The 56,813-nt window shown below is 60.4% G+C and carries 56 protein-coding genes (1 of these 56 cut by a window edge); 21 read left to right on the top strand and 35 right to left on the bottom strand.

Annotation, left to right across the window (positions count from 1 at the left end; translation table 11 throughout):
• On the bottom strand, positions 1-319 hold the beginning of the coding sequence (glf, locus tag E7T06_RS01930) for a UDP-galactopyranose mutase (protein WP_136364166.1). It extends 854 nt beyond the left edge of the window; only the first 319 of its 1,173 coding nucleotides appear in the window; its start codon is at positions 317-319; its stop codon lies off the left edge, out of view.
• Positions 312-1,385 carry a glycosyltransferase family 1 protein gene (locus tag E7T06_RS01925; RefSeq protein ID WP_168733323.1) on the bottom strand — a complete coding sequence of 358 codons (1,074 nt, stop codon included), beginning with the start codon at positions 1,383-1,385 and terminating at the stop codon, positions 312-314. Before E7T06_RS01925 ends, glf begins: the two co-directional genes overlap by 8 nt.
• A 265-nt stretch (positions 1,386-1,650) precedes the next feature.
• Between E7T06_RS01925 and E7T06_RS01920 the strand changes: the two genes are divergently transcribed.
• Positions 1,651-2,862 carry a beta-glucosidase gene (locus tag E7T06_RS01920; RefSeq protein ID WP_136364165.1) on the top strand — a complete coding sequence of 404 codons (1,212 nt, stop codon included), beginning with the start codon at positions 1,651-1,653 and terminating at the stop codon, positions 2,860-2,862.
• A gap of 26 nt (positions 2,863-2,888) precedes the next feature.
• Here the strand turns inward: E7T06_RS01920 and E7T06_RS01915 are convergent, their stop codons facing one another.
• The 13 genes from E7T06_RS01915 to E7T06_RS01855 form a co-directional block, all read right to left on the bottom strand.
• On the bottom strand, positions 2,889-3,596 hold the full coding sequence (locus E7T06_RS01915; protein ID WP_240740798.1) for a PucR family transcriptional regulator: 708 nt from the start codon (positions 3,594-3,596) through the stop codon (positions 2,889-2,891).
• Positions 3,597-3,624: 28 nt separating this feature from the next.
• The gene (locus tag E7T06_RS01910; RefSeq protein WP_136364163.1) at positions 3,625-3,996 is read right to left on the bottom strand and encodes a hypothetical protein; all 372 of its coding nucleotides are present in this window, start codon (positions 3,994-3,996) and stop codon (positions 3,625-3,627) included.
• Positions 3,997-3,998: 2 nt separating this feature from the next.
• The gene (locus tag E7T06_RS01905) at positions 3,999-4,427 is read right to left on the bottom strand and encodes a cytidine deaminase (protein ID WP_136364162.1); all 429 of its coding nucleotides are present in this window, start codon (positions 4,425-4,427) and stop codon (positions 3,999-4,001) included.
• On the bottom strand, positions 4,424-5,668 hold the full coding sequence (locus E7T06_RS01900; RefSeq protein WP_136364161.1) for a Zn-dependent hydrolase: 1,245 nt from the start codon (positions 5,666-5,668) through the stop codon (positions 4,424-4,426). The genes E7T06_RS01905 and E7T06_RS01900 overlap by 4 nt, the downstream gene beginning before the upstream one ends.
• A gap of 80 nt (positions 5,669-5,748) precedes the next feature.
• Complete coding sequence (locus E7T06_RS01895; RefSeq protein ID WP_136364160.1) at positions 5,749-6,123, bottom strand: DUF3060 domain-containing protein; 375 nt, start codon at positions 6,121-6,123, stop codon at positions 5,749-5,751.
• 84 nt (positions 6,124-6,207) lie between these two features.
• Positions 6,208-7,284 carry an ABC transporter substrate-binding protein gene (locus tag E7T06_RS01890; RefSeq protein WP_136364159.1) on the bottom strand — a complete coding sequence of 359 codons (1,077 nt, stop codon included), beginning with the start codon at positions 7,282-7,284 and terminating at the stop codon, positions 6,208-6,210.
• Positions 7,285-7,326: 42 nt separating this feature from the next.
• Positions 7,327-8,283, bottom strand: coding sequence for an ABC transporter permease (locus E7T06_RS01885; protein WP_240740797.1), 957 nt, complete (start codon positions 8,281-8,283; stop codon positions 7,327-7,329).
• Positions 8,280-9,170 carry an ABC transporter permease gene (locus E7T06_RS01880; RefSeq protein ID WP_240740796.1) on the bottom strand — a complete coding sequence of 297 codons (891 nt, stop codon included), beginning with the start codon at positions 9,168-9,170 and terminating at the stop codon, positions 8,280-8,282. Before E7T06_RS01880 ends, E7T06_RS01885 begins: the two co-directional genes overlap by 4 nt.
• A gap of 142 nt (positions 9,171-9,312) precedes the next feature.
• Positions 9,313-10,107: an ABC transporter ATP-binding protein gene (locus E7T06_RS01875; RefSeq protein ID WP_136364157.1), complete on the bottom strand. Its 795-nt coding sequence runs from the start codon at positions 10,105-10,107 to the stop codon at positions 9,313-9,315.
• Positions 10,108-10,207: 100 nt separating this feature from the next.
• On the bottom strand, positions 10,208-11,572 hold the full coding sequence (gene hydA / locus E7T06_RS01870) for a dihydropyrimidinase (RefSeq protein WP_136364156.1): 1,365 nt from the start codon (positions 11,570-11,572) through the stop codon (positions 10,208-10,210).
• A 22-nt stretch (positions 11,573-11,594) separates the two neighbouring features.
• Entirely contained in the window at positions 11,595-11,930 is a 336-nt protein-coding gene (locus E7T06_RS01865; protein ID WP_136364155.1) for a hypothetical protein, read from the bottom strand.
• A gap of 10 nt (positions 11,931-11,940) precedes the next feature.
• Positions 11,941-13,320 (bottom strand): NAD-dependent dihydropyrimidine dehydrogenase subunit PreA, encoded by a 1,380-nt coding sequence (preA, locus tag E7T06_RS01860; protein ID WP_136364154.1) that lies wholly within the window; start codon positions 13,318-13,320, stop codon positions 11,941-11,943.
• Positions 13,321-13,410: 90 nt separating this feature from the next.
• Entirely contained in the window at positions 13,411-14,784 is a 1,374-nt protein-coding gene (locus E7T06_RS01855) for an NAD(P)-dependent oxidoreductase (RefSeq protein ID WP_136364153.1), read from the bottom strand.
• Positions 14,785-15,241: 457 nt separating this feature from the next.
• Between E7T06_RS01855 and E7T06_RS01850 the strand changes: the two genes are divergently transcribed.
• Positions 15,242-15,850, top strand: a complete 609-nt coding sequence (locus E7T06_RS01850; RefSeq protein ID WP_136364152.1) for a TetR/AcrR family transcriptional regulator — start codon at positions 15,242-15,244, stop codon at positions 15,848-15,850.
• A gap of 175 nt (positions 15,851-16,025) precedes the next feature.
• On the opposite strand, the gene E7T06_RS01845 is transcribed toward E7T06_RS01850, so the two are convergent.
• The 3 genes from E7T06_RS01845 to E7T06_RS01835 form a co-directional block, all read right to left on the bottom strand.
• Complete coding sequence (locus tag E7T06_RS01845) at positions 16,026-16,226, bottom strand: PTS ascorbate transporter subunit IIC (protein ID WP_136364151.1); 201 nt, start codon at positions 16,224-16,226, stop codon at positions 16,026-16,028.
• Positions 16,227-16,276: 50 nt separating this feature from the next.
• The gene (locus tag E7T06_RS01840) at positions 16,277-17,191 is read right to left on the bottom strand and encodes an SPFH domain-containing protein (protein ID WP_136364150.1); all 915 of its coding nucleotides are present in this window, start codon (positions 17,189-17,191) and stop codon (positions 16,277-16,279) included.
• Between the two features lie 161 nt (positions 17,192-17,352).
• Positions 17,353-18,792 carry a S8 family peptidase gene (locus E7T06_RS01835; protein WP_205750769.1) on the bottom strand — a complete coding sequence of 480 codons (1,440 nt, stop codon included), beginning with the start codon at positions 18,790-18,792 and terminating at the stop codon, positions 17,353-17,355.
• Positions 18,793-19,112: 320 nt separating this feature from the next.
• Here E7T06_RS01835 and E7T06_RS01830 point away from each other — a divergent pair, with 320 nt between their 5' ends.
• Positions 19,113-19,424, top strand: coding sequence for a hypothetical protein (locus tag E7T06_RS01830; protein ID WP_136364149.1), 312 nt, complete (start codon positions 19,113-19,115; stop codon positions 19,422-19,424).
• A 111-nt stretch (positions 19,425-19,535) separates the two neighbouring features.
• Here E7T06_RS01830 and E7T06_RS01825 read toward each other — a convergent pair whose 3' ends face one another.
• A complete protein-coding gene (locus E7T06_RS01825; RefSeq protein WP_136364148.1) occupies positions 19,536-19,721 on the bottom strand; it encodes a hypothetical protein in 186 nt (61 codons plus the stop codon).
• 405 nt (positions 19,722-20,126) lie between these two features.
• Here E7T06_RS01825 and E7T06_RS01820 point away from each other — a divergent pair, with 405 nt between their 5' ends.
• The 3 genes from E7T06_RS01820 (at position 20,127) to E7T06_RS01810 (ending at position 21,969) form a co-directional block, all read left to right on the top strand.
• The gene (locus tag E7T06_RS01820; protein ID WP_136364147.1) at positions 20,127-20,402 is read left to right on the top strand and encodes a hypothetical protein; all 276 of its coding nucleotides are present in this window, start codon (positions 20,127-20,129) and stop codon (positions 20,400-20,402) included.
• Between the two features lie 160 nt (positions 20,403-20,562).
• Positions 20,563-20,964, top strand: coding sequence for a metalloregulator ArsR/SmtB family transcription factor (locus E7T06_RS01815; RefSeq protein WP_136364146.1), 402 nt, complete (start codon positions 20,563-20,565; stop codon positions 20,962-20,964).
• A 144-nt stretch (positions 20,965-21,108) separates the two neighbouring features.
• A complete protein-coding gene (locus E7T06_RS01810) occupies positions 21,109-21,969 on the top strand; it encodes a MurR/RpiR family transcriptional regulator (RefSeq protein WP_136364145.1) in 861 nt (286 codons plus the stop codon).
• 69 nt (positions 21,970-22,038) lie between these two features.
• Here the strand turns inward: E7T06_RS01810 and E7T06_RS01805 are convergent, their stop codons facing one another.
• Positions 22,039-22,467, bottom strand: coding sequence for a GNAT family N-acetyltransferase (locus tag E7T06_RS01805; RefSeq protein WP_136364144.1), 429 nt, complete (start codon positions 22,465-22,467; stop codon positions 22,039-22,041).
• Positions 22,468-22,568: 101 nt separating this feature from the next.
• Positions 22,569-22,940: a helix-turn-helix domain-containing protein gene (locus tag E7T06_RS01800; protein WP_136364143.1), complete on the bottom strand. Its 372-nt coding sequence runs from the start codon at positions 22,938-22,940 to the stop codon at positions 22,569-22,571.
• Between the two features lie 125 nt (positions 22,941-23,065).
• Here E7T06_RS01800 and E7T06_RS01795 point away from each other — a divergent pair, with 125 nt between their 5' ends.
• From E7T06_RS01795 to E7T06_RS01785, 3 genes are all read left to right on the top strand, one after another.
• A complete protein-coding gene (locus E7T06_RS01795; RefSeq protein WP_136364142.1) occupies positions 23,066-23,974 on the top strand; it encodes an NmrA family NAD(P)-binding protein in 909 nt (302 codons plus the stop codon).
• A complete protein-coding gene (locus E7T06_RS01790; RefSeq protein WP_136364141.1) occupies positions 23,971-24,594 on the top strand; it encodes an NAD(P)H-binding protein in 624 nt (207 codons plus the stop codon). The genes E7T06_RS01795 and E7T06_RS01790 overlap by 4 nt, the downstream gene beginning before the upstream one ends.
• An 85-nt stretch (positions 24,595-24,679) precedes the next feature.
• On the top strand, positions 24,680-25,567 hold the full coding sequence (locus E7T06_RS01785) for an SDR family oxidoreductase (RefSeq protein WP_136364140.1): 888 nt from the start codon (positions 24,680-24,682) through the stop codon (positions 25,565-25,567).
• Positions 25,568-25,649: 82 nt separating this feature from the next.
• Here E7T06_RS01785 and E7T06_RS01780 read toward each other — a convergent pair whose 3' ends face one another.
• The 4 genes from E7T06_RS01780 to E7T06_RS01765 form a co-directional block, all read right to left on the bottom strand.
• Positions 25,650-26,987, bottom strand: a complete 1,338-nt coding sequence (locus E7T06_RS01780) for a DUF2330 domain-containing protein (RefSeq protein ID WP_136364139.1) — start codon at positions 26,985-26,987, stop codon at positions 25,650-25,652.
• Between the two features lie 355 nt (positions 26,988-27,342).
• Positions 27,343-28,296: a type I phosphomannose isomerase catalytic subunit gene (locus tag E7T06_RS01775; RefSeq protein ID WP_136364138.1), complete on the bottom strand. Its 954-nt coding sequence runs from the start codon at positions 28,294-28,296 to the stop codon at positions 27,343-27,345.
• 23 nt (positions 28,297-28,319) lie between these two features.
• The gene (locus E7T06_RS01770; protein WP_136364137.1) at positions 28,320-28,796 is read right to left on the bottom strand and encodes a MerR family transcriptional regulator; all 477 of its coding nucleotides are present in this window, start codon (positions 28,794-28,796) and stop codon (positions 28,320-28,322) included.
• On the bottom strand, positions 28,793-29,800 hold the full coding sequence (locus E7T06_RS01765) for an NADPH:quinone oxidoreductase family protein (RefSeq protein ID WP_136364136.1): 1,008 nt from the start codon (positions 29,798-29,800) through the stop codon (positions 28,793-28,795). Before E7T06_RS01765 ends, E7T06_RS01770 begins: the two co-directional genes overlap by 4 nt.
• A 180-nt stretch (positions 29,801-29,980) precedes the next feature.
• Here E7T06_RS01765 and E7T06_RS01760 point away from each other — a divergent pair, with 180 nt between their 5' ends.
• The 10 genes from E7T06_RS01760 (at position 29,981) to E7T06_RS01715 (ending at position 40,815) form a co-directional block, all read left to right on the top strand.
• On the top strand, positions 29,981-31,777 hold the full coding sequence (locus E7T06_RS01760) for an acyl-CoA dehydrogenase (protein WP_136364135.1): 1,797 nt from the start codon (positions 29,981-29,983) through the stop codon (positions 31,775-31,777).
• Positions 31,777-32,640: an alpha/beta fold hydrolase gene (locus E7T06_RS01755; RefSeq protein WP_136364134.1), complete on the top strand. Its 864-nt coding sequence runs from the start codon at positions 31,777-31,779 to the stop codon at positions 32,638-32,640. The genes E7T06_RS01760 and E7T06_RS01755 overlap by 1 nt, the downstream gene beginning before the upstream one ends.
• Before the next feature lie 283 nt (positions 32,641-32,923).
• Entirely contained in the window at positions 32,924-33,700 is a 777-nt protein-coding gene (locus E7T06_RS01750) for an SDR family oxidoreductase (RefSeq protein ID WP_136364133.1), read from the top strand.
• Positions 33,697-34,155, top strand: coding sequence for a MaoC family dehydratase (locus E7T06_RS01745; RefSeq protein ID WP_136364132.1), 459 nt, complete (start codon positions 33,697-33,699; stop codon positions 34,153-34,155). The genes E7T06_RS01750 and E7T06_RS01745 overlap by 4 nt, the downstream gene beginning before the upstream one ends.
• Positions 34,152-34,634 (top strand): PaaI family thioesterase, encoded by a 483-nt coding sequence (locus E7T06_RS01740; protein WP_240740795.1) that lies wholly within the window; start codon positions 34,152-34,154, stop codon positions 34,632-34,634. The genes E7T06_RS01745 and E7T06_RS01740 overlap by 4 nt, the downstream gene beginning before the upstream one ends.
• A complete protein-coding gene (locus E7T06_RS01735; protein ID WP_136364131.1) occupies positions 34,631-35,875 on the top strand; it encodes an acyl-CoA dehydrogenase family protein in 1,245 nt (414 codons plus the stop codon). Before E7T06_RS01740 ends, E7T06_RS01735 begins: the two co-directional genes overlap by 4 nt.
• Before the next feature lies 1 nt (position 35,876).
• Positions 35,877-36,722: an SDR family oxidoreductase gene (locus tag E7T06_RS01730; RefSeq protein ID WP_136364130.1), complete on the top strand. Its 846-nt coding sequence runs from the start codon at positions 35,877-35,879 to the stop codon at positions 36,720-36,722.
• Positions 36,719-37,849: a phosphotransferase family protein gene (locus E7T06_RS01725; RefSeq protein ID WP_136364129.1), complete on the top strand. Its 1,131-nt coding sequence runs from the start codon at positions 36,719-36,721 to the stop codon at positions 37,847-37,849. The genes E7T06_RS01730 and E7T06_RS01725 overlap by 4 nt, the downstream gene beginning before the upstream one ends.
• Positions 37,842-38,546, top strand: a complete 705-nt coding sequence (locus E7T06_RS01720; protein ID WP_136364128.1) for a histidine phosphatase family protein — start codon at positions 37,842-37,844, stop codon at positions 38,544-38,546. Before E7T06_RS01725 ends, E7T06_RS01720 begins: the two co-directional genes overlap by 8 nt.
• A 130-nt stretch (positions 38,547-38,676) precedes the next feature.
• On the top strand, positions 38,677-40,815 hold the full coding sequence (locus E7T06_RS01715) for a molybdopterin-dependent oxidoreductase (RefSeq protein ID WP_136364127.1): 2,139 nt from the start codon (positions 38,677-38,679) through the stop codon (positions 40,813-40,815).
• Positions 40,816-40,899: 84 nt separating this feature from the next.
• Here the strand turns inward: E7T06_RS01715 and E7T06_RS01710 are convergent, their stop codons facing one another.
• The 8 genes from E7T06_RS01710 to kdpF form a co-directional block, all read right to left on the bottom strand.
• The gene (locus E7T06_RS01710) at positions 40,900-42,582 is read right to left on the bottom strand and encodes a long-chain-fatty-acid--CoA ligase (protein ID WP_136364126.1); all 1,683 of its coding nucleotides are present in this window, start codon (positions 42,580-42,582) and stop codon (positions 40,900-40,902) included.
• A gap of 267 nt (positions 42,583-42,849) precedes the next feature.
• Complete coding sequence (locus E7T06_RS01705; RefSeq protein ID WP_136364125.1) at positions 42,850-43,506, bottom strand: hypothetical protein; 657 nt, start codon at positions 43,504-43,506, stop codon at positions 42,850-42,852.
• Between the two features lie 68 nt (positions 43,507-43,574).
• Complete coding sequence (locus E7T06_RS01700; protein WP_136364124.1) at positions 43,575-44,177, bottom strand: DUF2231 domain-containing protein; 603 nt, start codon at positions 44,175-44,177, stop codon at positions 43,575-43,577.
• 104 nt (positions 44,178-44,281) lie between these two features.
• Positions 44,282-45,394: a universal stress protein gene (locus tag E7T06_RS01695; protein ID WP_136364123.1), complete on the bottom strand. Its 1,113-nt coding sequence runs from the start codon at positions 45,392-45,394 to the stop codon at positions 44,282-44,284.
• Positions 45,395-45,413: 19 nt separating this feature from the next.
• Positions 45,414-46,025: a potassium-transporting ATPase subunit KdpC gene (kdpC, locus tag E7T06_RS01690; protein ID WP_136364122.1), complete on the bottom strand. Its 612-nt coding sequence runs from the start codon at positions 46,023-46,025 to the stop codon at positions 45,414-45,416.
• Between the two features lie 158 nt (positions 46,026-46,183).
• Positions 46,184-48,253: a potassium-transporting ATPase subunit KdpB gene (gene kdpB / locus E7T06_RS01685; protein ID WP_136364121.1), complete on the bottom strand. Its 2,070-nt coding sequence runs from the start codon at positions 48,251-48,253 to the stop codon at positions 46,184-46,186.
• Positions 48,250-49,935, bottom strand: coding sequence for a potassium-transporting ATPase subunit KdpA (gene kdpA / locus E7T06_RS01680; RefSeq protein ID WP_136364120.1), 1,686 nt, complete (start codon positions 49,933-49,935; stop codon positions 48,250-48,252). The genes kdpB and kdpA overlap by 4 nt, the downstream gene beginning before the upstream one ends.
• A gap of 87 nt (positions 49,936-50,022) precedes the next feature.
• On the bottom strand, positions 50,023-50,112 hold the full coding sequence (gene kdpF / locus E7T06_RS01675) for a K(+)-transporting ATPase subunit F (RefSeq protein ID WP_136364119.1): 90 nt from the start codon (positions 50,110-50,112) through the stop codon (positions 50,023-50,025).
• Between the two features lie 215 nt (positions 50,113-50,327).
• On the opposite strand from kdpF, the gene E7T06_RS01670 reads away from it, so the two are divergent.
• Positions 50,328-51,893: a HAMP domain-containing sensor histidine kinase gene (locus tag E7T06_RS01670; RefSeq protein WP_240740794.1), complete on the top strand. Its 1,566-nt coding sequence runs from the start codon at positions 50,328-50,330 to the stop codon at positions 51,891-51,893.
• A complete protein-coding gene (locus E7T06_RS01665) occupies positions 51,890-52,555 on the top strand; it encodes a response regulator transcription factor (protein WP_136364117.1) in 666 nt (221 codons plus the stop codon). Before E7T06_RS01670 ends, E7T06_RS01665 begins: the two co-directional genes overlap by 4 nt.
• A gap of 28 nt (positions 52,556-52,583) precedes the next feature.
• Here the strand turns inward: E7T06_RS01665 and E7T06_RS01660 are convergent, their stop codons facing one another.
• Positions 52,584-53,837: a diguanylate cyclase gene (locus E7T06_RS01660; protein ID WP_136364116.1), complete on the bottom strand. Its 1,254-nt coding sequence runs from the start codon at positions 53,835-53,837 to the stop codon at positions 52,584-52,586.
• A gap of 299 nt (positions 53,838-54,136) precedes the next feature.
• Positions 54,137-55,630, bottom strand: a complete 1,494-nt coding sequence (locus E7T06_RS01655; RefSeq protein ID WP_136364115.1) for a replication initiator protein A — start codon at positions 55,628-55,630, stop codon at positions 54,137-54,139.
• Positions 55,631-56,813: the final 1,183 nt, after the last annotated feature.

Raw genomic sequence — 56,813 nt, 5'->3', positions numbered from 1 at the left:
TTTGGCCGTCCACATTGGCAAGAACGCGGTGTTCGTAAGGCCGCCACGCTGTAAATTGCGACAAGTAATCGAACACCTGCCGCGAATTGGTATGGAAAATGTGCGGGCCATACGGATGAATCAGAATGCCTGCCTCGTCGTGGCGGTCATAGGCGTTGCCGCCAATATGCGGGCGACGATCAACGATCAGCACGCGCTTCCCCACGCTGGCAAGGCGCTCAGCCAACACCGATCCAGCGAACCCGGCACCCACGATCAAATAGTCAAATCCCTGCTTTTTCCGGCTGCCCTGCATATTGAGAGTTAAAGAATCAGTCATCGGCGGCCTCCACCACGAGAGTTGTGCGTTCGGCGGCAGCTTCGGCCATCCGGTCTTCCATCCCCTGCCATGTCTTGTCCCAAGACAGTTGGCTCAGGTGGGCGTCTGCGCGGCTCTGGCGTTCGGTGGCCTGCGCCGTGCCGCGTGCGTCCAACAGCTTCTGAATGGCCGTTTCGAAACCCTGCGCGTCGTGCGCGATTTCCAGCAACTGAGCTTCGCCGTAGGGCCGGACCACGTCATGAATGGCAGTAGACACGACGGGCACACCCGCCGCCAAGTACTCGGGGGTTTTGGTGGGCGAGATGAATTCGGTGGCGTCGTTGCGGGCAAACGGCAGCAGAGCCACGTCCCAGCCGCTTAGATAAGCAGGCAAATCCCCATAGCCTTTTTGGCCCAAATAATGCACGTTGCTGGCCTGCGGCAGCTCTTCACGCGACACCTTGACCACTGGCCCCAGCAGCACGAACGTCCAATCGGGGCGGCGCTCGGCCAGTTCAGACATCAGCGCGGCGTCAAACCGTTCGTCCAGTACGCCGTAAAAGCCGAGGCGTGGGCCGGGCAATCCCGCCTGATCTTCGGGTTCGGCCTTCACGGTGCGGGCGGCAGCGAAGTGGGGCACGTCTACGCTGGACGGAAACGGGAAAGCGCGGGAGTGCTTGTGGCGCTTGGCCTCCCAGAGGCGGTGGCCCCCCGTAAACACCAGGTCGGCGCGGCGGAACAGCTCGGTTTCGCGGGTCAGCAATTCGGGCGGGGCATAGCGGAAATTGGCGAGTTCGTCCATGCAGTCGTACACCGTCAGTGCAGGACTCAGGCCCGCCGTGATCGGCAATTCCATCGGGCTATAGACCCACAGCACGTACTCGGTCAGCCCCTCATTTCGCACCAGCCCTTGAAGCAGCTTGGCCGTGCGCGCCTGGGACTCGTCGGCACTTAAGCCCTGCGTGACGTGTGGCGTGCATACCGTTACGCCGCTCTGATCTTTTCGCAGCGCCATAGTATCGCCCTGATCGCCAAAAATCGGCTCCTCCACGTAGTAGACGCTGCGGGTTTGCGCGGCCCGCGTCATCAGGTGTTGAGGACGCTGAAACACGAAATCCCACCGCAGGTGGGCAATGCAGATCAGGGCGGGGGAGGGGGCTTGCGAAGTGGATGCAGAATATGTCACAGTAGACTTCCTTTTTGTGGGATGAGAGTCATGGGGCGTGGGCACATTCGAGAAATTTAGCGCCCCAGCTGGCTTCGCCCGTGCCAATCCAGCGAAGGCCAATTCATAAACTTTGTTTGTGGGCTGAGAAATCAGTGAGCGTGGTTTCATTATTTCTCATCTGGAAATGAAGCTCCATCTGGGCGAAATGGTGGGCATGGCTGTCACTTATCCCCCCGACTGTGTTGTCCAGCCGATGGTTTCACAGCTCTTCCATAGCTTTTTTCAGGGCGGATTCGAATGTTCTACCCAGCGCCTGCGGGCAGGACGGCGCTTGGACGTCATTGACGCCACCGCCCATGACCGCTTTGCCGAACAAGATTACAGCCGCCTCAAGGAAATCGGAATGCAGACTGCCCGCGACGGCTTTCGCTGGCACCTGATTGAACATACTCCTGGCGAATACGACTTTCGGAGCGTGTTGCCGATGCTGCGGGCTGCCCGCCACACTGGAATGCAAATTATTTGGGATTTGTGCCACTACGGGTGGCCCGATTTCGTGGATGTGTTTTCGCCCGAATTCCCCGAACAATTTGGGCGTTATGCCGCTGCCTGCGCCGCAGTCATCGCCCAAGAAGCCGTGCTGGCTCAAGGAGGCCCCAACGCCGTACCATTCGTGTGCCCCATCAACGAAATTTCATTTTTGACGTGGGCAGGCGGCGACGTGGGCTATCTGAACCCGTTTGCACATGGGCGGGGGCTAGAGCTGAAAATGCAGTTGGTACGGGCAGCGTTGCGGGCCACTGACGCGCTCCGCCGAGTGCTGCCGAATGTACGGATTGTCTACGCCGAACCCTTGCTATCGAGTCGCTGCCACCCGCACCGCCTGCACGAAGAAGCGTTGGCGCAGGCCGAACACTTGGGGCAATATCAAACGCTAGATATGCTGAGCGGGCGATTGTACCCCGAATTGGGCGGCTACGCGGAGGCGCTGGACATCGTGGGGCTAAATTACTATCCCTATAACCAGTGGATTTTTCACCCCTTCGCCCACGAGCGAGAGCATGTGCCCGCCGGACACCCACTGCACCGCCCGCTGAGCGACCTGTTGGGCGAAGTGCATACCCGCTATGGCCGCCCCCTGTGGTTGTCTGAGACGGGCACAGAGGGAGAAGCGCGTCCTGAATGGCTGCGCGGCGTGACGGATGAGGTGCGGCGGGCGCGGGAGCAGGGCGTTCCGGTGGAAGGCGTGTGCCTCTATCCGATCCTCAATCATGCGGGCTGGGATGATGACCGCCCCTGCCCCAACGGGCTGTGGGATGGCTGCGGCCCACGTGGAGAGCGCCACATCTACGCGCCACTGCTGCACGAATTGAGAGCGCAGGGGTTGGAGGGTTAGCCGTCTCCTCTCAACCTCTCTAGACGCTACCCTTCCCCACCTGCCGACGCCTCTCCCCTCGCAATCTCTAGGGCCAGTTGCAAGCCCAGTTGCCGCCGGGGACTGTCCAGATCGCCCAACATGGCCCGCAGTTGCTCTAGACGGTAATAGATGGTTTGGCGGCGGACGCCCAACTGACGCGCAGATTGCGCCATATTGAAATTGTGGTCGAGCAGCGCCCCGAGCGTGCTGAGCAGCGTGGCACGCGGGCGCGGCGGCAGGGCCAAGAGCGCACCCAAATGCGCCTGCATAAAGCCGAGGCTGCGGCCCGTTTCGTTCAGGGCGTCCAGCAGCGGGGCCAACGACGGTTCGGAGGCGTCGGCAGGCGGCCTAAGAATGCGGGCATGGGCGGCGCGGGTCAGGGCTGCAAAACTGACTTCCTTTCGGAACACGATCAACGGGAAATCGTAGAGGCGGGCCGCGCCGAGCAGGGCCGGGGGGGGGTCACGCAAGTCGCGCACCAATTCCAAGATCAGCCCGTGCGCCCCGCCCTCTGCCAGCGAGCGCAAATAGGCTTCGGCTTCCACATCATTCAGTGAAGTGAGTGGCGAACCCGTGCTGAGCAGCACTTCTCCCCCACTGAGGAAGCGGGCGGCGTCGGCAATTTCGGAGACATGCACCCACGTGACGGGCTGCGCCAATCGGCTCTGACCGCTCAGAACTTCTGCGCCCGCAAACGCCGGCAGGGTCAACAAGTCGGCAAGCGTGGGCAGCACTGGAGAATCAGGCCAACATCGCAGATACATGGGGAGCTGGAGTGACCATAGCCGAAGCGGTTTTGATCTTCTGCCCTTCAACTTTGAATAGAGCGGCAATATTTGAACTCATTGGTCCGAGAGAGCCGGGTTGAGTCAAAGGAACAGGCTCTGCCACACTATCGCCGAGGAATGAACAGCTGATCAATGTGGCTTGGGTGCTGCAAACGTTAAAGTTAGTGAAAACAAGTTGCCAGATTTCTAGTGCGCCGTCTGCCATCAGTTTGGAGGGATGACCATAAAACGTTGCATCTTCCCACCAAAACGACATGAATGCGTCTATGTCAGTAGCATTGAGGGCATGGACCTGACCTCCAACGATTTCCTCAGGGGTTTTCATAGTTACTCGGCTTGACGGCTTGCTTCGCCATGCTCCCGGTCAGTCTGAGCGTGCCAGTTGTAGGTGTAGGGCAACAACTCGCGGATACCGACGCGCCGGATCTGTGGCCCGTGTGGAACCAGCACTTGAATGTCTGGATGGTAATCGAACAGGATTTGTCTGCACCGCCCGCAAGGGGCCAGCACACCGCGCCCCCGGTTGCCCACCGCCACGACGACTTCCAGTGGCGCGGCCTGCTGAGCGGCAGCCACCGCCAACACCACTGGCTCGGCACAGAGGCCGCCCGTAAAGTGATACAGATTCACGCCATCGAAATGCCTGCCCGCCGTATCGAGGGCTACCGCCGCTACCGTGTGATTTTCATCGTCGGGCAAGGACTCGATCAGTGCCCGTGCCCGCTCGATCAACGCCTGATCTGCCGCCGAACTCATGCCCGCCCCTCTATCCATGCCACCGCTTTATCGGCCAATTGATCCAGCGCCGACACACACAACTCAAGGTGGTCTTCACGGGTGTCTTCGATTTTGTTGTGGCTGATGCCGCGTAAACTCTGCACGAACAGCATCACGGTGGGCACTCCGGCGCGGGCCACTTCTGCCGCGTCGTGCAGGGGGCCGCTGGGGAGGCGGTGGCTGGTGGGCGTGACTTCCAAAATAGACGCCTCACACGCGTCGATCAGCTCTGGGTCAAACAAAATCGGCTCTATGTTCCAGAGATCGGCGAAGGTAACGGAGCAGCCGCCCTCCTCGGCAAACTGGGTGGCGGCGAACTGCGCGTCTTGCCACATGGCGGCCAGTTTTTCGGCGTTCAGATGGCGCTGATCCAGTGTGATTTCGCAGGTTTCCACGACGCTGGTCACGATGCCGGGCAGGGTTTTGACGCTCCCGATGGTGCAAACGCCGCCGTGCTTGGCCGCGATGGTGTAGATTTCTGCCCCAAATCGGCCTGCCGCCAGAAACGCATCTTTGCGGACATTCATAGGCGTGCTGCCCGAATGTGCCGCCTGCCCATGAAAAGTGATGGTGTGCCGCTCCACGCCCACCGTGCCCAACACCGCGCCCAGTGGCAGCCCCAGCCCTTCCAGCACTGGCCCCTGCTCTATGTGCAGTTCCAAATATGCCGCCGCATTCTTCAGTTCGGCCCGAGCTTGGGGCGCATCGGCCAGAGTCACGCCCACTTTCAGCAGGGCATCGGCCAACGAAACGCCGTCGCGGTCATGCAATTTCGCCATCTGATCTACGTCAAAATACCCGCTGGCCGCGCTGGAACCGTACAGGCTGCGACCAAAGCGTGCGCCTTCTTCGTCGGCCCAATCCACAAGGCGCACGGTGACAGGCGGCTTGCTCCCATACTGCGCATTAATGCGGCGCAGCACTTCTAGGCCCGCCAGCACATTCAGGCAGCCGTCCAGCCAACCGCCGTTCGGCACGCTGTCAAGGTGACCGCCGATCAACAATTCCCGCTCCGATTCGCCGCGTAGGGTGGCCCACAGGTTTCCCGCCGGATCGCTATGCACTTCCACAGGCAACTCAGCCAAACGTTCCCTCAAAAAGTTGCGGGCCGCCACCCATTTGTCGGTAAACGCCACCCGTTGAGCGCCGTGTTCATCGCCTGTGAGAGCACGGAGGGCCTTGAGTTCGTTTACAGTCCGGCGCGGATCGAGTGTCGTCATAGGCTCCCCTTCAAGAGTGAAACTGGAAAATTAGAACCCCGCCAACCAGAGCAACTGGAATTGGCGGAGGAGTCAGGATGCTACTTTTTAAGAATCTTGTTGGCTGTTCCCGTGATGCGCGTCATGGGCTTAACCCCTTTCAACGACTTGCTCCAAGTCACGGTGTTCTGTCTGCCGTTGATAACGATTTGCCCGACTGCGACAACTGTGACGACATTTTTACTGCCATTCACCACGACTTGGGTACAGTTGCCAGTCAACGTCAGCTTATTGCCGCTGCCGCTCACAGTTACGGCGTCGCCGTTGCACTTCAGGGCGCGGGCCGAGTTGTCGCCTGCCAACATTTGCCCCATACCGGGAATGGTCATGGTGGCGCTCTGGGCGGCCACTTGAGAAAAAAGCAGGCTGCCAGAGCAAACGCAGCCCGCCGCCAACCACCGCACCGAAGGAATCATGCCGTCTACTCTACTGCGGAACTGTTCAGCTTGAGGCTACACTCCCCCAACTGAACAGTACCCGCTATGTTGAGATTGCCGGACTTACTTTTTGCCCGTCGCCGCCTGCCAAACGGTGTAATCCACCGCTCCGGCAGCGGGGTCAGCTTTCAAAATGCCCAAGCTTTTGAGGAGGGTCACGTTGGATTTGTACACGGCTGGATCGAGGTATCCGGCGCGGCCTTTGAGCGTCGGGCCACTGTTGTACAGCTTGGCAATTTCGGCCATTTGCCACGTCTGGTGGCCTTTGGCGTCGGCGCGGGTGCCCGAGCCTTTGCAGGTGTTACCGCAGAGGGGCAGCACGATATTCACGGCCTCGGCCTGATTTTTCACAGCGTAATTCCAACCCTTCAGGCTGGCCCGCACCAACCGTGCCGCAATTTCGCGCCCGCTGAGGCCGCTGTTCTTAAAGTTCTTGTCGTCCAGCACCTTCTGAGACGTGAACATCAAGTCTTCCAGCAAGTTGATGCCGTAGTCGGACGCTTTGAAGATGCGGAGTTTGTCCATGCTGTAGCCGAGGCCCACGATCTGATCGACTTCGTTGTAGGTCATGGCCGACACGAGGTCGACTTTGTCGGGGAAGACGATACTGGGGTCAAAGGGATAAGTGACGGCCTGCACGCTGGGATTGGACACGGTGGAGTCGAGACTGGTGGTCAGGCCGTATTTTTTCATCAGGGCGATGGCCGGGTATTCGTTGCCGCTGGGCCACACGCCCACGCGCTTGCCCTTAAAGTCGGCGGGCTTGATGAGGTTGCTGGATTTGAGGGACACCAACGTAAAGCCAGATTTTTGGAACAGTTGCGCGATGTGAACCACTGGAAGCCCCTGCTGGCGGGCCGTAAGCAAGTCAGTAATCCAAGTGGTGCCGAAATCTGCTGCGCCTGTAGACACCGTTTGGATAGGTGACTGATCCCCGATGGGCAACAACTGCACGTCCAGCCCTTCCGCCTTGAAGTAGCCTTTGGCCTGCGCCACAAAGAATCCGGCGAACTGGGCCTGCGGGAACCACTTCAGTTGCAGCCGCACCTGCACGGGCTTGGCAGGCGTGCCGGACTGTGCGGCGGCGGTGGGAAGGATGGCGAGGCCGAGCAGGGCGGACAAGAGCGCGAATTTCTTCATTATGGAACCTCCAAAACAGAGGGGAAGTGCGGGGAGTGATCTCTAATTTCTTCGCAACACGTAGCGTTCTAGGGCTGAAATCAACAGATAGAACGAAATGCCGATAACCGAGGCCACCACAATCGCGGCCCACACGATGTCCAGCCCGAAGCGCCCGACTTCGATTTGAATGCGGAAGCCCAGCCCGTGCCCTTCGGTGCCGAAGAACTCCGCGACGATGGCGTTGATGAGGGCCAGCGTTGAACTGACGCGCAGAGCGGTAAAAATGAAGGGGAGGGCCGAGGGCCAGCGTACCTCACGGAAGGTCTGGGCGGGCGAGGCGGCATAGGAGTGCATCAAGTCAAGGTGCATAGGTTGGGCGCTTTGCAGGCCGCGCACCGCGTTGATGACGACGGGGAACAGCACCGTAATGGCGACGATGATGGTTTTGGATGGCCAGCCCAATCCCGCCGCCTTGATGACCACCGGGGCCAAAGCGACGATAGGCACGCTAGAAAGCAACGCCGCGTAAGGCAGGACGCCGCGTTCGAGGATGCGGAATCGCACGGCCAAGAGTGCCAGCGCCAACCCCGCCAACGTGCCGATAACGAATCCAAGCAGCGCTTCTAGTACGAAGGTGTAATAAGCGTCTTGCAGCAACACGGTGCGGGCGGCCCACAGCGACTGCGCCACCTTGCTGGGCGTGGGAATCAGTCCGGTGGGAATGGCGTAGGCGCGGAGAACAGCTTCGGCGGCGAGGACAGCGAGAATGAGTGTGGCGGCGGCAGGCAAAATGCGGGCGGTGCGGTTTTCGCCCTGTGCGCTTTGCCGGATGCCCACTGCGCCGACTACCAGCAGAGCCACCACGCTCAATAACCAGGGCCACGCCACCGCCGGGGCGGGTTGTCCGGCCAGCAGGAAACTCAGGCCTAGTAATCCAAGAGCGGCAAGCAGCAGCAGCGGCAGGCCGAAGCCAGAGCGCACCGGAAGCGCCGTCACCTGCACAGAGTCCTGCGTCATGCTGGGGGTCGCCACCGGGTCACCAACCTTTCTAGTCCGCCAATAATTGCCACCAGCACGATGCCCAGCGCCGCGCCGTAAATCATGATGACCCAGAGCGCCACCGTATCGGACGCCCGCGAGTTTTCGGCCAGCATCTTGCCCAGCCCGGAAAAGGAGATGGTGCTGATTTCGGCCACGATGCTGCCCACCAGCGCCGCCGTCGCCGCCACTTTCAGCGACGTGAACAGGTAGGGCAGGCTGGCCGGAATCCGAAGCAGCCCAAACACCTGCGCGGGCGAGGCGCGGTAGGTTCGCATCAAATCCAGTTGCAGTGGGTCGGGACTGCGGAGGCCCTGCGCCATACCGATGGCTATAGGAAAAAAGGCGATGTAGGCGGCGATGATGGCTTTGGGGACGAACCCCTGCACGCCGTATTGCCCCAGCAGCACAGCCAGCATGGGCGCGAGGGCCACGATGGGCACGGTTTGCGAGGCCACCAACCAAGGCAACGTGGCCCGCTCGAAGCTGCGGCTCCGAACCAGTAGGGTTGCCAAAACGAGTCCGAATACGGACGCCAGCGCCAGCCCCAGCAGCGTTTCTCCACCTGTGACGAGGGCGTTGTAGGGCGCACTGGTGGGAGCCAATGGCGGCACACTGAGATTACGAAAGCCGCTGGCAAATTGGCCCGGCGCGGGAATGACCGGATTGCGGAGCTGTGTGGCACAGGCCAAAGCCGTCGAGCAGCCCAAATCTGCACCGCTGGCCAGCGAGCGGGCTGCCTGCCCCGAATTGGCCCACAGCATCAGCGGCCAATACAGCAGCAGGGCGGCGAGGGCAACGCCGAGCATGGGCAACAGATTGGAAGGGCGGCGGGCGGGGCGGGGGGAACTGGGCAGCGTGGTCATCGGGGCAAACCCCCCCGTTGCTTTGCAACGCCCCCCCTTAAAGGGGAGGACAACCGCTGTTGCTCTCCCCTTGAGGGGGGCTGGCTGCGAACTGGTACAGCTCCGAAGGAGAGCAGACTGGGGGGTTGTCTTCCCGCCCCCCTCACGAATGCCCCTTCTTCAGCAGTTCCCGAATCTGGGTCGCGTACTCGAAAAAACGCGGGTCTTCACGGCTTTCTTCGCTTCGAGGGTGTGGCAACCCAATATCCACGATTCCTTCAATCTTGCCGGGGCGGGCGGTCATGACCACCACGCGGGTGCTGAGGAAGACCGCCTCGCTGATGGAATGGGTCACGAACACCACCGTTTTGCCCGTCTCGCGCCACAACCGCAAGAGTTCCAGATTGAGATTCTCGCGGGTGATTTCGTCCAACGCCCCGAACGGTTCATCCATGAAAAGCATCGCCGGATCGAAAGCCAGCGCCCGCGCAATGCTCACGCGCTGCTGCATCCCGCCCGACAGCTGCCAAGGGTAAGACCGCTCGAATTTTTCAAGCCCCACCAGTTTCAGCATCTCGCGGGCGCGGCTGTCCCTCTCGGCTTTGGGCGTATTCATCACGTCCAGCGGCAACTTGACGTTGTTCAGCACATTGCGCCATTCCATCAACGCCGGAGCCTGAAACACGTAACCGTAGGCCCGGTTTTCGCGGGCTTTTCTGGGCGTATCTCCGTTCACCAACAATTCGCCGCCTGTGGGTTGAATCAGGTCGGCCATCAACCTTAGCAGCGTGGTTTTGCCGCATCCAGACGGCCCAATCAGGCTGATAAACTCTCCCGGCATGATCAGTAGATTGGCATCCTTGAGGGCCACTGTTTGCCCGCCGGGAGTGGGGAAAATCATGCTGAGGTCGCGCACGGAGACGATGGGAGCGTCAGAAGTTGGGCGGGATACGGTCAAGGGGAATACCTCTGAGACGGGAAATGGTGGCTGAGATGGAAGGCGAACCCCCGGCTGCTGTGCAACGGCCCCCCTGAGAGAGGGACAGAAAAGGCAACCACTAACGCCGGAGCAGTTGCCCGCGCCCCACCGTGCCCACGAATTCGCCGTTCTCGGCGGCCACTTCGCCGCGCACGGTCACGAGTTCGGGGCGGCCATCGAGTTCAAAGCCTTCAAAGCCGCTGTAGTCGTTGTTCATGTGCGATGTGGCGGCACTGACCACGCCCCGATACTGGGGGTCGAACACCACGATATCGGCGTCGCTGCCCACCGACAATGTGCCTTTGCGTGGGTAGAGGCCGAACAGTTGCGCGGCGCGGGTGCTGGCCGCGTCTACGAAGCGTTCCAGCCGCAGATTGCCCCGGCTGACACCGTAGGTATACAGCAAGTTCACGCGGTCTTCGATGGCGGGAATGCCGTTGGGAATCAGGGTGAAATTGCCGTCGCCCATGTGTTTTTGGGCCACGTCGAAGGGGCAATGATCGGTGCCCACCGTATCGATCTGCCCCAGTTCCAGCGCCTGCCACAGCGCGGGCTGGTTGCTTTTGTCGCGCAGGGGCGGCGACATCACATGCTTTGCGCCCTCTATGCCGGGGCGTTCGGCATAGGTTTTGTCGAGCAACAGGTGGGGAATCACCACTTCCACGCCAATATCCACGCCGCGTGCTTTGGCGTCCAGCGCGGCCTCTAGCGCGCGGGCGTTGGAGAGATGCACCACGTACCCTTTCGCGCCCGTCATTTCTAGGAAGGTGGCAAAGTGCGCTGTGCCTTCCGCCTCCACCGCTTCTGGGCGGCTGGGTTCATGCCATTCGGGGCCGGTGTTGCCTTCTGCCAACAGCTTTTGCTGCAATTGAGACACCAAGTCGGCGTTCTCGCAGTGAGCGGTCACGATCACGCCCAATTCTTTGGCGAGCTTGCATACTTGGTAAAGCGCGGCGTCATCTATGCCGAATGCGCCCTTATAGGCCAGAAAAACCTTGAACGACTTCATTCCGTCCGCTACCAATTGGCGCAAAGTAGCTTCGGTTTCATCATCCCAGCGGGTCACGCCCAAATGGAAGGTGTAGTCGCTCGCGCTACTGCCTTCCGCTTTTCTTGTCCAGATGTTCCATGCATCAGCCAGCTTTTCATTTCCTGCCGGACACAGCATCTCAATAAATGTCGTGGTCCCGCCAACCAACGCCGCCTGAGACGCTGTAGTGTGCGTATCTTTGGCAAAGGTGCCCATGAACGGCAGATGCACATGCACATGTGGGTCAATGAATCCGGGGAAGATATATTTGCCGCTGGCATCAATGACCCGTGCGCCTTCGGGGGCAGTCAGGTTCTCGCCAATTTGGGCAATGATTTCACCTTCAATCAGCAGATCGGCTTTGTATCGCCTGCCGTCTGAGATGAGTTCGCCGTTTTGGATGAGTATGGTCATGCCTTACCCCACGTTACAGATTCTAGAAGGAGACGATTTTGCCTTTGAGTTCTCCGTTGAAGTCAATCACTGCGGCAGGTTGGCCTGTAAATCGGCTCAGACTTTCGGCCAACTCGTGCGTGAGATCAACTGCAATTTGATGCTCTAAATCGCCAGAAAAGACCACTTGCACACCGGGCAACTCATCATTCATTTCAATTTCAAAACCTCTTAGCTTCAAACAGTGCATTCCTTGACCAGAAACTACCTGAGCTGGCTGAGAGGAAATTTGAAGAGCAGCTGCAAACTCACCTTTGGCAAAATTGTATTCAAACAATCCTCCATTGGCCTCACAAATTAAGAACTCAAAGAAAGTCATTCGATCCACTTCAGTGAATCTCAATCCCAGCTTCTGCCCTATACGCTTCCATAGCGGCCCAGCTTTGCGTGACGGCGGGGCGGGCGGCAGTCAGTTCATCCCATGTCACGCTCTCGCGGCCACTTGGTACGCTGACCATTTCGATGCAGTTGTCTACCGGGCACACGTTGGCGCACAGCGCACAGCCCACGCAGTCGGGTTCGCGCACGACAGGCACGGGGCGGCTGTCGGCCACCTGCCGCCCGTTCATGCGTGGATCGAAACCGGGATCGACGCGAATTCCATCTGCCGAATAAAGATCGATGCACTGGTGCGCGGTGTCGTTGCAGGCCACGTAACAGAGGTTGCACTGAATGCATTTGTCGGGATTGATGCGGGCCACCGCCTGATAACTTAGGTCGAGCTGCCCAAACGTGCTGACCTGCGGCAAGGATTTTCCGGCAAAGTCGTAGATGGTGGCAAAACCCTTGTCGTCCATCCAGTTGCTCAGGCCGTCGATCATGTCCTCGACGATGCGGTAGCCGTAGTGCATGGCGGCGGTACACACCTGTACGGCGGTCGCCCCTAGCAGCATAAATTCGGCAGCGTCTCGCCAAGTCACGATGCCGCCCATGCCGCACACGGGCACGCCGGAACGCAGCACGCCCGGGTCGGTCATCAGTTCGGTCAGCATGTTCAGCGCAATCGGTTTGACCGCTGGCCCCGCGTAGCCGCCGTGTGTGCCGCGTCCACCGATATTGGGCGTGATCTGAAAGGTGTCCAGATCGACTTTCATGATGGAATTGATGGTGTTGATCAGGCTGAGGGCGTGTGCGCCGCCCGCAATTCCGGCATGCGCGGGTTCGATGATGTGCGTGATGTTGGGCGTCAGCTTGACGATCACCGGGAGCCTGGTGACGGACGTGACCCAGTGCGTGTTCAGCTCGCACATTTCCGGCACTTGGCCCACCGCCGCGCCCATGCCGCGCTCACTCATGCCCTGCGGACAGCCGTAATTCAGTTCTATGCCGTCTGCGCCAGTGTCCTCGATCATCATGACGATGTCGCGCCATGCCTGCGGGTCGGCGTCTACCATCGCGCTCACGATCACGGCGCGGTCAGGCCACAGCCGCTTCACTTCCGCAATTTCGCGCAGGTTCACATCCAGCGGGCGGTCTGAAATCAGTTCGACGTTATTGATGGCAAGAAGCCGTTGCCCGCCGATGCTGAGGCCGCTGTAGCGGTTGGAAATGTTGAGTACGGGTGCGCCGATAGTTTTCCAGACGGCCCCGCCCCAGCCATGTTCGAAGGCACGGTTGATCTGAAGCCCGGAATTGGTCGGTGGCGCGGAAGCCAGCCAAAACGGATTGGGGGCGCGAATGCCCGCGAAGTTGATGGACAGGTCAGCCATTGGATTCCTCCGTTTCACGGCTCTGTGAGTGTAAGGTGGAAGTGGGTTGTAGGACGTGGGCAGTGGAAAGCACAACTGGTACAACGTCCATCAGTCTGCCGGCACGTCTGTCATCAGCGCCGCCCCAATACTCGCCGCCGCGATTTTGCCGTCTTGCACGGCCATAACAGTGCTGGCACTGCCCCGCACCCGCACGCCGTCGCCGCCTGCCCACACGCGGGGCAAACTGGTTTGAAGATCGTCATTCACCTTGATATAGCCACCTTCCAGCTCCAGCCCCAGCACTTCGGCCAGCGCGGGCTTTTCCTGCCCAATGGCCTTGATCACGGTGTCGCATTCAATCACGAATTCGCTGCCTTTCACGGGTTCGGGGCGGGCGCGGCCAGAGGCGTCAGGCGCACCGAGGGCCATTTTCACGCAGCGTAGGCCCGTCACTTTGCCATGCTTACTCAGCACTTCTATCGGCTGGGTCAGGAACGTGAAGTGAATGCCCTCGTGCAGCGCAAATTCGTATTCATGGCGGTAGGCCGTCATCTCGCGCTCGGTGCGGCGGTACACCATATTCACATCGGCCCCGGCTCGGCGGGCCATCGTGGCGGCGTCTATGGCCGTGTTGCCTGCCCCAATGACTATGGCCTTGTGGCCGGGTTGAATGCTGGCGGGATTCAATTTGGCTTGCTCGATGAAATCTAGGCCGTCCAGCACATGTTCTTCACCGGGAATACCCATCGCGGGGACGGCCCCCAGACCCAGTGCCAAAAACACCGCGTGATGCTCGTTCAGCAAAATGCCCAGTTCTGCGGCTCCGCTCAGTTCATGGCCCGTTTGCACGTCCACACCCAGCGCCCGCACTGCATCCACCTCGCGCTGCGCCACCTCGATTGGTTCGCGCAGGCTGATGATGCCGTAAGTGCTGAGGCCGCCCGCCAGTTCGCGTTTTTCCAGCAACGTCACCGCGTGGCCCTGCTTGGCAAGTTCCGCCGCCGCACTGATTCCGGCGGGGCCACTGCCCACCACCGCCACCTTTTTGCCGGTCGGCGTGCCGGGCGCAAACATCTGCAATCCGCGCTCCTGCACATGGTCTACGGCGTAGCGTTGCAGCCTGCCAATCTGAATCGGCTTGTGGTCTGCGCCCAGCACGCACGCGCCTTCACAGAGTTCTTGTACCGGGCACACGCGGGCGCAGGTGCCGCCCAAAAAGTTAGATTCCAGAATGACGCGGGCACTGCCGCGCAAGTTTCCGGTGCCGATTTTTCGGATAAACGTGGGAATGTCGATGTGGGTGGGGCAGGCATGCAGGCACGGCGCGTCGTAGCAGTACAGGCAGCGGTTGGCTTCCACGCTGGCCTCGTGCTCGGTCATGGGCGGCAACAACTCTTGCCATGCACTGCCGCTGGAAGAGAGATCGGGGGAGCTGAAGGCAGAATCGGGCGGACTAGACGAACCTGACGGAATAGATGTCATGACAGACCTCGGAGTGGAGGGACGCGGCACACACGCCCGGCTGCAAGAGGTCGGTTCGTGCCCTCACGGGAGCCGATTTAACCGATGTGCATAATAGTAAGACCAATCACATCAAGCGTCAAGAGATGACAGGATGCAAGTAAAACACATTTTCTATGTCTAGATCGGTAGTTTTTGGACAGAGTGTACGGTCTTTCCGGCCAATTGAGCAGAAAATTGAATAAACCGATGAATATTTATACCCCACACTGATTGCCGACTTGGTCGGAGCAGCGTGGCCCGGCAGGATTTACCGTCTGATGAAAAGACAGCAGAAGAATGGACGTGGTAGAGCGCCCTGATTATAGGCTCTGGCAAGCACAAAATGCCGAAGCGCGTTCGTAGATTCGCAGATTCCTGACCGCTGCGTGTGCCAAAGCTCGCCCCTTAGTGCGACTGGGCTGCTAGCATTCAGCCGATGATTGACGCCGATCTGCAAGCCGCCGCGCCTGTCGGAGGCCGCAAAGAGCAGATTTACCGTGTGGCCGCTCGCCTTTTTTCGGAAGTGGGCTACCGTTCTACGTCTATGCGTGATATTGCCGCCGCGCTGAATATGAAGGCGGGCAGCTTGTATTCGCACATCACCAGCAAAGAAGACTTGCTGTGGGGCATCGTGCAGAGCGTGGCCGACGAATTTGATGAGGCGCTACTTCCCGCCCAGCGCAGTGAACTGCCGCCTGCAGACCGTCTCCGGCTGGCGCTGGAGGGCTACACCGATGTCGTGACGCGCAACTTGGAATTCTCGGCGGTGCTGTTTAGCGAGTGGCGACAATTGCCCCCGGAGCGGCAAGAAGCGGTGACGGCGCGGCGCGACGCAGTGGAGCGGGTCTTTCGGGGGATTTTGCAAGATGGCGTAGATTCCGGCGATTTTGCGCCCGATACGAATGTAAAGCTTACGGCGGTGCTGGCCTTGTCGGGCGCAAACTGGCTGCCCAATTGGTTCAGGCCGGGGGGCCGCCTAAGTCAAACTGACGTGGCCGACAGCTTTGTGGGCTTATTGTTGCGCGGAATAGAGCGGGACTATTGATCTCTGCCAAAGTTGGCGACGCTTTTCGCGCTTCACTTGTTGAAGTAGAACCAAAATTCCGCACTGGGACGATACCCCTGCACTCATAGCGTCGCAGACATATGCAGAGATCAATAAGCCGGAGCAACAACACAACTCCCCGTCCAAGATGCTGGCAACGGGGAGTTGAACTGGATTACTGCTCAGGGTTTTCTAGAGATGAGGGTGATTCTGCCGCTGCCTTCAGCGTTTGCCCCATTCGGCCCGCCTTTTTCACGCTCTGGGTCAGCAGAAATTCGATTTGGGCATTCACGCTTCGGAGATCGTCGGCGGCCCAGCGTTCTAGGGCGGCGTATAGTTCGGGACTGATCCGCAGAGGGTAGTTTTTGCGTGCCACACGCCCTCACCCGGCCCGCTTCCGGCTATCCCGCGCCACACTCAAGGCGCTCAATACAGGCTCCCCGCGTTCACGATGGGCTGGGTGCCGCGCTCGCTGGTCAGGACAACCAACAGGTTTGAAACCATTTGGGCCTTGCGTTCTTCGTCAAGTTCCACAATTTTTTGCTCCGACAGTTGCTGAAGCGCCATTTGCACCATGCCCACCGCGCCCTGAACAATTTGCGTGCGTGCGGCGATAATCGCGCTGGCTTGCTGGCGCTGAAGCATGGCCCCGGCAATTTCGGGCGAGTAGGCGAGGTGAGACAGGCGGGCTTCCAGAATTTCGACGCCCGCGTGCCGGAGCCGGGTTCCGAGTTCACGCACCAACGCTTCGGCCACTTCATCAGGGTTTCCGCGCAGGCTCATGCCCGCTTCGTCGTAATTGTCGTAGGGGTACTGCGAGGCGAGGTGGCGCAACCCTGTCTCGGCCTGAATGGCTACGAACGCTATGTAATCCTCTACGTCGAATACGGCGCGGGCAGTGTCGACGACGCGCCAAACGATGACAGCAGCAATTTCTATAGGATTGCCCATCTGATCGTTCACTTTCAAGCGCTCGGAATTGAAGTTACGAATTCTGAGCGAAATGCGCTTCCGCACAGTGAAAGGATTCGTCCAATAAAACCCGTTCCGGCGTTCTGTACCCACGTAGCGGCCAAACAAGGTGAGCAATGAGGCTTGATTGGGCTGCACGATGAAAAAACCCAGCAGGCCGAGAAAATTGAAGAAGCCTAGCAAGAGTCCTAAGACGATCTGCTCTGAGACGAGGAGCGCAAACGACAGTCCGGCTACGACAAGCCACAGCAAGACGGCAGGCACGCCCGGTAGTCCAAAGGCGCGGCGTTCTACGCTGGCAACCCCCGGCTCAGGAGAAACGCCGCTCTGGTGAGGAGGAATAACTGGAGGTTGTTCAAGTTTACTCATAGCAGGCTCCACAACAGGTGATGGCAAAGAAGCTTACAAGCCATCAAATATGTATCAAAGTGATATCACATTTTAGGCCATTTGTCCACTGCATCGGCTTGTTTCCCAAACAAAAGCCGCCCAACATTTGGACGGCCCTGAGTGCCAAATTTGGAAGGTGCTTACCGAGTGGCCGCTTTGACCGCCGCCAATGCATCAAGCTGCGCGTAACCGGCATTGGCTTGGGCACTCGCCAGCAATAGGGCGCGGGTTTGTGGGGCCGTCAGCGCGGGATTGGCCGCCCGCATCAGTGAGGCTACGCCGCTGACCAAGGGGGCCGCTTCACTGGTTCCGGCGCTGAGGCCGTAGCTGCCTTGCGAGGTGGGCCGGAGAATCAGCATGTTGTCTTGCGGGCCGCTTCCGCTGCATCCGCCTGCGCCGCCGGGGGCCACCACATCTAGGGCGCGGGAATATTTGCTGTTGGGGCGGGCGCTGTAGCAGGCCAGTGCATTCCCCGTGCCAATGGCTCCTACCGCAATCACATTGGGGTTGCTGGCAGGGTAATACACGCCGTCGTCAGGGGTATTACCCGCCGCTGCCACCAACACTGCGCTTGCCGCCGCCGCGTTCAGCGCCGTATCCAGCACTTTGTCGCCGGGGTCTTGGCCGTAATCACCGGGGACGATGCCAAAGCTCATGTTGACCACTTTTGCGCCTTGTGCAACGGCGTCGTTGAGGGCGCGGGCCACCTGCGCAGTAGACCCACCGCCTGCACCCAGCACCTTGTAAGGCATCAAATTCTGCCCGCTCCAAGTCACGGCGGCCACGCCAACTCCGTTGTTGGTGGCCGCGCCCAATAGCCCGATCACACCGGTGCCGTGCCCATCGGTGTCGTTGGTATTGGTGGTGACCGTGCTGCCTGTGTAGTTGCGTGCAGGTAGGAGCCTTCCGACCAAATCGAGGTGGCTGCTGTCGGCCCCCGTATCCAGCACAGCGGTTTTGACACTGGCGGGCGTTTTGCCGCACCCAGCCAAGAAATCCCACGCCTCCTGCGCCTTGATGCGCGGCAAATAATGTTGGGGAATAGTGGTGCCGCTGACTTGTAGGCCAGAGCGGTATCCCGGATCGTTGGGGACAGCCAACGCCTGATACACAAAATTTGGCTGAACGGTCAGGCCAGCAGCCTCAAGTCGGGCAGCCGACAATTCTTCAGATTCGCCCTCTGGCACGGTAGCCAGTGTCAGGGTAGGTGTCAGAGCCTGCACATTGACCAGCCCTAAAGCTTGTACCGACTGTGCACTCAGATTGCCCCCGCTTAGGCTGCCCGGCGTGTGCGTAATCAACAGTTCGCCGGGTACGTGCGGCGCGCTCCAATTGGGCGCAGACACCGTACTGGGCAACACCGTGCTAGCCGATACGGACGCCGAGCGAACACTTGCAGGCAACACGGCCTGCTGACAAATTTGACCTGCGCCTCCGCCCGTGCCGCCCCCCGTTCCACCATCGCCGCCGCCCAAATCGCCGCAGGCTGTAAGTAACGATAGGCAAGCAGACACGGCAGCAACACCGGGAGCAACTCTCGAACGCGCAGACACTGACCGAGCCGCAGAAGGAAAACGCATGACTTAAGGGTAGAGCATGGAGTCAATCCGTTTCTGAGGTTCCATCGGCCTTTCACAGAGCGAATCTATGAATTTTCCAAAAGAGGTGAGATTAAGATTTTAAAGATTCACTGATCCCAGTTGTGTAAAACCACACATTTTAGACCAAGCTGGCGAAAGGTATTAGGGGGTAAGAGATTTGTTGGATGTGGGCCTTTACTCTAAAACAAATGACAATTCTTCAACGGTTGGCCGATTTGAGGCGGCGGAGTCCTCTGATTCTCACAACTCTGGGTGCGCTGACCGTTTGGGGATCGGTTTCTTCGGCATCCACTTACAAGATGGATGGACTCTTGGCGATCAACGATGCGCCCTCGCCCTGCCTCGGCGTGCGCGTAAAGGTATTTGAAAATTCAAGATTAAAAACAGAAGTGACGGTCACACCTGATGGGCAAGTCAAGCCAGTGGGCCGCACTCCTACACCAGTTCCCCAATTTGCCAAAGGCACGACCTACAGCTTAGAGGGAACCTGCGTCAGCACCTCCAACACTTATCAGAATTCACAACTCAGCTTCAAGGCAGAGGGCAGAACGGTGATGGTTGTATTCACAAAAACAGGCTTCCTGTTCAAGCGGGGCGGCTTGGCCTATTAGCGTCATCCAGCACTGATTTTAGAATGCTTAAAAATTTTCAAACAGTTGAAAACAATAAAGAATCCCGCCACAGGCCTAAGCTTGGGCGGGCAATTGCTGTGTGCAAATCGATCATCGGGTACTGGGGTTAAAAGAAGCAGCTTTTTGGGGCTTGGACGCTGAAGTGATTTGGGTCTTGGCTTCGGCGTCGAGCGCCAATTGCTCCTGCACAATCTCCCGGTCTTCTCGGGTGAGGGTCAGGAAGGCGAGAACCATCATGAGGATGGTCATGCAGGCCATGACGAGAACGAATTCCATACGGCAGTGTGCGCTCGCCCAAGCAAAAGCGGATGCAAAAGCCGTTTATGGAATGTGCAACTGCCGTTGAGTCAATCTCAACAATTGGGCTGAATTTCACGTGCTAGACGCACATCGGTGATCTTAAACTCCTACATGGTAACCGTAAGAAGCAAAACATCTGATTAAATGGCGATCACCCCTCAAAATTTTACAATTCGACATGCATTTATTATCAATCTACTCACAATTCATGTAAAGCGCCGTCTATTTCAGCCTTAATATCTTAAATTGACTGTTTACTAAACAATCTTATCAGTCAGTAAACGCGGCGAATACACTTATGAAACCGAAAAAGTGCGTTTACCGTCAAATACCGACCGTGATGTTGTTCGGTTGTAAGACGGAGTGGGCTAGGGTCGAACAATGACTGAAGATGAGCGGTTTGGACGGCACGCCGAACGTCCCAAAGATTGGGATGAAGTCGAGGTCAACGCAGAAGACCTTGACCCACAACTGTTGAAACAGCAAGCCCAGATCACACAGGCGGGGGCATTCACCACCAACATTGCCGAGGCACACAGCGCCACATCGGCCAGCTTGCCTCCTAAAACGTTGCAGACCTTACAGCAAAACCGCTTTTTTGTAGTGGCTATCGCCTTGATTATCGCATTGGTAGTCATGCTGTTCGTTTTTCTCTGAACACAGTGTTTTGGATATAGGGCAAGCGATATAAAAGATTTTTGCGAGTACAAGTATATTCGAAGAAAACCCGCGCTAAACCTTGCACGTAACGTCAAATAATTTGCCCTCTCTCGTGCGGCTCGCCCCGTTCGGCCTGAGAACGCCGTATCATCAGCCTATGACGCCTACGGTTGTGCCCCTCCCCAGCGATGCCTGCGAGGTGGCCTGTGTTCACCCAGAGGCGGTGGCCCACGCTCAGGCCGCCATGCCTTCTGCCAGTGCCCTGATTCGGGCCAGCGCGGTGCTGAAAGCTGTGGCCGATCCAACCCGGCTCAGGCTGCTGTCGGCGCTAGCCAGTGGCGAACTGTGCGTCTGCGACCTCAGTGTGCTGGCCGGAACCAGTGAGAGTGCGGTCAGTCATCAATTGCGCCTTTTGCGCGATCTGGCGTTGGTGACCAACCGCAAAGAGGGCCGCGTGGTGTATTACCGCCTTGACGACGCGCATGTGACCCACCTGATCCGTGATGTGATTGCCCACGCCGCCCATACGCTCACGCCCGAACAGCGCCCACACTCCTAGCTCCGCTGAACGATCCGCCGCCCTGCGATGGGGGTAAGGCCAATTTCATCCCTCCTCCCGCTTGACGAAAATTCTTTTCAGGCGCTACGCTCCGCCCATCGATACGCCCCGTCTTCTCAATTTTGAATACTTTGGATTGCCCCTATGACCTCAGTTCGTTTGCCCAGCAGCGCCCTAGACCGGATTCGTCTGCACGGTCAAGCCCTGTCTCCCAGCTTGCGGCGAGTGGCCGAATTCGTGGTGCAGCACGCCGAAACGGTGGTGCATCAGACTATTACCGAATTGGCGAGCAGCGTCGGTGTGGGCGAGGCCACCATTACGCGCCTGTGCCACAAGCTGGAATTCGCCGGATTTCACGCCTTCAAAATCGCGTTGGCGTCGGATGTAGCCGGACGGGGGCACGCGCACGCCAGTACCGGACGGGCCACAGGCGAAGACGCCCCGAGCTTTGCAACCCGGCTGGTGCGCCAAACCACGCGCACGCTTGAAGATACGGCCCGCCTTGCCGACCCCATTTTGCTAGACACAGTGGCCCGCCAGATGGCCCGCGCCCCGCGCATAGACCTGACCGGGCAGGGCAACAGCGGTCTGGTGGCCCAGTATTTTGCCCACCGCCTGATGAGAATTGGCCTGAGTGCCACCACGTATACAGACCCGCATTTGGCCGCCGTCAGTATCAGCACCCTGCCACGTGCGGGCGTGGTGGTGGCCCTCAGCAGCAGCGGAGGCACCATCGACACCGTGCAGCACCTTAAATTGGCACAGGGACACGGGCATTACACCGTGGCGATTACCCACCACGCCAGCAGCCCAGTCACGCGTTACGCCAGCGCCGTCCTGTTTACGGCGGCGCAGGAAGACCCGCTGACCGACAAAGTCCTAGATACTCTGACCAGCCAAACGCTGCTGCTAGAACTACTGTACGCGCAACTGCTGACGCACCGCCCCGAAAGCCACGCCATGTTGCGCGTGACCGCCGAGAGCGTGGTAGACAAGAAATACTAATACGGATTCCGATTGAAAACACAATAGGCTGGCGCTTCAATCCGAGCAGAGTCCGTGTAAGTTACCGTGTCAATCCAACTTGTAGTCGAACAGCACCACATCTTCGCCCTCGCGTGTGCCCCCGGTGGCGGCATACAGCGCCACAGCAGCGGGCGTGGAATCGTGGGTCAGCACAAACATCAAGTGGGCATTGCGGGCGCGGCCCAAAGTTGTGAGGGCGTCAATTAGCGAGCGGGCCACTCCACGCCGCCGGAACGCTTCATCCGTGCCGATTTCGTACAAAAACAATTCGCGGGACAAGCCATCGGTGCGGCGCAGTTCGTGGGCGAGGGCAAATCCGGCGGGCTGGCCGTCTATAAAGGCCAGCAGGAGATGATCGGACGGCGAGGCCAGCAAATCGGCCACCGCTTGCAGCACAGGCGGATCGTCGAACAGATGGGCGGCGGCCAATACGGTGGCCTCATCGCCCACACCGAGGCGGCGCACAGTCAGGGTCATGGATCAGTGTAAAAGCTGAATGCCGTATGCCGTATCTGCCGTTTGGCACAGTGAACGCGGCCCCTCCCTGTAATTCAGGGTTGTCGCTCAGGCTGCCGTATTCAATCTGCCGCTTGCTCATTGGTAGGCTTGGAGACCTGCGCTCCGTCATCTGACGAAATGCTGCCCCAGCGGGCCATAGCCGCGATGATGTCGCCCAAGCCTTGGCCGCGTGTGGTCAGCGTGTAGTCCACACGGGGCGGCACTTCGGCGTACACGGTGCGGGTCAGCAGGCCTTCGGCTTCAAGGTGGCGCAGGCGTTCCGTGAGGGTTTTGGGCGACACCCGCCCCAGCGAGCGTTTGAGTTCGCTGTAGCGGCGTGTGCCCGCCAAAAGTTCGCGCAAGATGAGGGTCGTCCACTTGCCGCCCATGACGTGCAGCGTGCGCTCTACGCCGCATTCGGGCCGCTTGGCCATCGCCTGTCCGTATTGCATGGCTGTACTCTAGCGCTTCCCAAAAGGAACCGACATGGACACAGAGGCATGGTTTCCAAAAAGAAACTTAGGCGAAACAGTGCGCCTTCTTCCCAAGAGTCTTCTCCCCTCTTTAGGCTGCGTCTATGAGCGACTTGACCTTGGTGTACGGCGCGACGGGCGAACAGGGCGGCCCAGTGGCACAAGAAATTTTGAAGCGGGGAGCGGCGGTGCGCGTGATGGTGCGTCGTCCAGAGCGGGCAGCGTATTTGGCCGCACGAGGAGCCGAAGTGTTGGTGGGCGATATTCAAGAGAAGGCCGATGTTCAGCGGGCTTTTGAGGGCGTCACGCGGCTTTCGCTGACACTGCCGCTGGGTGGTGATCCGCTTGCAGCTACAGGGCTTGCAGTGCAGGCAGCGAAGGCCGCCGGAGTGCGCCGAATGGTGCTGAATACCAGTGGTCAGACGCCCGACACGCCGACCGGTGTGCCGATGATGGACTACCGTTTGCCTCTGGAACAACTGGTGCGTGAGAGCGGCCTCAGCGCTTTGATCCTGCGCCCCACCGCCTACCTGCAAAACCTGTTGGGGCCTTGGGCGCGGCCTGCGGTGGTGGCCGACGATACTTTGGCCTACCCGATTCCCGACACCCACCGCGTTTCTTGGTTGGCCGCCGAAGATTTGGGGCCACTGACCGCTGAGGCCTTAGAGCGCAGCGACCTGACCGGACACCTGAACGTAGGCGGGCCGGAGGCTCTGACTGGGCCAGAGTTGGCCGCACACTTGTCTGACGCTGTGGGCCGCCATATCCGTTATCAGGCCACGACGCCCGAAGCGTTCGGCGGCCAAATGGCGCAGGTCTTCGGGCCAGAAATGGGGGAGGCCGCCACCCGCGCCTACCGCCTGACTTGGGAAGGAGCGCCGGACGCGATGGCTATCAATCCTGCCGCGCTGCACGCCGCTTTGCCTGTCATCATGACTTCTTTTGCCGACTGGCTGGCCCTTCATAGCGCTGCTTTTCAACCGGAATCTACCGGTATGGAGGCCGCGCAATGAACATTGCTTTGTTGGGCGGCACAGGACGTACCGGACGGCTGATTTTAGATTTGGCGCTGGAGCGCGGCCACACGGTGCAGGTGTTGGCCCGCAGCCCGGAAAAGCTCAACAAACGCTCGCCTGCCCTTATGGTCGTTCAGGGCGAAATTACCGACAATACGGCTATGTCGCAGGTCTTGACCGGAACCGAGGTGGTCATCAGTGCGCTTGGCCCGGTCAAAGGCGGCTCTAAAACGGTGATGACCGACGCGGCCACGCAACTGCTGGATTTGATGCCCAGAGCGGGCGTGCGGCGGCTGATTACCCTCACGGGCGCGGGCGTGCCGCATCCCGGCGATCAACCCAAACTGATCGACAATGTGTTCCGAACGCTGCTGAAAGTGATGCAGGCCGATGTACTGCGCGATTCGGTGGCCCACGCCGACCTGATCCGCGCTTCCACTCTGGACTGGACAATCGTGCGTGCGCCGATGCTGCAAGACGGCCCGATTACGCCCATAAAAAGCGGGCCTGTGGGCCACACTGGGCCGCGTGTGACCCGTGCCAGCGTCGCCGCCTTCATGCTGGACGCTGCCGAGGCAAGCACATCCATTCGGCAAGCTCCAGCCGTGAGCAACTGATGGAGCCAGAGTCTTTGCCTGCCAGCCTTTCCAAACCGAATTTCACTTCTCATCAACGCGGGTGCGTAGGCCCCACACTGCACCCATGACTGAGCCAGAAACCCACACAGAACTCCAGCCCGCCTCTCCCCTGTTGTTCGTGATGGGCGCGACCGGCAACATGGGCGGCGAAATTGCGCGGCAACTGCTGGCGGCGGGTGCGCGGGTACGGGTGGGCGTGCGCTCGCCCGAACGCGTGACTGAATCGGGGGCGTTTGCGGGGGCCGAGATTGCCCACTTCGATGCCTCTGACGCCAGCAGTTTTGGGGCGCTGGCAGGCGTGCAGCGCATGTTCCTGTTGTGGCCTCCCGGCACCGACGTGACGAAGGACGTGCTGCCCGTAATCGCGGCAGCCAAAGAACACGGCGTTCAACAGATGGTGTTCTTGTCTATTTTGGGCGCAGAACGGGTGCGGATCGTGCCGCACCGCCGAGTCGAGCAGGCGTTGGAGGCGTCGGGCATGGCGTGGGTGTTTTTGCGGGCCAGTTACTTTATGCAAAACCTGAGCGGCGTTCACCGCGACGATATTCGGGTACGCCGCGAAATCTTTTTGCCTGCCGGACAGGGCCGCACCAGCTTTGTAGATGTGCGCGATGTAGCGGCGGTAGGCGCAAAAGCCCTGATGGAAGGCCACCGCAACCGCGCCTACAACCTCACGGGCGGGGCGGCACTGACCTATGCACAGGCCGCCGGTATTTTCAGCGTGACGCTCGGCAAACGCGTGCGCTATGTCAGTCCGTCGCCCATCCGGTTTGTGCGTGTGGTCCACCAACGGGGCACCGCCTGGACATTTGCGCTGTTTATGCTGGCCGAATACACGGTTGCCAAACTGGGACTGGCCGCAGAAGTGAGCACCACCGTAGCCGAAGTCTTGGGCCGCCCACCGATCAGCCTGCGCCAATTTGCCGAAGACTTCCGGAAAGTGTGGCTGTAGGCTGTCTTATACGGATTCCGTAGGAAAGAATACGGGCTACGCGATATGGCGGAATTAAACGGAGTCCGTAGTACACCTTCTTCTATTCCGCCATGCGTTGCCGAATGTGGTTGATATTCCAGCCCGTCAGGTTGGCTAACGTTTGGGCCTGAGTCTCGTTGCGGCGTTTCAGGTCGGCTTTGTAGGTCTTCAGCGCTGCACAGCTTCCGCCACCCTCGTAGGCATGGCGCAGAATGTATCGGCCCTGAAAAGTGTTCTGGTTAGGCGTGACCTTAAACTGCAAATCTTCGGGGAAGGTGGCGGCGGTGTAGCGCACATGCAGGCGCGTGAGGAACACGGGTTTGGCCTGCCCTTCCGGTTGGGGGACAATGCCCCCCGTTGCCCCACCAAAACCGTCTTCCTGCCGCCAAAACACGCCCGCCGCCCTCAGTTCGGCGGAGGTGGGCGGCTCGCTGGAACAGGGATCGCAGTTGTTGGTATTCCACGCATATTCCAACAAGGCCACGCTTTTGCCCTCGCGCTCGTAGGCCCGCCGGAACACATGGCGGTAAAACGGCGCGAACTGGTCTTTCACCAGCATCGGCACTTCCTTGTCGGTGGGAATGGCGGCGGTGCGGTAGTTGCTGGTTTCTATGCGGCCCTGCGGCGACAGCAGGTACACGGTCAGGTCTTGTTCGCCCGGAGAATTCAGCGTACCGAGGCGAATGGGCAACATGAACTTTTCTGACGTATACGACAGCACGATGGGGTTCAGAAAGCCGCCGCCACTGGCGTCAAAGCGCTCCATGTTCACGCGCACCACAAAAAACTTCATGCCGCCCTTCAGGTAACCGCCCAACATGGCATCGGCACCGGCGGGCAATGTGTAGCCCTCACCACGCAGATAGGTCGCCAAACCCGTTTGCTGGGTCGCGCTCAAAATGTCGATGTCGTATTCCCCGACCTGATAACTGGCCTCAATTTTGACGCCGAGGGCGTTGGCACGGGCCTGAGCAGGACTGGCCTGAGGTGCGCTGGTCGTCGGCATCGCCATGTCGTACACCACAGGTGGCGCACAAGGATTCTCGTCGAAGTACTCCACCAGCCTCGGCGCACTGTAAGCGTCCAACTTTTTCACGATGCTGGGGTCACCAATCCGGATGTCTTCGCGCTTTGGCACGACAGGAATAGGCACGATGCGGGCAAAATCTTTGGCGCTGCCCTGATAGTCGTTCATCATGGTAAATACGCTGCGGTTGCCGTCGCGGGCAATGATGACCTGATTGGAGCGGTTGAAGATTTTGCTGTCACCCTTGGCGACAAAAAACCCGCAAAAGGCCGCCGCAGACGAGGCGAGGCCAAAGCCGACCAATGTCCAGAGCCGCCGCTGAGCGGGCGTGCCGACCTGCATTCCCATGTTGATCCGAGTGTTCTTAGACATCTGGCCCCCTGATCGTTTGCACTGATGAGCTGTCCTGTCTGGTTGACGCTCTCGAGAGATGTTCGTGAAGTCGGTGACCTTCTCAGTATAAGAATGACATTCGGTTCAGCAAGCGTCGTCCACTCCACTGACCCAATTCTGACGCCGCGCACACGCTGGGCCAACTCGTCTGTGGGAGTGTCGTACAGACTCCGGGTCAGAGAATGTGGAGAAGGCGTTGTGCCGCTCAGCTCTCCGACCGTCTGCGTTCTTGTCGCATTGATTCGGAGTAGATATCGGCTGAGACGGCGAAATCTGGCTCTACAAAAGTTGCTCGTCACGTGACGAGCAACTTTTTGAGTGCTGTAAGAGCGGCTTAAGGCAAGCGCGAACGCAGCGCCTGAAACTCTCCGCTGAGCCGATATGCGCCCGCTGCCGCTGGAACAACCACCGAGGCCAAAGCACCCAGCGTCAACCGTTCTGCCCCGGCCTGTAGCGTCATCTCCCCTGCCATAACCGTGATCGCGTGAAAGCTCTGGCCTTGCGTGTCAGCCAACAGTTCTGGCCCGCTGAATCGCTCCAGCACGAAGTAAGGGCAAGACGTAAGCACTTGACTCTGGCCCGGTGCGGCGGCAGCTGCGGGTTCGGGCTGGGCACGGTTCGTCGTCGTCACCGCCGCACTTTTCTCCAGATGCAAGGCGCGGCCTGCGCTGGCGGGACGATCCCAATCATAGACGCGGTAAGTGGTGTCACTGGTCTGCTGCACCTCATACAGCAGCAGCCCCGGCCCAAGCGCGTGCAGCGTTCCGGCGGGCATCATCACCGTGTCGCCCGCCCCCACGGGCCAGCGTTCGGCGTAGTCCATCACATCACCGCGCAAAATGGCGGCTTTCAGATCATCGGCGTCTGTCCCTTCCCGGATTCCGGCGATCAATTCCGCGCCAGCCTCGGCCTCCAAGATGTGCCATGCCTCGGTTTTGCCTAACTCGCCCGCGCCTTCTAACTCCGCTGCCTGCTCGTTGTTGGGATGAACCTGCACGCTCAGCCAGTCGGCGCAGTCCAGCAGCTTGATCAGCAGCGGAAAGCGGGAGCCTTTGGCCTGCGTTCCCAATAGTTCAGCGGGGAACCGGGCGGTGAGATCGCCTAAGCTTTGGCCTGCAAACGGGCCAGTTTGAATCCGGTTACCTTCGTACACTGCCCAAGCTTCGCCAATCGGCCCGTCTTCCCCAGTCTGACCCAACTGCTTCAAACGGGAGCCGCCCCACACGCGCTCGGTCAAGCGGGTATCCAGCAAAAGCGGCGATGTGGGGGCCAGATCAGAAGCGGTCACGGCACTTATTCTAGCCGCGCAGCCTAACCCTCCAGTTCCGGCTCGTCTTCTTCCTGCGGTGGGCCAGCATCTAACCCTTCTACACCCGTAAAACGTTTGGTCAGCCAGCGGTCAAAGCGCTTCAGATTCTCGGCCTGACGGTCATAGGCGGCGTTCAGGTCACGTAGGCGGGCGTGCACGACGCGCAACCGTTCATCCGACAGGGGAATATCGGCCCGCGTCCAGTCGTGGCGGTACATGCCCTCTACCGTGTGTGTGGCGCGGCGCAGCCTGACCATATCGGCCACCTCGTCCAGCGGCACACCCAACGCCCGCAAATCCAAAATGTCGCGGAGGAGGCGCATAGCATATGGCCCGTACAATGCCCGCCCCGACGCCGTGACCTGATCGGGGGCCAGCAGGCCAATTTCGGCGTAATGCATGACCGTGCGGCGCGTGACTGCGGCGGCGCGGGCCAGTTCTGCGGTGGTGAAATAGGTGATTGGTACAGCCTTGGTCAAGGCGTGACCACCACTTTGCCCGTGACTTCTCGGTTCAGTAGGGCACGGAGGGCTTCCGGCGTGCGCTCCAAGGAATAGCGGGCGCTGACAAAGGGCCGCAAGGTGCCGTCCACCACCCAGCCTGCCAACTGCGCCAGATTCGCAGCGTTGCCGCGAGGATTGCGGCGGGCAAACTCGCCCCAGAACACGCCCACCACCGACGCCCCTTTGAGGAGCGGCAAGTTGAGCGGCAGCTTGGGTACGCCGCCCGCCGCAAACCCCACCACCAGCAAGCGCCCACCCCAGCCGATAGACCGGAACGCGGTTTCTGTGAAGTCGCCGCCCACCGGATCAAAAATGACGTCCGGGCCTTTGCCGTCGGTGAGGGCTTTCAGTTCGTCGCGCAGGTTGCCAGAGCTATAGTTGATCCCTGCATCGGCTCCGTGCTCCAAGCACAGCTTCACCTTTTCATCGGTGCCTGCCGCCGCGATGACCCGCGCTCCCATGGCCTTGCCAATCGCCACCGCTGCGAGGCCCACGCCGCCCGCCGCGCCCAAGACCAAGAGGGTTTCTCCAGCCTTGAGTGCAGCACGGTCAGACAGGGCGTGCATAGACGTGCCGTAAGCCAGCGGCAAGCAGGCGGCCACGTCAAAGTCCATGCTGTCGGGGATGGGCATCACGGCATGGGCCGGGGCGATCAGGTGCGAGGCGAAGGCACCCGTACCCGTAAAGGCCGCTACCCGCACGCCCACCGCCAGATGAGTCACGCCCTCCCCTACCGCTGCCACAACGCCCGCAGCCTCGGCCCCCGGCACAAACGGCAGTGGTGGGCGCACCTGATAGAGGCCCTGTACCATCAGCGCATCGGGGTAGTTGACACCCGCAGCACGCACGGCAATCAGCACTTCGCCGGGGCCGGGGACGGGCATGGGCCGAGGTTCCACCGTCAGAGTTTCGGGTTCGTCGAAGGCTTGGCACAGCACGGCTTGGTAAGTGTTGCTTTCATCAGGTTGGGGAACAGTCATGGCAAAACCTCCGGGGAGAACAGAAAGAAACGGGCCTGCACGTTGGCTCAACTCTAACCCGGAGATATCCGCGCAGGTTACAAATTGACGTGCGCGTACATTCCTGACATGCTACCGCTGAACCCGCACGACAACCCTGACAACCCTAGCCCCCCCATTCTGATCCGAGGTGAAGCTCTTATGGCCCCCTTTCTGAGCAAACGTGACCTGAATTTTCAGTTATTTGAAGTGCTGAGCAGCGCCGACCTGCCCGCCCGCACGCGGTTCGCGGGGCAATCTCGCGCCGACTACGAAGACATTTTGGGACTGGCCTATACGGTGGCCGAACGCCACTTTTTGCCCCACGCCCGCGAAGCCGACCTGAATGAACCACACGTAGAAAACGGCAAAGTCCGGCTGGTGCCCGGCGCACAGCAGGCGGTAAACGCCTTCCGCGAAGCCGGGTTTCTCAGCGCCCACCACGACGAAGAATTGGGCGGCCTGCAACTGCCGTGGGTCATCGTGCAAGCAGTGATGGCCCACTTTCAGGCGGCCAATATCGCCACCAGCGGCTATCCCTTTCTGACCATCGGTAATGCCAATCTTCAGCGCGAATTTGCCAGCGCAGAACAGCAGCAAAAATATATGTTGCCGCTGCTGGAAGGCCGCTGGTTCGGTACGATGGCTTTATCTGAACCGCAGGCGGGATCAGGATTGGCCGACATTACGACGTCTGCCACGCCGCTGGAAGACGGCACCTATTCCATACGCGGCAGCAAGATGTGGATTTCGGGCGGCGAACACGAACTGTCAGAGAACATCGTTCATCTGGTGCTGGCCCGCGTCAAGGGCGCTCCGGCGGGCGTCAAGGGCATCAGTCTGTTTATCGTGCCGCGCTACCGGGTGCAAGCTGACGGCAACGTGGGCGAGCCGAATAACGTGGTGCTGGCGGGCCTGAATCACAAAATGGGCTACCGGGGCACCTCCAATACGCTGCTTAATTTTGGCGAGGGCGGCGACAGCATCGGCGAATTGGTGGGCGAAGCGGGGCGCGGGCTGGCCTACATGTTCCATATGATGAACGAGGCCCGAATCGGTGTGGGAATGGGCGCAGTGATGCTGGGCTACGCCGGATACATGGCGAGTGTGGAGTACGCCCGCGAGCGCAGGCAGGGCCGCCCCGCCGCCGACCGCAACCCGGAAAGCCAAGCCATTCCCATCATCGGACACGCCGATGTCAGGCGCTTGCTGCTGCGGCAAAAGGCGTTTGTAGAAGGCGGATTGGCGCTGGGGCTGTATGCGTCCAGCCTCGTGGACGACCTGACGACTGGCCCTGAAGACCGCCGCACCGATACAAGCCTGCTGCTGGATCTGCTGACGCCCATCGTAAAAAGTTGGCCCAGCAAATACAGTCAAGAAGCCCTCAGTGACGCCATTCAAGTCCTCGGCGGCGCAGGCTACACCCGTGACTATCCGGTAGAACAGCTCTACCGCGATAACCGCCTGAATCCCATTCACGAAGGTACCGAAGGCATTCAGGGCAACGACCTGCTGGGGCGCAAGCTGACGCAGGCGAGCGGGCGCGCGTTAGACGTGCTGCTGGGCCAGATTCAGACAGAAGTGGCTGCCTCGGAAGGGTTGGAAGGCGTGGCCGAAATCCGCGCCGCGCTGACGATTGCGTTGGCCCAAAACGGCAAGGCCATTCACGCGATTTTGGGCAAAGCCGCCGACCTCGGCCCCGACCTATTTTTGGCGAACGCCAACAGTGCGCTGGAAATGCTGGGGCATACCGTGATCGGCTGGATGTGGCTGAGGCAAGCCAACGCCGCCGCCCGCGCTTTGGGACATGCCAAGCCCACCGACGCCAATTTCTACCGGGGCAAACTTCAAGCGGCCCGCTTTTTTGCCGTGTATGAACTGCCCAAGGTGAAGGCCCACGCCGATCTTCTTGCGGCAGCAGACCGGACCACCTTCGATATGCAGGAGGACTGGTTCTAATGACCCAAGATATTTCTAGCCCCAACACGGCTCAAACTCACCCGCATATTCCTGCCCCAAAGCGCGTCAGTGTTGGCGCACATAGCCTCGCTTATGATGAAATCACCCCCGAACACCCACAGGGCAACGTCCTATTTTTGACCGGACTGGGCAGCAACCGCCTCGGCTGGCGCTTACAACTCCCTGTGTTCGGGCAGACTTACCGTGCCCTGAGTTTGGATCACCGGGATACGGGCGACAGCGACCCCGTAGACGCCGACTACTCCACCACTGACCAGGCCGATGACGCCGCTGCACTCTTGCGGGCCGTGAACGCCGCGCCAGCGCACATTGTCGGCATCAGCATGGGCGGGTTCGTGGGACTGAATTTGGCCGTGCGGCACCCAGAAGTAGTGCGGAGCCTGACGTTGGTGGCGACTTCAGCGGGCGGTGCGGGCCACGTGCATCCCGACCCAGCCGGACTGGAAGCCCTGCGGCCCGACTTCACCCTGACTCCGGGCGAACGTGCCCGGAGTACCTATAGCCTGATGATGGCCCCCGATTTCGTGGCGGCGCGGCCCGATACGCTAGACGCCATCGCCGCCGCAGCCTCTTACCGCCCGCTGACGCCCGAACGTTACGCCCGCCAATTCCGCTCTACCCGCACGCATGACGTGACGGCCCAACTTGCTGATTTGCGTGTGCCGACGCTGGTGCTGCACGGAAACGCCGACCCGCTGGTGCGTTTTGAGAATGGACAACACTTGGCGGCGCAGATTCCGGGAGCAGAATTCATCACGTATGCAGGCGCGGGCCACATTCCAACGCTGGAACGGTTGACTGAGTTCAACCGGGACGTGTTGGCTTTTATCGGCAAGCACTGAAAGGCGTTGGTTGGCGGTAGAGATTGTAGATCGTGGGAAAGGAGTGGCAGCCTCAGAGTCTATATCGTGTGCGAATATCCAAAATTCATAGTGTGTCATGTAAATTTTGCGTGCTAGACAGAGCTTTTGCCTCAGTATCACTCTGCTCGTCACGTGACGAGCAACTTTAAACTCTTACAGAGGCGAGCAAAATATCCGTTAACGTTCAGAATTGACGTGCACGTACATTTCTAGTTATGCTGCACGGGCAACTCAACCCGACAACCCTAGCTCTGGAGGCGACATGGCCCTAAAAGAACTGCTGGACTTGACTGGAAAAACCGCCCTGATTACGGGCGGCTCGCGTGGGCTTGGCCTGCAAATTGCTGAAGCGTTGGGCGAATATGGGGCGAGAGTCGTCCTGACGGCCCGCAAGCAAAACGAATTGGATGAAGCCAAGGCGCACCTGACCGCGCTGGGCATAGAGGCGCATGTGTACGCCAACGATCTGGGTGCGTTCGACACGATTGACCCTGTTGTAGAGCGCATCGTGGCCGAAGTGGGGCCAATTCATATTCTGGTGAACAACGCCGGGGCGACGTGGGGCGCATCGACCGTAGATCACCCGCTGGACGCTTGGCTGAAAGTCATCAATGTGAACCTCAACGGCCTGTTTTTGATCACCCAGAGCGTGCTGAAGCGCTGTATGTTGCCGCAGGGCGCGGGCCGAATCATCAACATTGCCAGTGTTGCCGGGTTGCAGGGCAACGACCCCCGCATGACGCCTACGCTGGCCTACAACACCAGCAAAGGCGGCGTGGTCAATTTTACCCGCACGCTGGCCGCCGAACTCGCCCCGGACGGCATTACCGTCAATTCCATCTGCCCCGGTTACTTTCCCACCAAGATGACCAAAGGCACGCTCGCATATGGCGAACAAGCAATTTTGGCCGCCACGCCTATGCACCGTCTCGGCACCGACGCCGACCTGAAGGGCCTCGCGCTGCTGCTGGCGAGTGATGCGAGTGCGTATATCACTGGGCAAAACATTGCTGTAGACGGCGGCATTACCAGCGTATGACTAAGCTCATGGCCTCGGAATTGCCCCAGCACATCGGGCAGGAAGTGGCGCTGTCGGAGTGGATCGAGATGACGCAGGAGCGCATCAACGCTTTTGCCGATGCGACGGGCGACCATCAGTTCATTCATGTGGACGCTGAGCGGGCCGCTGCTGGCCCATTTGGAACCACCATCGCGCATGGCTTCCTTACGCTGTCGCTTTTGGCCGGAGAATTTATGAACCGGGGCGGCGCACCCGACATTCAGGGCGTGCGCATGACCGTCAATTACGGCCTGAACCGCGTGCGCTTTATCGCGCCTGTACCGGTGGGCAGCCGCCTTCGCAACCGCGCCATGTTGCAATCGGCAGAAGTTGGAGCCGGATACATGCAAATTACAGTGCTGAATACGGTTGAGTTGGAAGGCTTCGATAAGCCCGCTGCAACGGCGGAATCGGTGTTCCGGGTGTATGTATGACCACTCCTGACCCATCCGGCATCCTGTCGCCTGCCGCGCAGGAATTGATGCAGCGCGGCGCGGAAGGCAGCGCGTTCACGCAGTGGATCGGCACGCGGCTGAGACGCTTCGAGCCGGGCAAAGTGGAGATCGAGATCGATCTGCGCCCCAATATGACGCAGCATCACGGACAGGCACACGGCGCGATCATCGGGTATCTGGCCGATACGGTGAGCGCTTGGGCTGCTGCCAGCCTGGCCGGAGACGTGGTGACGGCTGAATACAAACTGAACTTTTTGGCCCCCGCACGCGGCGAAACTCTCTGGGCGCGGGGCGAAGTCTTGCGGGCCGGGAAGCGTCAAGTGGTGGTGCGGGCCGATGTCTACGTGACCCAAGACGGCACAGACACGCTGGTAGCGGTGGCGCTGGCGACCATCGCCCCAGTCGGCAAAGCACCCAAAACTACACCCGAAGCCAGCACAGCACAGGAGTCCCCATGACCGTATTCGACATTTCTCCGCGCACCACTGACCTCCGCTCGCGCCTGACGCAGTTTATGACCGACCATGTGTATCCCAACGAGGCGGAGTTTGACCGTCAAGTGAATACGGGCAACCGCTGGGAACATATTCAACTCATCGAAGACTTGAAGCCGAAGGCGCGGGAAGTGGGGCTATGGAATCTGTTTTTGCCGCCTGCCAGCGACCCGCAGGGCGAATACGGCCCCGGCCTCAGCAATTTGGAGTATGCGCCGCTGTGCGAAATCATGGGCCGCGTGTGGTGGGCACCCGAAATTTTCAACTGCAACGCCCCCGATACAGGGAACATGGAAGTGCTGGCCCGCTACGGCACGCCCGAACAGCAGGCGAAGTGGCTGCGGCCCCTGCTGAACGGTGAAATTCGCTCGGCCTTCTCCATGACCGAACCCGAAGTGGCTTCCAGCGACGCAACCAATATTCAGAGCAGCATTGTGCGGGACGGTGACGACTACGTCATCAATGGGCGGAAATGGTGGACGAGCGGCGCGGGCGATCCTCGCTGCCAGATCAGCATTTTTATGGGCAAGACCGACCCGGACGCGGCCAAACACCTTCAGCAATCCATGATTTTGGTGCCGATGGACACGCCCGGCGTAACGGTGACGCGCATGCTGACCGTGTTCGGCTACGACGACGCGCCGCACGGCCACGCCGAAATGACCTTCGAGAATGTGCGCGTGCCCGCCTCTAACCTGCTGCTAGGCGAGGGCCGGGGCTTTGAAATCGCGCAGGGACGACTGGGGCCAGGACGCATCCACCACTGCATGAGGCTCATCGGGCAAGCGGAACGGGCGCTGGAATTTATGGTGGCGCGGGCCGGGGCGCGGGTGGCGTTCGGTAAACCTTTGGCCGCCCACCAGCACGTGCGCGAACTGATTGCACAGAGCCGCATGGAAATAGATCAGGCCCGCCTGCTGACCCTGAACGCCGCGCACATGATGGATACGGTGGGCAACAAGGAAGCGCGGGGGCAGATTGCCGCCATCAAGGTGGTTGCGCCCAACGTGGCCCTGCGCGTCATCGACCGGGCTATTCAGGTGTTCGGCGGCGCGGGTGTGAGCCAAGACACCCCGCTGGCCGCCATGTACGCGCAGGCCCGCACGCTGCGTCTGGCCGATGGCCCCGACATCGTGCATACCGAAACGGTGGCGAAAGAGGAACTGAAACGGCAGGGCGTGGAGTACCGGACGGGGAGGAACTAGGATGGAGTTTAAGGGCAAAATCATCGTAGTGACGGGCGCGGCCAGCGGCATCGGGCTGGCGCTGACGAAGCGATTTGTGCAGGAAGGGGCAACCGTGATTGCCTCTGACCTGAAAGCGGAAGCGGGCGCGAAACAGGCGGCTGAAGCTGGGGCACGCTTTGTTCAGGCCGATGTGGGGCAGGAAGCCGACGTGGTGCGCCTGATTGACGACGTATTGGGCAACGAGGGCCAGATCGACCTGTTCTGCTCGAATGCCGGAATTGCCATCGGTGCGGGGCCGGAAACGCTGGACAAGCACTGGGATCTGATTCACCGCGTAAACGTGATGAGCCACGTCTGGGCCGCCCGCACACTGTTGCCGCACTACCTAGAACGGGGCGAAGGCTACTTCCTGAATACCGCGTCGGCGGCGGGCCTGCTGACCGAACTGCATTCCGCGCCCTACGCCGTGACCAAACATGCGGCGCTGGCATTTGCCGAATGGCTGGGGATTACCTACCGCAACCGGGGCATTTTCGTTTCGGCCCTGTGTCCGGAAGGCGTGTGGACACCCATGATCGAAAATGCGCCGATTTTGCAGCAGACGGCAATTACGACGGATGAGTTGGTAGAAAAAACGTTGGCCGCCCTGCGCGAAAACCGCTTTTTGATCACGACGCACGAAGCCACGTTGCCCGCCGCACAACTGAAGGCCAGCGACAACGAAAAATGGATGGGCAAAATGGTGCGTTTGCGTGAAAAAGCGATGGGCTTGCTGGCGGGACATGAGGCGTTTGGTGGGGGAGAAGCCGCCAAAGTTGCAGCCATACAAACGGCGGAGGCTCCGCGAACGGAAGGCAGCACGTGACCGACACGTCTCCGGTGCGGGCTGGGGAAGAACTGCCGTTGGAGGCGTTGCGCGAAGCCTTGCGCGGGCGTGTGGCAGGCGATGTGGACGCCCTCACCGTAGAGCAGTTTCCGGGCGGATTTTCCAACTTGACTTACTTGGTGAACTTAGGGAAGCAAGGCAGCGTTCAAACAGAGTATGTCCTGCGCCGCGCCCCGCTGGGGCCAGTGCCCAAAGGGGCGCACGACATGGCCCGCGAATTCCGGTTGTTGGAGCGGGTGTATCCGGTGTTTCCGCAAGCGCCCAAGCCTGCATTGTTGGTCGAGGACCCGGCAATTTTAGGCTCGCCCTTTTACCTGATGGAACGCCGCAACGGGCTGATCGTGCGAGACCGCATGCCGCCCGAATTGGCACAGAGTTTGGACGCCCCGCAAAAGCTTTCTTACGCACTGGCCGATACTTTGGCAGCCCTGCACGCCGTAGACATTGAGGCGGCGGGCCTCAGCGACATTGGGCGGGCTGCTGGCTTTAATGGGCGGCAAGTGGAAGGCTGGGCTGGGCGTTGGCGCAGGGCCAGAACCGACGATTTGCCGTCTGTGAGCGAACTGCGGGATGAACTTGTGATCGGTTGGCTTACGGCCCACACGCCGACCGAGAGCGCACACACCCTCGTTCACAACGATTTTAAGCTGGACAATCTGATGGTTGACCCCGCCAACCCTGCCCACGTGACGGCGCTGCTGGACTGGGAGATGACGACGGTGGGCGACCCACTGGCCGATCTGGGCCTGACGCTGACCTACTGGGCCATGCCGGAGCAACCGGGCGGCAAGCAGAGCCGGGTAGGGGCTGCCGCTAGCGCCGAAGGCTTTTTGACCCGTGAAGCCCTCCTGGAACGCTACGCCGCCCAATCCGGACGCGACGTGTCGGGCGTGCTGTGGTACGAGGTGCTAGGGCATTTCAAGCTGGCGGTGATCGTGCAGCAAATCTATGCCCGTTACCGCGCTGGGCAAACCCAAGACCCCCGGTTTGCCCCACTGGGACAGCAAGCGGCGTGGCTGATGGGCGAGGCGTGGCGGCGTATTACCGAGACGGCGAGCGCGGCGGAGGGAGCCGAATTCGTGCCGGAAGTCGTTCCAGATGAGTGAACTGATTCTGGTGCGGCACGGGCAGGCTACCCCGTTCGAGGCCGACACGGATCGACTTTCTTCGTTAGGTGAGGAGCAGGCGCGGGCGGTGGGTGTGCATCTGGCTTCGGTGGGACTTGAACCCACGGATGTAATCTGCGGCCCATTGGTGCGCCAACGCGAAAGCGCACGGTTGGCACATGCCGCAAGTGGGGGAGACTGGCCCGCAATTGTCACCGAACCACGATTGGCAGAGTATGACGGCGACGGCTTGATGCAGTACCTCGCCCCCGTGTTGGCCGCTCAGAATCTGGAGTTTGCAGGGTTGATGAACGCCTTCCAGATTCACCGCAACTCCCCGGAACGCAACCGCCATTTTCAGCGAATGCTGGAGCCACTCACTGCTGCCTATTTGCGCGGTGAGGTGACACACGCAGAAGTAGAGCCTTGGGCCGATTTCCGGGGGCGGGTGCGAGGGTTCTTGCATGATCTGCTGGCGGGGCCATCCGGACGCACAGTCCTGGTCTTCACCAGCGGCGGCGTGATCGGCGTTACGGTGGCTGCCGTGCTGCAAGCGCCAGATCCCTCGGCTCTTTCCCTGAATTGGCGGGTGCGGAATGCCAGCCTGACCCGTGTCACATATGGCGCTGGGCGAGCCAGTTTGGACAGCTTCAACGAAACGGGCCACCTCACGTCAGAATTGCAGAGTTGGCGCTAGCAGGGGAGAAGGAAGCGAGTTAAACTGCGTCCAACACACTTGTTTTTAATGTCGGTCATTCTGCTCGTCACGTGACGAGCAACTTAGGTTCCAACTGCCTCACCCCTTGCACGGCCCCGGAGGTTTCCCCATGACTGCACCCACTCCAGTGTCTCCCACCACACTGCCCGCCGACGGCATCTATCACCGCGCCTGCAACCTGTGTGAAGCCATTTGCGGCCTGACCCTGACCGTGCAGGGGGGCCGCGTGACCGATGTGCGCGGCGATCCCCTCGACCCGCTGAGCAAGGGTCATATTTGCCCGAAAGGGGTAGCTTTGCCCGACCTACACGCCGACCCAGACAGGCTAAAACGCCCCCTGCGGCGAGACGGCGATACGTGGACGGAGATGGACTGGGATGAGGCGCTGGACTTTGTGGCGGAGCGCTTGAAGGCGATACGGGAACAGTACGGAGCCGACGCCGTAGCCGCTTTTCAGGGCAATCCCAGTGTGCACAACAGCGGTACTCTCCTGTCGGCGGGCGGATTTCTGAAGGCGCTGGATACGCGCAACCGTTTTACGGCCACCAGCATCGACCAGCTGCCGCACCATTTTGCTGCCACCGAAATGTTCGGCCACCCGCTGCTGATGCCTGTGCCGGATGTAGACCGTACAGATTTTTTCTTGATGCTGGGGGCCAATCCTGCGGCCAGCAACGGCAGCATCATGACCGCGCCGGGCATTCGGGAACGCCTGAAAGGGATTCGGGAACGCGGCGGCCAAGTGATTTTGATTGACCCGCGCCGTACCGAAACCGCCGCCCACGCCACCGACTACCACCCTATTCGCCCCGGCAGCGACGCTTTTTTCATGTTTGCACTGCTGCATGTGATTTTGGAAGAAAAGCTAGAGCGTTTGGGCCATCTGGCAGAATGGAGTGACGGGCTAGAGATGTTGCGAGCAGCGGCTCAACCGTTCTCGCCTGAGCGGGTGGCCGGACGCACCGGAATTGCTGCCGAGACGACGCGCACGTTGGCCCGTGCTTTAGCGGCTGCCCAGCGCGGCGCAGTCTACGGGCGCATCGGCCTCAGCATTCAGGAATTTGGCGGGCTGTGCCAGTGGCTTGTGAACGTACTAAACGCTGTGACCGGGCATCTGGACAGCGAAGGCGGCATGATGTTCACGCGCCCTGCCTTCGATTTGCTGATGCGGGCCAAGCGCGGCGAAACCCATCACGGGCGCTACGGCTCGCGGGTGCGCGGCTTGCCGGAATTTGACCATGAACTGCCGAATGTAGTGATGGCCGAAGAAATGACGACGCCCGGAGAGGGGCAAGTGCGGGCGCTGGTGACGGTGGCGGGCAATCCGGTGCTGTCTACCCCCGACGGCGCGGCGCTGGACGCGGCCCTCAGTGGGCTGGAGTTCATGGTCAGCATCGACCCGTATTTGAATGAAACGACCCGCCACGCGCATGTGATTTTGCCGCCTGCGTTTGGGCTAGAAGTGGCCCACTACGACGTGATTTTTCACCATCTGGCGGTGCAGAATACGGCGCGGTACTCGGAACCCGTGTTCCCAATTGGCCCCGACCAACGCTTCGACTATCAGATTTTTGGCGGCTTGACTGAACGCCTGACCGGGAAAGCAGGCAGCCTGCCCGAAGCACGGCTGGACTTGGGCCTCCGGCACGGCCCCTATAAAACAAGTCTGGACGCCTTGAAAGCCGCGCCACACGGCGTAGATTACGGCCCGCTGCAACCCTGTTTCCCTGAGCGCCTGCTGACTGCTACTGGCCGCGTCAACTTGGCCCCCGCCCCCATGCTGGCCGATGTGCCGAGGTTAGAAGCTGTGCTAGACGCACCCGTACCCGAACTGGTGTTGATCGGACGGCGGCAACTGCGTTCCAACAATTCTTGGATGCACAACACACCCCGCCTGATGCGCGGCCCCAACCGCTGCACCCTGCTGCTGAGCCGCGCCGACGCTGCTGCACGCGGCCTTGTAGACGGCCAACAAGTCGAAGTGCGTTCGCGGGTAGGCAGCGTGACCGTGCCGCTTGAACTCAGCGATGACCTGATGCCCGGCGTAGCGTGCTTGCCCCACGGCTTTGGGCACAGTCGCCCCGGCATTCGGCAAGGAGTCGCCGCTGCCCATGCCGGAGCCAGTTTGAATGACCTTACCGACCGCAGCCGGATAGATTCGCTGACCGGAAACGCCGCTGTGAACGGCACGCCGATAGAAGTATTTGCGGTAGCCGAAGCCGGGGCGGGGGAAAGCGCGGCAGACTGAGCGGCGGCTTTAGCTTGTTGGGAAAACAGAAACAGACCGCTCCTTACGGCAAACGGTCTGCTTCTGGTTTAGAGCGGTTTAAACTCAGTTCTGAGCCGCTTGCATAGCCGCCCGCGCCGCTTCTTGCAGGGGCCGCCACGACACTTTCCCAGTCGGGCCACGCGGCAGGCTGTCTACAAACTGGTAGTCACGCGGCACCTTGTACGTCGCCATTTGAGTGCGGCCCCAAGTTTCAATCTCTGCGCCCGTCACGCTTTGACCGGGTTTCAATACGATCAGGGCGCGGGCACGTTCTCCAGTGCGCTCATCAGGCACCGAGATCACGCAGGCTTCCTGCACGGCGGGATGGGCGTGCAGGGCGTTTTCCACTTCGGCAGGCCAGACCTTCATACCCGATACGTTGACCATGCGCTTCAAGCGGTCCGTGAAGAAAAAGTAGCCTTCGTCGTCCACATACCCGAGGTCGCCGCTGCGGAAAAACCGCACGCCGTCAATCTCCGTAAAGGCTTCGGCGGTGGCGTCGGGGCGGTTCCAGTAGCCCTGCATCACCTGTGCGCCGCGCATCACGATCTCGCCTACGCTGCCCACCGGCAGCTCTGCACCCGTATCGAGGTCGACCACGCGGGCATCCACGCCAAACAAAGGCACGCCGAGGCACTGCAATTTGGGTCTGGTTTTGGGGTTGCTGTGACTTTGGGCCATCGTTTCAGAGAGGCCGTAACCTTCCAAAAAGTTGATGCCGGTCAAATCCAAAAGACGCTGCCCTATTGCCGCAGGTAGACTCGCGCCGCCGCCCGTCATGTTGCGAATGCTGCTCAGGTCGGCGGGATTGAAATTGGGCGAGGCCATCATGTCGATGACCATCGTGGCGGTGTTTGTCCAGAGCGTCACCCCGCGTTCCCGAATGAGGGTGCGGGCGGCGTCCCGATCCCAGCGGGCCATCGCCACGACAGTTCCGCCGCTAAGCAAAGGGGCCAGCAAACTATTCACGAAACCCGTGACATGAAAGAAGGGCAGTGACGCCAAAAACACGTCTTCTACGTTGCCGTCTATCCACACGCCCGCGCCGAAAATATTGGCCTGCACGCTGCGGTGCGTGTGCATGCAGCCTTTGGGTAGGCCAGTGGTGCCACTGGTGTACGGCATCACGCTCAGGTCATCGGGGCCGACTTCTGCGGCGGGAGCAGGGGCGGTTTGCAGCGCCGTTTCTAGGGTCACGTCGCCTGCTTGCAGCTCAGGATTCACGTCTAGGCCGTCGGGCAGAGGCACACCCGCCCGGTCTGCCTGCGTGCCCTGCATGATGTTGGCGCAGACGGCGTGAGCCAACCCACCCTGCTTGGCCTTCTCGTACAGTTCCGCGCCTACCACCCCCACCCGAATGCCCGCATCCTGCAAAAAGAAGCCGAATTCCCGCGCCTGAAGCATAGGCGCAAGGGGCACGACAACAGCCCCCAGATGCCAAACAGCGTGCGCGGCGACGGCCCATGCGGGACTGTTCTGCATCCAGAGGGCCACTCGGTCGCCTTTGCCTACGCCCTGCGCCGCCAAGTGTCCGGCCAACTTTTGAGCCGATTCGTTCAGTTCGCGGTAAGGCACTTCACGCCCGTAAAACCACATCGCGGTTTTGGTCGGATACCGTGCGGCACTCACCCCAAGGTTGTGCATAATTCCGACTTGCGGCAACGTCAGGGTGCGCGGCTTGTGGGGCGGCCAGTAGCGGGTCGGAGTCGGTGCAGCAGTCGGGTTCAGGTGGGCATCTTGGGTCATGACAAAACCTCCGGAAGAGGGGAAAAGGCGCAAACGAGAGTTTGAGTGCGGACGCCGCAGACAGGCGCTGGATTGTGCGTTCTGTGCATTCTAGCGCGGGTTGCGGCTTTTGTCGTGCCGATTACCCCAGCTTCCGCTATTTCAACCGCCTTGTCCCAAACGCCTTTGATAAACAGCTAATTTCAGAAGCTCCGAAGTTGCTCGTCACGTGACGAGCAACTTCGGAACATGGCCTAAACGGTGTGCAGGACAGCTAATCTAAAACTCTCAGCGAACAAACTTGATCAGAGTCATCGTAAATTTGCTTTCGGGCGAAGTGCTTTTGACGGTGCCCACGCCTTTGGCATACCAAGCTGTGCTGGTGGTGGTGCTGTTCATGGCCTTGCTCATGGCGTCGGCCTGCATACCGGGAGGCAGTTGCACCGTACTGGCAGAGGTGCTTTCCACCCGCAAGGCAGTGAAGGTTCCGGCAGGCGTCGTCACGCGCTCACTGGCCGTAATTTTGCTGCGGGTCGATGTGTTGATGGTCATGCCTGCCATCCCCGAAATCTTGCCCGTCGAAGTCCAGCTATAGCCCACTTTCCATGCGCTAGACGGCGGCAAAAATCCCAAATCGAAACTGGCCGTCGCCTTGCCTGTGGGGAGGCTGGCCGTCATTCCCTTGGCCGTACAATTCCAAACCATGTTGGTACTGTTGCCGTCAATGGTAGACGTCACTTGAACGCTACTCCCCTTGACGACGGCTTTGCTGACAATCGTCGTTTTTCCCGCAGGACTGACCATCTGATAGGTGGCCGTGCCGTTGGCTATATAGGACTGTGTGTCACAGGCGGCGGCCCCAGCCCAAGCGGGAAGAGCACACATGCCGAGCCAAAGTGCGGAACGTTGAAAGCGGGTCAGCCCAACACTTTGCAGGAATGTCATGACCCAGCTTATACGGCCCGCGCAAGCTTTGGGATGCGGCAGGGCAGGAGCCTCAGCCCAAAGCGGCCTCAGCCTTGTGGAGTAGCCAAGGTTTTGCCTACGCCGAGGCCATGTCGGTACACCAGTTCCCCGCCCAAAAATCCGCCGCCCAATGCCAGCAGCAAGGCCGTTCCCGACAGCACTTTGCCAAAGCCCCTGCGCCCCTTTCGGCGGGCCAACACCGACGCGGCATTCAGCAAAAAGGCCGTCTCATTCAGCGCCCCGTGAATCAGGCCAGTGCGCCGTGCCTCGCCACGAGTATTGGCCCAATCTGTCCAGCCCGAGGCGATGGCTCCCACTGCGCCCACGGTGCCCAACAGCAACGCGAGGTCGGCAGCGTGTTCGGTTTCGGTACTGTTGTGGCCCGGATAAAAGTCTAGGATTCCGGCCACCAACCAGCCCCCCAACGGCAGATGCACCAAAATGGGATGCAGGGGATGGCCTAGAGGTTGACCGTGTAGCGCGGCAATCAGCGCCGGCGGCAAATGATTTTCGACGGCTTTTAACTGACGCTGAAGTACGTCGGCCACAGCTTCCAGCCTGTCGTGCTGGCTCAGGGCGTCCTCAATTCGCTCATTGATTTGAGAGTCACGGTGCAGCAGATCCTGTCGGGCAAATGCTGGAGTAGTCATAGCGCCTCCTGTGAGTTGGTTCGCCCCTACCCTACGCGCCCCAGATTTGCTGCGCCATCAGCCGCGCTTATCTGGCACTTTATCTCCGAACCAAACACGCCCGCCTATTCCCGCGTAATCACGTACACATCGACATTCTTGGTATCTCTAAGTACGGTTTTGATGATATCGCCGGAGAGGAATTCGGCCCACCGACTGCGGCTGGTTTCGCCCATTACGACTTGGGTGGCATGAACAGCTTCGACATATCGGATCAGGGTTTGGGCCACGCTGCCTGCCGGAGTCAGCACCTCGAATTGGCCGCCCAGCGCGTGGGTAATGGCCCGGAAAGTGTCCAGCAATTGCGATTGCGGGCGACTGAGACGTGTGGGGCGCACACTGACCACATGCAAATCGGCGTGCAGACGGGCCGCGAGTTGGCCTCCGCGCCGAATCAGACGGGCGGCGGTTTCCTCGGCGGTGACCGCCACCACCACGATTTCTTGCACGCCCGGTTGTCCGTCCGGTGCGCCGAGTTCCACCACGTTCGCCACTTGCCGCAGCACAATTTCACGCAGGGCCGTCAGGTTCGCGCCCGTAAAAAAGTTGCCCAACGCCTGCTCGATTTTTTCTGGGCCATACACCTTCCCGGCCCTCAGGCGGGCACGCAGGTCATCGGGCGTCAGGTCGATCAACACCAGTTCGTCGGCCTCGCTCAGCACCCGGTCTGGCACGCGCTCGCGCACCCGCACCCCAGTCAGGCGGGCCACCGTATCGTTGAGACTCTCCAAGTGCTGCACGTTCATGGTAGACAGCACATGAATTCCGGCGTCCAGCAGCACGTTCACGTCTTGCCAGCGTTTGTCGCGGGGGCTGCCGGGGGCGTTGGTGTGGGCCAGTTCGTCCACCAGCACCACGAAGGGGCGGCGGGCCAGCAGGCCGTCTACATCCAGTTCAGTCAGGGTCACCGAGCCGTGGACTACGTCGCGGCGGGGAAACAGGGGCAAACCCTGCGCCGCCTCAATCGTTCCCGCCCGCCCATGCGTTTCCAGCACGCCGATCAAAGCATCTTCACCACGTTCCAGCCGCTCGCGCAACTCATTCAATGCCCGGTAGGTTTTGCCCACTCCCGCCGCCATGCCCACAAAAATCTTGTGAACGCCGCGTGCAGGGCCAGCGTCAGCAGGCACTTCAGCACGGCGCAAGGTCAGGCGTTCGGGCGTGCGCTCCTCGGTCATGTGGCTTGACTGTCCCGCGTCATTGTGCAGCGTCCAACGCCAGATTGAGCCGCAAGACATTCACGCCCGGTTGACCCAATCCCAGCACGCCGCTTTGGGTATTGGCGGCGATGAGTTCGCGCACCCGGTTTGCAGAAAGACCGCGTACCCGCGCCACCCGCGCTACCTGAATGGCGGCTCCAGCAAGCGAAATGTGCGGATCAAGGCCGCCGCCGCTGGCCGTGACCAGATCGGCGGGAATTTGGCTGGCGGGCACGCCCTCACGCGCCGCAATCTCGGCAGATGTGGCCGCCACACGCTCACGCAGGGCCGGATTACTGGGGGCCAGATTGCTGCCCGACGCATTGGTCGGGTCGTTGCCCGCGCCCGCAGCACTGGGGCGGCCAATAAAATACTGGTCGCCGGTGAAGGTTTGGGCCACCAGCCCGGAGCCGACCACCGCGCCGCCCCGCGTGATCAGGCTGCCATTGGCCTGCGCCGGAAACAACGTGCCCGCCGTGAAGGTCGTGACTACAGGGTAGGCCAGCCCACAGGCCACGAGCCAGAACAGGGAGAAGCGCAGCCAAGACAGGGGGCCGGGTTGGGGCAGGTTGGAAGTTTCGGTAGGTTGGATTTGGTCAGAAGTCGTCATGATGTCCGTCCTTTGGGAAATTGAGTGAACGCGGAGAACAGCAATCGCTGCGCTCATTCACCCTCTCCCCAGCCCTCCCCCCTCAAGGGAGAGGGAGTGTGAAAATGTCTATTCGTTACTTGCCCCCTGACTCTCTGCTGCTCGGCAATCAGAGCGGCCTAAACGCCAATCACGCCCAGCAGCAGATCGATCAGTTTGATGCCGATAAACGGAATGACGATGCCGCCCAATCCATAGACCAACAGGTTGCGGGTCAGGAGGGCGTCGGCGCTGCCGGGCGTGTAGCGCACGCCGCGCAGGGCGATGGGAATCAGGGCCGGAATCACGAGGGCATTGAAGATAACGGCACTCAAGATGGCGCTCTCCGGGCTGTTCAGGCGCATCACATTGAGAGGAGCCAGCACGGGAAGTTGCGCGGCAAACAGGGCGGGCAGAATTGCAAAATACTTGGCGACATCGTTGGCAATCGAAAAGGTGGTCAGTGCGCCGCGAGTCATCAGCAGGCCCTTGCCGATCTCCACGACTTCAATCAGTTTGGTAGGGTCGGAGTCCAGATCGATCATGTTGGCCGCTTCTTTGGCGGCCTGCGTGCCGCTCTGCATCGCCAGGCCCACATCGGCCTGGGCCAGCGCGGGCGCGTCGTTGGTGCCGTCGCCCATCATGGCTACCAGTTTGCCCGCCGCCTGTTCTTCCTTGATCATCCGCATTTTGTCTTCGGGCGTGGCTTCGGCCAAAAAGCCGTCTACGCCAGCTTCGCGGGCAATCGCTTCGGCGGTCAGAGGGTTGTCACCCGTAATCATCACCGTTCGCAGGCCCATGCGCCGCAACTGCTCGAAGCGTTCGCGCATGCCCGGTTTCACGATGTCCGACAGGGCCACCACACCCAAGATGTGCGTGCCGCTCAGTACCACCAACGGCGTGCCACCCCCGCGTGAGACCTCATCCACCGTGGCTTGCAGTTCAGGTGGAATGCGGCCCCCACGCTCGGTCGTGAGGCGGGACACGGCGCTGCCTGCCCCTTTGCGAATGCTGATTTCCCCAGCGTCCACGCCGCTCATGCGCGTTTGGGCCGAGAATTCTATCCAGTCAGCATTATTGGGTGCCGTAGGCTTGATGCCCTGCGCGGCAGCCAACGCCACGATGCTTTTGCCTTCGGGCGTGGGGTCGGAGAGCGAAGACAGCGCGGCGGCGTGGGCCAATTCTGCTTCGGTCACTCCGGGCAGCGGCGCAAACCGCGTGGCCTGACGGTCTCCGATGGTAATCGTTCCGGTCTTGTCCAGCAGCAGAATATCGATGTCGCCCGCCACTTCTACAGCCTTGCCACTTTTGGCGATCACGTTGGCCTGCAGCGCTCGGTCCATCCCCGCAATGCCGATGGCCGGAAGCAGGCCGCCGATGGTGGTGGGAATCAGGCACACCAGCAGCGCCACCAACGTCACCACGTTTACCTCGACGCCCACAAAACGGGCCATCAGCGGCAACGTCGCCACCACCAGCAAGAAAATGAGCGTGAGGGCCGCCAGCAAGATACTCAGCGCCAGTTCGTTGGGGGTTTTCTGGCGGCTGGCCCCTTCCACCAGCGCAATCATGCGGTCGAGGAAAGACTCCCCCGGTTGGCTGGTCACGCGCACCACGATGCGGTCAGACAACACCCGTGTGCCGCCCGTGACGCCGCTGTGGTCGGTTCCGGCCTCACGGATCACCGGCGCACTTTCCCCGGTAATCGCGCTTTCGTCCACGCTCGCCAAACCCTCAATAATCTCGCCGTCTCCGGCCACGATTTCGCCCGCTTCGATCACGATCAGGTCACCGCGAGTCAAGCGGGTGCTGGGAACGGTTTCTTCCGTGCCCGTCAGGGTTCCACCGATGAGGCGGCGGGCGGGGGTATCTTCGCGGGCGGCCCGCAAACTGGCGGCCTGCGCTTTGCCGCGTGCTTCGGCGAGGCCTTCGGCAAAATTGGCGAACAGCACTGTGAGCAGCAGCAGCACGGTAATCGCGGCCTCGTAGCCCCAGCTTTTGCCCGTGGCGATGTTGGCAAGAGTCAGATACAGAGTGAGCGCCGAGCCGACCAATACCACGAACATGACCGGGTTGCGGGCCATAGAGCGCGGGTTGAGTTTGGTCACGCTGGAACGCAGGGCATTGCGAACTTGCTCTGGGGCAAACAGAGACTTCTTAGCCGGAGTCGGAGCTGGATTGGGCGCGGGCAGGTTGGGCAGAGCAGTCATTTGGTGGCTCCAGTGTTGACAGGAGAAGACAGAGTCAGTTGTTCGGCCACCGGCCCCAGCACCAGCGCAGGCGCAAAGTTCAGCAGTTGCAGCAGCAGCATCACGCTCAGCAGCATTCCGGCAAACACGGGCGTATCCACCCGCAGGGTGCCGCTCGTTTCGGGCGCGGCCTTCTTTTGGGCCAGGTATCCGGCGATGGCGAGTGGCCCCAAAATGGGCAGGAAACGGGCCAGAATCAGCACCACCGCGCAGGTCACATTCCACCAAGGTGTGTTGTCGCCCAGCCCCTCGAAGCCGCTGCCGTTGTTGGCGTAGGCGCTGTTGTACTCGTACAGCACCTGCGACAAGCCGTGAAAACCGGGGTTGGAATTGGCGGTGATGCTGGGCAGGGCCACCGTTGCCGCCGTAAATCCCAGCACCAGCAAGGGTTGAAGCAGAATAACCAGCGAAGCGATTTTGATTTCGCGGGTTTCGATCTTGCGGCCAAACAGTTCGGGCGTGCGGCCCACCATCAGGCCCGCGATGAAGACGGTCAAGATCACGAACACGAGCATGTTGATCAGGCCTACGCCGATGCCGCCGTACACGTCGTTGAGGAACATCCCCAGTTGCGGCACCAAGCCGCCCAACGGGTTGAAGCTATCCAGCATCCCGTTGACGCTACCGTTGCTGGTTTGGGTGGTGATGGCTCCCCACAGCGCGGTGGCGTCGGTGCCGAAGCGCACTTCTTTGCCTTCCATATTGCCGCTCGCCGCTGCCAGTCCAGACAGGGCCGCGTTGGGCTGCCGCTCACTCAGCACCGCGCCGAGGGTCAGGGCCGCCGACATCACACTCATGACTGCGATCAGGGCCACGCCAAAGCGGCGGCGGCGCAGAAAGAGGCCAGCTGCGCAGACCAACGCCACCGGGAACAAGATGATAGACACGCTCTGGAAGAGATTGCTAAGCGGCGTGGGGTTCTCCAGCGGCACGGCGCTGTTGGGGCCGTACCAGCCGCCGCCGTTGGTGCCCAGTTGCTTAATCGCCACCATTGCGGCCACTGGCCCAACAGGAATGGTCTGGGTGGTTACGGCCTGACCTTCCACCGTTTGAGCCTCAATCAATGTGGCTGTTTTCGCGCCGCTGAAAGTGCTGGGGACGCCCTGAGAAGTCAGGAGTAAGGCCAGCACGAACGACGCCGGAATCAGCAGCCCGATGGCCCGCGTCACATCCAAAAAGTAGTTGCCGACGTTGGTTTCACCCCGAAGGCCGCGCAGCACGGCAAACAGGGCAGCCATGCCCACCGCCGGAGTAATAAATTGCAGGGCTGTAATTCCCACCAGCTGCGACAGGTAGCTGAGGCTGTTCTGCCCGCTGTAATGCTGTTGGTTGGTGTTGGTAATAAAGCTGGCAGCGGTATGGAGTGCTGTATCCCAGCGCAGGTTGGGAATGCCGTCGGGGTTGAGGGGCAGGCCACCTTGCAGGCTGTAAAGGAGGAAGGCAGCCACACCGATCAGGACGTTGGTTCCCAGTAAGGCCGCGCCGTATTGCCGCCAGTTCATGGGGCGAGTGGCGTCTACCCCGGTCAGGCGCAGCAAGCCGGAAGTAAAACGGGAAGCAGGGGCAGAGAACAGCCGGGCAATCAGGATGCCCAGCGGAAGGGCCAGCGCGAAGGCCAGCGCGTAGGTTAAAAAGATGTCCATTTCAGAGCTTCTCTGGCAGCGCGAGGGCGGCGGCTACCACACCAAAGAGGGCCAGCAAAATCAGGAAGCCAAGCAAGATGCCCACCGCTAAAACCTCTCGGCACGGATGAGGGCGTAGAGCAAATAAACGACGAGGGCCACCACGAGCAGCAACAAGAACACATCCATAGGAGGCATCCTCGGCTCCGGCTGGGCGGCGCGGCACTCTGCTTTTGGCTATCCGCGTGGGCCACTTGGCCAATTCGCCCGGCCCGCGCCCGCTCTAGGGTGGGGCAGTGAAAGGGAGACCCTTGCTGCCCGAACCCCCACAACCTGAGCAAGCTTTTATTTCAGAAGCCGCGCCCCTGACCCCTCAAGATTCCGTGTGGCCCACAAGCCCTAGAATGGACAGCGTGAATTCGGCCCTGCCCGTCCGGTTTGCCGTGCCCGGAGAACGCACGGCAGCGGCGCTGGCATGGACACTGTTGGGCCTGATTACGGCCGCCGACATCCTGACGCCTGCCCAGTGGGTACTGGGAACGCTGCTGAGTGCGCCGGTGGCGCTGGCCGCGCTGGGAGCCTCGCAGCGCACCACGCTGGCGCTGCTGGCCTGTAGCGTCGGAGCCAATCTGCTCGCGGGCGTGCTGAACGCTGGGCGCGACGGCATCACCACCTTTGACGCCGTGAACCGCACCGTGAGCATTCTGACCGTGCTGCTGGTGGGCCTGCTGACCCTGCGTGCCCGCGAAGCCAATGCCCGCGCCGCACGCTTGGCGGAAGAAGAGCGCCGCCTGACCTTCGAGCGCAGCCTGCGGGCCTTGGTAGAGAGCGTAAGTGGCCCGCTGGGCGAGGCCGAATTCGTGACCCGTGCGGCGGCAGCCTTGCAAACCCTGACCGGAGCGCGGAGTGTGGAAATTGGCGCAGTAGACCGGGCCATGTTGCGCGAACCGTATACCCGCAGCATCAGCACGGCGGCTGAGACGGAAGGCAAGCCCCATAAGCAGCAGCCTCCGCGCCTGAATACCCGGCTGCCCCTCGAAGTCCTGACCCGTCCGCCCGGTGTGGGGTCAGAGGTGTGGGCTGCAAACGGCGGCGATCTGGTCTTGGCCCGACTGTCTCGCCGCCCTGCCGCCGAGGGTGGGGGAGACCTGCTGGTGCTGATAGAACGGCCTACCGCGCCACCCGGAGAAATCGCGCAGGCCGTGGGCACGCTTCAGCCCCTTTTAGACCGCACCGGACTGCTGGACGAACTGCGGCTGCAACGCGCTCAATTGACCGAACGTGGTGAAGTGTTGCGCGATCTGGTCTACGCGTTTTCGCACGATCTGAGAACGCCCCTGATGGCCAACGCCATGAGCATGGAAACCGCTCTGCGCGGCGCTTACGGCCCCTTGCCCGACGCTTACCGTGCCACGCTGCACAATGGGCTGGAGGCCAATGCCACCCTGCTGGCGTTGGCCGATCAGTTGTTGGCGGTGGCCAAAGTGGAGGGCGGCGAACCCGAGGACCCGCCCAGCGACGTGAATCTGCGGGACGTCACCGTGGGCGTCTTGTCTCAGCTTCAGGCGAGGGCCGAGGCCCGCAGCATCACGCTGGAACCGCATCTCAGCGGCGTGCGGGTCCAGGGCCGTCCCCACGATCTGCGCCGCGCGGTGCAAAATCTGATCGACAATGCCGTCAAATTCAGCCCGCCCGGTGGCACAGTGCGCGTGACCCTCAGCGTCGACGCCGACGAAGCCATTCTGACCGTGCAGGACGACGGCCCCGGCGTCAGCGCCAGCCGTATTCCGACCTTGTTTCAACGGTTCCGGGGAGGCGGCGCAGGCAGCGGCACAGGGCTGGGGTTGTACCTCACGCGCCGAATCGCGCAGGCACACGGCGGCAACGTGACCTACGCCCGTACCGCCCGCGCCCAAAGCACGTTTAGCCTGATTTTGCCCCGCGAACTGCCCCCCACCACTCCACCGGAGCGCCCATGACTGTTCCCTCACAATCTGCCCCATCACAGCCTGCCGCACCACACACCCGGATTTTGCTGGTCGAGGATCACGCTTTTACCCGCGATGGGCTGCGGGCGGCCATCAATCTGGAACCTGATTTGCGCGTCACTGCCGAGGCCCGCAGCGGCGAAGAAGCGCTAGAAGTGTTGGTGCGGCATGAGGTGGATGTGGCGGTAGTAGATATCGGTCTACCCGGCATAGACGGCATTCAGACCTGCGCCGAAATTAAGCGGGCCTGGCCCGCCGTGCGCGTGGTGATGCTGACCGCCCACGATCTGCGCGACGAAGTGTTCGCGGCGCTGGCAGGCGGAGCCGATGCCTACTGCCTCAAAAGCGCCCAATCTGATTTGCTGCTGCTGGCGATTCGTGCCGCCGCCGCCGGAAGCGCCTACCTTGACCCGCAAGTGGCCCACCATGTGCTGGGCGGCATCCGCGCCCCCGATACCGCCTCGCCCTTAACCGCCCGCGAAATGGACGTGCTGAGGTTGATTGCCGATGGGTTGGCCAACAAAGACATCGCCCTGCGCCTCGGCGTCAGCGTGAGTACCGTGAAGCTGCATGTACAGGATTTGCTGGTGAAACTTCAGGCCGCCGACCGCACCCAAGCCGCAGTGAAGGCGTTGCGGCGCGGGCTGCTCTAGCCCTCACCAACCTCAGCCTCTACCAATTTCAGGTCTGCCCACGCTCCTCGGAAGGATGCCACGGGTCGGAGTCGTGCATTCTGGTGCGCTCTAGCGAGTAGCCGATGCGCTGCGCCAATCGTTCCAGCAAATACCGGCGCTGCGGCGTGACGGCGTGCCAAGTGTTGAAACTGGTCAGGCACAGCACCCCGACTAAGCGCGTAGCATCGTAAACCGGCGTGGTCAGCACACTTTTCAGCCCCGCCTCTCTCCATTCGGGCACGCTGCGCGGATCGTTCTGGTAGTCGGCGCTCCATGTGGTTTGCCGGGTGGTGACCGCCTCGCCCGTCGTACCCTGTCCGTTGTTCAGATGGGTCTGCAATTGGCCGTGCAGGTCGCGCAACTCAGAAGACCCAGAGAAATTCAGCAGCCGGAAGCTCCCGTCTATCCGTCCGTAATAGGCGGCGGCCTCAAAGCCCACGAACTGCAGCGACAAGGACAGCCCCAGCGGGAGCAATTCGTCTGGCGTAGAAAGGAGATCGAGTTGGCGGGCAAATTCGTCCAGCGACTCTGGCCCCACGCCGCTGCCCTGCATGACCTGTACCTCGCGCTGCCGCTGCTTGAAGGTGTACATGCGCTCATCGGCCACCGCAATAGACCGTTCCAGCGGTTCGGGCGTGTGGGTTTCGGTTACCCCAAACGCAAACGCAGGAAGTCCGGGTCGCGCTCCCGGCGTATCCCGCAACGCCGCTTTCAAGGTATCCATGACAATTTCAGACGACGTGTACGGCGTGAGGGTCACGAATTCGTCACCGCCCCAACGCCCGATCAGGCTGCCCGCAGGTAAGGCCGACATAAGCGCCTGAGCGATGCTGTGCAGGAACAGGTCGCCCGTGTTGTGGCCCTGCACGTCGTTCATCAGCTTGAGGCCGTTCACGTCGATTAGCGCCACCGACACAGGTGTAGTGCTGGGCAACTGCCGGTAACCCTGAATCAGACCAGAGCGGCTCAGGGCACCGGTCAGCAAGTCTCGCACCGATTCTTCGGCGGTCAGGACAGGCGGCAAGCGCAATAACAGCCGCACCAGTACCAGCACCAACACCAACGCCACGAACCCGCTTATGGCCGCCGCCAGTTGGTAGAAGGGCACAGAGGGCGGCCAAGCCAGTGCCAAACAAGCCGCCCACAATGCCGCCACCAACGCAGTCAGGCGCACCATCCGCGTCACTTGGTCGGGTGCGCCGGGCCGCAATCTTGGCGCAAAGGCCGCCAGCGCAATCCCCAGCAAAGCGTCACCCCCCAAACAGAGCCTAATAACAGTTGTGGCCCAGTCTTCCGCCGTCACGAATGCCACACATCTTTTGGCCGCTCTTGCGTCTCGGCATAAAAAATGGAGTGGGCATTGCTTGACACATCAGCCACGATGTATCCATGATGAACCGCACAGACACTTTGGTCTATGACCTTTAGGTTGGCTAAATCACCTCGAAATTAATTAGAGGTCAGTTGCCACATAGAAACGGCCTAGAACAGCCAAGATAATATGACAAGAGTATGCGTTCCGGAAGAGGTGAAAGAGAGGCGCTGCACCTAAACAACACCTTACGGCTGACTTTCAATAGCAGAAGTCTCTTGATCTAAGAGGGTCAACAACTCTGTTGCCAAGGCGTCCAATTGGCCTTCCATCTTAGCTTTTAGGGCGCGGCGCCCCAACTGTTGGGGTTCAGGGTGCCCAATGATCAGATGCATTCTGAGGCGGGCATATTCAGTCACACTCAAGCGTTCACGCAATAAAAACTGAACTGTTTTCATGGCTGCGTCTACCCGTTCTTCCAGAGAAGCATTCTGGCTGGGGTCTTCTTCGGCCACAGGCAGCAGCAGCGGCGCTGGGTCGCTGGGCAGACTATTGGGCCGATTGCTGCTACTGGGCCGATTGCCGGGGCGGGCACGCGAATTGGCTTTGACCACCACCGCCTCAACCGTCTTCTCTTCGTATTTGCCCTCCGTATCCCGAATCACGTCTACGAGCAGGGCAGATGCGTTGCGGGCCTTGTAACCCTGCTCCAGCAAGCGCTGAAAACGGGCTAAGCGTGCGGCGACGTGTTCATCGCCGTATTCATGCAGCAGACGTTCGGATACTGACAACGCCACGCGGTAATTCAGGAGGTCTTGCAGGAGGGCAGAAGGCGGTGTCAACGGTTCGGGTTCCGGGCCAGTATCGGCAAACAGGTAGGTGATTTCCTGCTTTTGCCCGCGCCCATCGTAGGCAACGTCGGCCAAATAGCCGCGCTCGATCAATTCTTCGTGTGCGCCCTGTAACGTCGCCCGAATTTTGTTGCTGCGCTGATCTACAATTTTGCAGGCGTCAGCCCAAGCGATCAAATTGACCGTGTAGGACGGCAACCGTTCACGCGGGTCTTCTGGCGGGTAACGGCGGGCGTCCAGCAAGCGGTACAGAGCGCGGGTCAGCGGGCGATCCAAACTGGTCAGGAATTCTAGGTCGAGCGGCTTGGTGTACTGCGCCCGAATAGACCGCACGATGGATTCGGCCAAGCGCAGTTTAAGCGTACTGGTGCGGCTGAGGCCCAGTTCGCCGTCTGGGCTGGTAAATTCCAGCGCCTCTATGTAATTGAAGGTGACGGTTGTCCACTTCCGCTGCCGATGGTCTCGCCACGCTTCAGATGCACTGTAGGTGGCAGTTCTGAGCCGAAACAAAGTTTGGCGTAGATTCTGGTAGTAGCGGCCCGAATCGCCCAATCCAGCCCGTTTAAGAATTTGATACGCCGTGGTGTGCAGCACGCCGTCTTCGGGGCAGCCACTCTCCACATACAAATCCATCAGGGCCGTGGCCACATCGCCGTCTAGGCCGTGTGGCACGCCGCCGTACTTGGGCACCGCGTCGCAACTCAGGCGGGCGGGGCGGCCATCCACCTCAAAATCCACCGTCCAAGAAGTAAAGCTTTCGGGAATGCGCTCCTGAATGCTGATCAGTCCGAGCCGACCGACGTTGGCTTCATCAATGCGCCGAACTTCCTGCGGAAGGGAAGGGGGGAGCTTTGACAACCGGTTGTTGGCCTGCCGTTTGGGGGTCGTCACTCCTGCTTTCCTCCTCAGAACTGTCCTCATGATACGCGCCCGGCTCCTCATACGCGATACCGGACAACTCAGGCGGTTTGGCAGCAGAGAGTACCGGTCTACTCAGGCGATTAGCTGAAAACAGAATGAGCGATAATCGGCAGATTGAACGTAGCAGAGCTAAGAAACACCCACTATTGGCCGCAACAGACCACTACCGGTCTACTCAGGCGGTTTGAGATTCGACTACCGGTCTACTCAGGCGGTTTGCTGAAAAAATACCGGTCTACTCAGGCGGTTTGAGAGGAGGCACTACCGGTCTACTCAGGCGGTTTGAGCTAAAAGTACCGGTCTACTCAGGCGATTGGGGTCAAAAAGTACCGGTCTACTCAGGCGGTTTGAGCTAAAAGTACCGGTCTACTCAGGCGATAAACGCGAAAAACGTCGTGTTTCTGGGGAATCGCTCTAGCCCCCTGATGATGATCATCAATCTTTTAAATCTTTTAAAAGCTCTAAAAGAATCAACATCAGGGCGAGCATAAAAAAAATCGGGCTCAAGTATAAATCTTTCCGGTCAGCTAAACCGGGTTTTTGACATGATTTGGCCCCAAATAACATTTGTTTGGCTGGTATCCAGATTCAGATAGCCTTGGCAGCTCACCAGAGCCCCAAGAAGATGCCTCTAACTCCATTCACGCCCCCCAGTCATGTCAGAGTCTTGCAAAGCCCCTCTCGTGGCTTCTAGGGAGATATTCAAACTTGATCCAAACTGTATCGTAGAATGAGTATCTGATTAGATTTCAATGAGTAGGGCGATTTTTGCAAGCTCGATTTTTGTATAGGGGAGAACTGGACTGCTTCAAAATCTAGACCGGCAATCTCAACTCGAAAAGATTTGGATCTGGAAGGGCAACCGTTGGTGCTTCCAGAAAGTACAGATTGGAAAGCCGCCTCCGCTCCCGTGCATCCTGCCTCCCAAATTCAGTGAGTTGCGCAGTAAATCTGTTATGAACATATTGGGGGAGCGGCTTCTGTTTTCAGTCGCATAAATAGAGTAGAATAAACCCGTGCTGGCGGGAGTGGAGCAACAGGAGAGCCTCTGTGCTATTGGGCTACACTCACCGCGAGAACTTCGTATTATCTCGGCCTAGCAAAAGACTTAGCCACCTACAACTGAGGGTGACCTCGCCCACCAGAACATGCC

The sequence above is a fragment of the Deinococcus sp. Arct2-2 genome (genome assembly GCF_004801315.1).
In the GTDB taxonomy this organism is placed as follows: domain Bacteria; phylum Deinococcota; class Deinococci; order Deinococcales; family Deinococcaceae; genus Deinococcus.
This window is presented reverse-complemented; position numbering and strand designations above follow the sequence as displayed.

Bases quoted from the DNA above. Each gene is read 5' to 3' on its own strand.
- E7T06_RS01925 (WP_168733323.1), bottom strand. From the start codon at position 1,385: ATGACGCGGGCCGCGCAAACCCGCAGCGTCTACTACGTGGAGGAGCCG.
- E7T06_RS01920 (WP_136364165.1), top strand. From the start codon at position 1,651: ATGAAGCTCCATCTGGGCGAAATGGTGGGCATGGCTGTCACTTATCCC.
- E7T06_RS01910 (WP_136364163.1), bottom strand. From the start codon at position 3,996: ATGAAAACCCCTGAGGAAATCGTTGGAGGTCAGGTCCATGCCCTCAAT.
- E7T06_RS01905 (WP_136364162.1), bottom strand. From the start codon at position 4,427: ATGAGTTCGGCGGCAGATCAGGCGTTGATCGAGCGGGCACGGGCACTG.
- E7T06_RS01900 (WP_136364161.1), bottom strand. From the start codon at position 5,668: ATGACGACACTCGATCCGCGCCGGACTGTAAACGAACTCAAGGCCCTC.
- E7T06_RS01895 (WP_136364160.1), bottom strand. From the start codon at position 6,123: ATGATTCCTTCGGTGCGGTGGTTGGCGGCGGGCTGCGTTTGCTCTGGC.
- E7T06_RS01890 (WP_136364159.1), bottom strand. From the start codon at position 7,284: ATGAAGAAATTCGCGCTCTTGTCCGCCCTGCTCGGCCTCGCCATCCTT.
- E7T06_RS01885 (WP_240740797.1), bottom strand. From the start codon at position 8,283: ATGACGCAGGACTCTGTGCAGGTGACGGCGCTTCCGGTGCGCTCTGGC.
- E7T06_RS01880 (WP_240740796.1), bottom strand. From the start codon at position 9,170: ATGACCACGCTGCCCAGTTCCCCCCGCCCCGCCCGCCGCCCTTCCAAT.
- hydA (WP_136364156.1), bottom strand. From the start codon at position 11,572: ATGACCATACTCATCCAAAACGGCGAACTCATCTCAGACGGCAGGCGA.
- E7T06_RS01865 (WP_136364155.1), bottom strand. From the start codon at position 11,930: ATGACTTTCTTTGAGTTCTTAATTTGTGAGGCCAATGGAGGATTGTTT.
- preA (WP_136364154.1), bottom strand. From the start codon at position 13,320: ATGGCTGACCTGTCCATCAACTTCGCGGGCATTCGCGCCCCCAATCCG.
- E7T06_RS01855 (WP_136364153.1), bottom strand. From the start codon at position 14,784: ATGACATCTATTCCGTCAGGTTCGTCTAGTCCGCCCGATTCTGCCTTC.
- E7T06_RS01850 (WP_136364152.1), top strand. From the start codon at position 15,242: ATGATTGACGCCGATCTGCAAGCCGCCGCGCCTGTCGGAGGCCGCAAA.
- E7T06_RS01840 (WP_136364150.1), bottom strand. From the start codon at position 17,191: ATGAGTAAACTTGAACAACCTCCAGTTATTCCTCCTCACCAGAGCGGC.
- E7T06_RS01835 (WP_205750769.1), bottom strand. From the start codon at position 18,792: ATGCGTTTTCCTTCTGCGGCTCGGTCAGTGTCTGCGCGTTCGAGAGTT.
- E7T06_RS01830 (WP_136364149.1), top strand. From the start codon at position 19,113: ATGGATGGACTCTTGGCGATCAACGATGCGCCCTCGCCCTGCCTCGGC.
- E7T06_RS01825 (WP_136364148.1), bottom strand. From the start codon at position 19,721: ATGGAATTCGTTCTCGTCATGGCCTGCATGACCATCCTCATGATGGTT.
- E7T06_RS01820 (WP_136364147.1), top strand. From the start codon at position 20,127: ATGACTGAAGATGAGCGGTTTGGACGGCACGCCGAACGTCCCAAAGAT.
- E7T06_RS01815 (WP_136364146.1), top strand. From the start codon at position 20,563: ATGACGCCTACGGTTGTGCCCCTCCCCAGCGATGCCTGCGAGGTGGCC.
- E7T06_RS01810 (WP_136364145.1), top strand. From the start codon at position 21,109: ATGACCTCAGTTCGTTTGCCCAGCAGCGCCCTAGACCGGATTCGTCTG.
- E7T06_RS01805 (WP_136364144.1), bottom strand. From the start codon at position 22,467: ATGACCCTGACTGTGCGCCGCCTCGGTGTGGGCGATGAGGCCACCGTA.
- E7T06_RS01800 (WP_136364143.1), bottom strand. From the start codon at position 22,940: ATGCAATACGGACAGGCGATGGCCAAGCGGCCCGAATGCGGCGTAGAG.
- E7T06_RS01795 (WP_136364142.1), top strand. From the start codon at position 23,066: ATGAGCGACTTGACCTTGGTGTACGGCGCGACGGGCGAACAGGGCGGC.
- E7T06_RS01790 (WP_136364141.1), top strand. From the start codon at position 23,971: ATGAACATTGCTTTGTTGGGCGGCACAGGACGTACCGGACGGCTGATT.
- E7T06_RS01785 (WP_136364140.1), top strand. From the start codon at position 24,680: ATGACTGAGCCAGAAACCCACACAGAACTCCAGCCCGCCTCTCCCCTG.
- E7T06_RS01780 (WP_136364139.1), bottom strand. From the start codon at position 26,987: ATGTCTAAGAACACTCGGATCAACATGGGAATGCAGGTCGGCACGCCC.
- E7T06_RS01765 (WP_136364136.1), bottom strand. From the start codon at position 29,800: ATGACTGTTCCCCAACCTGATGAAAGCAACACTTACCAAGCCGTGCTG.
- E7T06_RS01760 (WP_136364135.1), top strand. From the start codon at position 29,981: ATGGCCCCCTTTCTGAGCAAACGTGACCTGAATTTTCAGTTATTTGAA.
- E7T06_RS01755 (WP_136364134.1), top strand. From the start codon at position 31,777: ATGACCCAAGATATTTCTAGCCCCAACACGGCTCAAACTCACCCGCAT.
- E7T06_RS01750 (WP_136364133.1), top strand. From the start codon at position 32,924: ATGGCCCTAAAAGAACTGCTGGACTTGACTGGAAAAACCGCCCTGATT.
- E7T06_RS01745 (WP_136364132.1), top strand. From the start codon at position 33,697: ATGACTAAGCTCATGGCCTCGGAATTGCCCCAGCACATCGGGCAGGAA.
- E7T06_RS01740 (WP_240740795.1), top strand. From the start codon at position 34,152: ATGACCACTCCTGACCCATCCGGCATCCTGTCGCCTGCCGCGCAGGAA.
- E7T06_RS01735 (WP_136364131.1), top strand. From the start codon at position 34,631: ATGACCGTATTCGACATTTCTCCGCGCACCACTGACCTCCGCTCGCGC.
- E7T06_RS01730 (WP_136364130.1), top strand. From the start codon at position 35,877: ATGGAGTTTAAGGGCAAAATCATCGTAGTGACGGGCGCGGCCAGCGGC.
- E7T06_RS01720 (WP_136364128.1), top strand. From the start codon at position 37,842: ATGAGTGAACTGATTCTGGTGCGGCACGGGCAGGCTACCCCGTTCGAG.
- E7T06_RS01715 (WP_136364127.1), top strand. From the start codon at position 38,677: ATGACTGCACCCACTCCAGTGTCTCCCACCACACTGCCCGCCGACGGC.
- E7T06_RS01710 (WP_136364126.1), bottom strand. From the start codon at position 42,582: ATGACCCAAGATGCCCACCTGAACCCGACTGCTGCACCGACTCCGACC.
- E7T06_RS01705 (WP_136364125.1), bottom strand. From the start codon at position 43,506: ATGACATTCCTGCAAAGTGTTGGGCTGACCCGCTTTCAACGTTCCGCA.
- E7T06_RS01700 (WP_136364124.1), bottom strand. From the start codon at position 44,177: ATGACTACTCCAGCATTTGCCCGACAGGATCTGCTGCACCGTGACTCT.
- E7T06_RS01695 (WP_136364123.1), bottom strand. From the start codon at position 45,394: ATGACCGAGGAGCGCACGCCCGAACGCCTGACCTTGCGCCGTGCTGAA.
- kdpC (WP_136364122.1), bottom strand. From the start codon at position 46,025: ATGACGACTTCTGACCAAATCCAACCTACCGAAACTTCCAACCTGCCC.
- kdpB (WP_136364121.1), bottom strand. From the start codon at position 48,253: ATGACTGCTCTGCCCAACCTGCCCGCGCCCAATCCAGCTCCGACTCCG.
- kdpA (WP_136364120.1), bottom strand. From the start codon at position 49,935: ATGGACATCTTTTTAACCTACGCGCTGGCCTTCGCGCTGGCCCTTCCG.
- kdpF (WP_136364119.1), bottom strand. From the start codon at position 50,112: ATGCCTCCTATGGATGTGTTCTTGTTGCTGCTCGTGGTGGCCCTCGTC.
- E7T06_RS01665 (WP_136364117.1), top strand. From the start codon at position 51,890: ATGACTGTTCCCTCACAATCTGCCCCATCACAGCCTGCCGCACCACAC.